Here is a 57671-nt window from a genome sequence, read left to right as displayed (position 1 = left end):
TTTCGATAAGTGGTACAACTATTTCATGAGTCATATTGATACACAAACTAGATTATTTTAATATTAATTAATCAAGTTTTTCATAAAGTCGCAGTTAGTAAATATTTATTATTGATAAAATTTAAATTAATTATTATCTAATAATCTATGGTGGTTATTAATGTATAATAGAGTTGAGATTGCTCGTGAGTTTGCAAATGCAATTAACAGTGATAAAATTATTAAAATCATATTATTTGGTTCTGTTGCTCGTGGTGATGATCATGAGGAATCAGACATTGATATTCTAATAATTTCCAATCATCGTGAAGATATAGATGATATTATTTCAGAGGAAATTGCATGGATTATGTATGATAAACAAGAACTTATTTCAGCTCATGTAATTAATGAAGACTTATTCAATAAAACTAAAAATTTCTCATTTTTAACTAATGTTTTAAAGGATGGTGTACCAATTGGATAATGAAGAGGTACTTGCTTTTATTGTTAAGGCTGAAACAAAATTAAAACATAGTAAAGCTTTATTTGAAATTGAAGGTTATGCAGATTCAGTTAGTTTATCTTATTATTCAATGTTTTTATGCGCTAAAGCGTTATTGATTAAGAAGGAATGCAATGTCCCTAAAACTCATCAAGGTTTGATTCAGTTGTTCAGTTTAAAATATGTTCATGAAGATGAATTCAGATATAATGTGTATAAATATTTGACTAATGCTCAATCAGATAGGGAAGATGCTGATTATTCTGCAATAGACTCTATTGGGGAAGATTTAGCTAAAAAAAGAATTAATCAGGCAGAAGAATTTTTAAAAGAAACTAAAAAATTTTTATAATTTTCTAATATGTTATGAGAATAGTCGTTAAAATTAATCATTGATTTTAAAAAGGACTTCATACTCATTTAATAATTCTTCTTTTTGTTTTTCAGATAGATTTCCGCTGTTTACTTCATTGAGGCCGTATTCCAGCATATTATAGAGAATTTTGTTTAGATTGAATCCTTTTTGCGTTAGTGAATATTCAGTTTTGATATCATTTTCAAAAACTTGTTTTGTAATTAAATCATTGTCTTCCATAAATTTGAGTGTGTCTGTCAATACTCTGTTGCTCAATGTTTTTTCTTCTAAAAATTCGCTGAATTGCTTTTTTCCTAAGAATATATCTCTGATGATAAATATCACCCATTTTTTGGATATCAATTTCAATGTATCATCTATGGGGCAATTGTCATCGTAATCTTTAATTTTTTTCATCTTTTTGACCTATTGTGAGTTTTTCCTTACAAAATCTATTTAAAAAGCATTGTATATAACATTTGTTATCTGGTGATTGTATGAATGATAGACATGTAATTGAAGCATTAGGAAAAGCTGAAGTCGTAATAGAAAACGGAAAAATAACCTACATTGGAGAACCGGTAGTTGATTACTGTTCCATATTTGACAATGGTCAGCATAATGGTGATTTGACAAAAGAATTTATCAAATCCAACATTAACAAAAGAATAGATGAATTTGGGATGTGCACCCCACAAAGGTCAATTGATGTTGAAGACACAATGAGCTTTGGAACCAGCGAAACATTAAAAACCAACATGATCAATGGGAATGTTGATTGTGTAGTCGGAGCATGTGAGGGAGTAGGGACATTGCTGATTGATGATGCGGAACTTGTTCAGGGAGTTGGAGGAAGAGTTTCCGCATTGATAAGCACCACTCCAATTTATGAGGTAATGGATAAAGTTGGAAGAGAAAATGTTTTAAATCCTGAAAATGCAGAGTTAAATCCATTAAAAGGCCTTGAAATGGCAATTGAAAGAGGATATAAAAACATTGCAATAACAATTATTCCAACAGAAATGGTTAAAGATATAAGGCAATATCCAAAACCTGAAGATGTCAACATATATATTTTCGTAGCACATACAACCAATGTTTCCAAAAAAGAGGCGGATATGTTATTTGATTATGCTGATGTGATTTCAGGATGCTCTTCCATAAACATACGGGAAACTGCTGAAGAAAGAAAACCATATTATGCTGGAAAAAAAGTTCCATTGTATGCGGTAACCGAAAATGGAAAAAGATTGCTCAATGAAAGGTTGGAATATATTGGATATGAGTTATGTGAAAAAAAGTATCCTCAGGATTTCACTCAAAGTCCTAAGCCATTAATCTAATTTCATTTATCAATTTGAAGTACTTCATTAGATGTAGTTAATACTGTTACTTCAAATAAATGAAGTATTATTTAAAAATGAAGGATAAACTTTAACTTCAGATTAAATGATAAATTTGCTTGTCAATTGATGGAACTGGGTTGATTCTTTACTTATGAAACAAAATTCATTAAAATAGTAGTAGATAATTCACCTACTTTTCAAGCATTATTCGTTCGTAATGAATGAAATAAAAATCGAAAAAGTAGTAGATAATTTCTATACTGTTATGCCAACAGTAACATGAAGCTGGTTAAAAAGAACCAAAAGTTGCATAATCCAGATTCGCCTTTGCTTATTGGTGAGTTAAAAGAGGGTGATGTTGTAAAAGAAGTCAAGGAACTTAGTTATATTGATGCTCAAGTTAGATTAATTTAATGGCTATTTTTATAAACCCATCAAAATTATATGGATAACTATTTTTTAAGAAAAATAAAAAAATAATATATGAATAGAATAATCATTGAGGAAAATACTATGAAAAATTTCTCATGCAGCAATTGTGGAATTATAAACTGCAAACACCAAGATTCAGAATATCCTAAATTCTGTCCAACAAAAGAATTAACAAGTGATGAAATAAAAGAAATTGAAAAACTTTACAATGAAAATAACAACAAAGAGATATCGCGGATATCTGCAGAAATTGAAGAGGAGTTCTACTGCAAATACACAAGAGTAGAAGAAATCATAGAATTTGCCAAAAGACTAAAAATGAATAAAATAGGAATAGCTGCATGTGTTGGGCTAATGAAAGAAAGCAGAACATTTGCTAAAATCCTTGATAAACACGACTTTGAAGTATATTCCGTAGCATGTAAAGTCGGAGCAATGAAAAAAACAGAAATATCTGGTGTAGATGATAAAAAAACAAATATGACTGGAAATATAATGTGCAATCCAATACTGCAGGCAAAAATACTCAATAATGAAAAAACAGACCTTAACGTAATAATAGGATTATGCGTAGGTCATGATAGTCTTTTCTATAAATATTCTGATGCCCTATGCACAACACTTGTAACAAAAGACAAAGTACTCGCACACAATCCTGTGGGAGCGTTATACCAAACAAACACATATTATAAGAAGCTGATGAAAAGGGATTAGGTCAATTTTTTAATTTGATTCATATGTTCTTTTACCACCATGACCCCCAAAGATTTGCCATTTCCCAGTGTTTAATTTATTAAATAGATTATTTCTTTCTTCTCGACAAAGGTCAGAATCAAAATCAACAGATGTCATTAAAATTGGAGCATATCTATTATATTCCGCCTGTTTAGGAATCATGTCTTTCATATTTATAAAAATGTCTCCTGTAAATGCAATTTTATGTTCAAAATCAATTAGAACAGATTCACCGGGAAGATGGCCGCCTTTTCCTTCATAAAGACTAAAATGAAATTCACCAAAATCAAAAACTCCAGTTTGTTCAAGGGGTTTTGTTATTGTTCGTTCATCTCCTACAACTTGAATTTTTTGAGGGGGAACGGGTTTATATGAAGTTAATATATTGCAAATACGGATATATGGTTTGTGAAGTGGATTTTTTTCACGGAAATTGCTTTCATTGTTATATTCTGATTTCAGTGATTCTGCACTTTTGCTGCTGGCATAGATAATGTCAAAAAGGGGCAACAGTCCGCAATGGTCAACGTCTGCATGGGTTATGAATACTTCTTTTGGAATATTGTCAAAATCAGGGATGATTTCCTTAATGATTGAATGCATTTCCTCTTCATAGCAGGCATATCCTGTATCAATGAATAAGTACTTGCCATAGCTTTTTATGATTGTAATGTTGCTTCCGCAGGGAGGTTCGATAAGTGTTATTTCGCTATTTTTGGTTATTTTATGGTTTGTTATTCTTGGTGTGAAATTCTCTCCTTTTGAAGCTGCAATGATTTCTGTAAACCTGCTTATGCTGTCAAAGGTATGGAACGGCAAAACTCCGCTTTCGTTAAGCATTTGCATCACAAGGTTTGTATTGATGATCAGTTCATTTTTGGATTCATATGAGATATCCATTGTGGATGATATCTGATTTACAAAGTTGTTGTAAAAAAAGCTATTGTCATAAATCTTATTGGCGTAATTTGAATTAATTACTTTAATGGGACATATCTCGCTTGCTTTTTTGATGAATGTGTTGACATTTGCTTGGTTTTCAACAACGAGACCCATCTTAAAGAACTGGAATTCCTTATCTGTCTGTTGGGAACTGATATATGTAATGTTGAAATTAAAATCACTGATTAGCTCTAATATTGGTGTAACGGCGCCAGGGATATCTTTAAGCTTAAATTCAAGTAGCACTACATCGCGATGGTCCAAATTATGGTGGATATAACCTATTGACATTAATTCTTGAGTTGCTTTTTCAAGACTTTCAGGACTGCCTTCAACATCGATAAATAATAAATGAGAATCCACGGATTTATTATAACTCACACGTGTAATATTTATGCCAAAATCGGACAAGCATTTGCTTGCCTTTAAAAATGCACCTATATGATTGGGCATTTTTGTAATAAATGTCTTATTCATGTCACCACTGTAAAATATTTTTACTTTTAATTTAAATGTTTATATAAAAATTAGTTTGTAATAATATATTTTATTTGAACTAATATAATATATTTCTCATTATAATCAATTAGGCAAGTTTGAATTCATGGTTCATTTTTAAAATAGGTTTAGTGGAATTTAATAGTGAATTCCTTTTCGCTTTTGCATGATTTTCTTTATCATTAAATTTGAGTGCGGGTGTCAGTCCGAAGTAATCTTTTGACGGGACGCTAAGTTATTGTTACATTGAGTTCTAATTGGTTTTTTGTGGCTATACTTTCGCAGAAATCTATTATATCTTCTTTGTTGTTATTTTTTTTCTTGTTTTAGGTTGTATAGTCTTTTTATATTGTATGCTAGTGCGTCTAGGTTTAGTCTTTTTTCGGTTTTCACTACTCCGATGACTATTTCTTGTTTTATGTGGAATTGTTCTTTGAATATTCCAAATGGTCCTTCTACATAGGGTTTTTTGCTGAATTCTTCTTTATATTCTTCTTTTTCCATTTTATGGTGCATTACTCTTTGCATTCTTTCGCCGTTTTCTGTGATTGTTCTGTGTGTTTGTTTATCTGTAAAACAGTTGTTTTTGTGAATGCAGCATTTGCAGGCAGAGTAATTGTTGTAGATTCTTGTTATTTTGTCGGTTTTGCTTGGATCTTTGTTTGGTTTGGTGTATTCTCTAAAAAAGTACATAAATTGTCCACCAGGACAATAGAAGGCATCTATTTCTTCTACGTATGTGAAATGGTCTTTATGTAAATGGCTTTGGATTTAATTTTCTTATTTTTTCTTTGCTTTGTTTTCTTGTTGGTATTAATCCGTCGATATTGTTGTTAGTGAAGTATGATAGGCTTATTTTAGTTTAAATATATTGTATCTGCGCTCATGTGTTTTGGTGTTTTTTCCTATGTTTTTTTATTGCTTTGTCTGCGATTTGTGGTGGTTCGTAGTGGTCTGTAGGGCTTTGTGTGACGTTTATTCCGCAGATTAGTTTTGTATCGTAATCAACTGCAGATTGTATATTATATGCAACTAAGAAGTTTCCTTTCTTTCCTTTCATCATGCGTGCTTCTATATCATTCATTGGTATTTTATCTTGTCTGGTTAATGTGAATTATGTTTTTATATCGTATAATAGTTCTAATTTTTCATTGTCACTCATTTGTTCGTTGTCTAGTATTTTTCGTGCTGGTTTGTTGAGTTTTTCAAGTTTTTTTGTGTTTGACAGATAGTCCTTTGTAGTATTTGATTAATAATTTGCATTCTTTTTTTTGTTATCATATTTTGGTTTAGAATTAAATGCTTTTTTAACTGTTCCATCGATTGCTACGTGATTAAATTTTGTGTATTCTTATTTTTTGGCTATTTTCAATGTCATTTTTAGTAATTGTCCAATAATATTCACCATAATCATTGCGATATCGTTGTATTGTCCTTTCTGATGGCATTATACCATCACAAAAGAACTTATATATGTCATGATACTTCGCCATGTCTGCAATAATCCTAGCACTTTCTATATGTTCCAATTTTAGCATAAACAATCAATTTTAACATAGAACATAGGTTATAGGAAGGCTTACAATTCTTTTTTTTCGTTAACTTCAATAACCAATTTTGGATAACATTTTTCGATAAATTCAACAACAAAACGAGAGATATGATTCTTCGGAACATTAAAATCATGGGTCCTAATCTCTAATTTACGCTGATTCTTGTCAATATATTTCATAACCATAAACAAACAACTCAAAATAATTAATATCTAATATAAACTATATATAACATAGTATTATAAATATTTCTATCATTAAATCAATTTATATTAACTATGGAGAATAATATATAACCTATAATAAAAATTAAGTAATAATAAAACTAAAATAAATATATGAAGTAAAATTTCATATGTAAATTAATAAAATAAGAAAAAGATAACAAAGTTATAAAAAAAATTAAATTAAAAATCTACTTTTGTCGGATGCCCATTCATGAAAAGAAAAAGTAACTATTAATTATATATAACTTAAAAATTAAATCATTAATTAATTAAAATTATTTTGGAGAGAGTTATATGAAAACTATAGCATTAATCGGAAGTCCACGTAAAAATGGAAACTGTGACATACTAGTCAACAAAGTAATTGAGAAAATTGATGGTGAAAATGAAGTATTCTTCTTAAATGAATTGGATTTGAGATATTGTGATGCATGCCAATCCTGTCAAAAAGGAGACTGCGTTAAAGACGATGACGTAAGGAACATAATTGCAAAAATCGAAGATGCAGACCTATTAATATTTTCAAGTCCAATCTATTTCGGCCAAATGTCTGCACAAGCAAAAACTATCATAGACAGATTCTACATGATTTCACAAAATCAGGAAAGGTCACTTGCAGGAACAAAAGTCATACAGGTATTTACCCAAGCCAATCCATCAGAAGCTTTTGATTCTTACATTAAATCCATGGAAACAATGCCATTCGCATTCATGGGAATGGAAGTAATAGAAACAATAAGTGCAAAAGGCGCAGCAGGAAAAGGCGAAGGCATCGAAGAAGCACTTAAAAAAATAGAAGAACTGGAGATTTAATTCTCCATTCTTAATCACTTATTTCATAACCTAAATCATTTAACCTATCCCTAATTTTATCAGACAAGTCATACTGTTTTGCTGCCCTGAGTTCAGATCTAACGTCAGTGATTAAATCCAGCAAATCATCAGAGCCTGCTGAAACCTCTTCAAGATAGAAGTCAACACCCAATATCTGAGAGACGTCATCCAAAAATGATTTGACAGCTATTTTATCATTTTCACTTAAATCTATATTCTTACAGTCATTAATTAGAACGAAAATGGATGCAATTGCTTTTGGAGTGTTAAAATCATCATCCATACTGTTAAAGAATTCTTCTTTCGCTATTTTTAAAGCATCCAAATCGCTTTCAACGTCACCTGATTCAACATCCAATGCTGAATAAAATTTTTTAATCTTTTCCAAACTTTTCTGGGACTGGTGAAGTGAATCCTTTGAGAAGTCTATAGGACTTCTGTAATGGGTTGAAAGCACAAAGAACCTGAAAGTGTCCGCATCCCAGTCTTCAAGAAGGTCACGGATTGTAATGAAGTTATGGAGGGATTTTGACATTTTCTCTCCGTTAACGTTTAAAAATCCTGTGTGGAGCCAGTATCTTACCATAGGGGATTTTCCGCTGACGGCTTCCATCTGGGTGATTTCGGCTTCGTGGTGAGGAAATATCAGGTCAAGTCCTCCGCCGTGAACGTCATACTGTTCGCCGAAGTAATACTCGGTAATTGCAGTATCTTCAATATGCCAGCCAGGCCTTCCGTCACCCCATGGGGAAGGGAAAACAGGCTCGTCAACGTTTTCTCGTTTTTTCCATAACGCAAAATCCTGAGGATTTCTTTTGGTGGTTTCGGCCAAGTCCCTGTGGGATTCCAGCTCTTCAGTATTCCTGTTTGACAATTTACCGAATTCTTCAAACTTATCGATTTCGAAGTAAACTCCATCCTCACTTTCATAGGCAAAACCCTTATCGATTAATCTTTGAATTTGGTCAATTATTTCGCCAAGATGATCGGTTGCTCTTGCGAATAAATTAACGCCGGTTACATTTAATTTAGTCATGTCTTCAATGTACCTTTTTTCAAACTTCCTGGCTATATCATGTGCCGGAATTCCGGATTCTTTTGACCTGTTTATGATTTTATCATCAATGTCAGTAATGTTTTGAATGTAAAAGACTGCATATCCGGAGTATTCCAGATACCTTTTAATTGTATCAAAAGAAATGTAAGTTCTTCCATGACCTATATGAGCGTCATCATAAACTGTAGGACCGCAAACGAAAAGGTTTACACGGTCTTTGTTAATAGTTTCAAAATTCTCTTTACTACGAGTTAATGTAGAGTAAATATCCATAAAAAATTCCTCAAAAATAAGTTTATATAGAGGCAAGTAAGGGATTTGAACCCCTGTTTCATGGTCTGCAGCCACGCACCTAAGCCACTCGGTTAACTTGCCAAATAAAAATTAAAGTCTAATAAAATATTATATATTAATACTATATAAAGATTACGAAAAATTTCCAAATTTTACAAATTCAGATTTTTTCATAACTTTTTAGGCCGCAAAAAAGAATGTATCATACATAATCAAAAAAACATTAAAATTGAAAAATCCCATATTCAGCAGTCCGCTTCTGAGCCCATACAGGATTCACAGTCTTCGCCAAGATCGGATTTGCTAATGCCCAATTGTTCCAATACATCAGAAGTTTTAACATTCTTACAGATTTTACATGTCCTTGGAATCAAATCGGCCTTTGTTGCATCACCGTTTGACAGCTCAAAAGCGAATTCCTTAACCATGATGCGGACATCCTCTCCCAATTTGATTCCGCTACCACGCTTATCGGTAATATATTGTGAAACGGCAGGCTGGGTTATATCCATAAGTTCTGAAACATCTTTCTGTTTCATTCCTAGATTTAACAGTTCTTTAGCTAGTTCTGATCTGATAGCAGGTATTACATACCATACAACAATTTCACAGGGCGGTTTCATAGTAAATTTCTCCTATTTCTTTATTTTAATTTTATCCAAATCATCGTTGTCATCAGTTAGACAAATTTCATGCTTTTCAAATAAAATCTTAAATTGTTCATCATGTTCTTTTAAATGTTCCGTGATAGTATTGATTGCATCGGCAACAGGATCCGGCAATTTATTGTGATCCAAGTCAATGAGTTCAGTTCTTTTGGATTTGACAATTCTTCCTGGAACGCCAACACAGGTAGATTCCGGAGGGACATCTTTCAAAACAACTGCACCTGTTCCGATTTTGGAAAACTCACCAATGGTAATATTACCCATTACCTTAGCACCAGCACCAATAATCACTCCTCTTTCAACAGTTGGATGCCTTTTGGTTTTTTGAGTGGAGGTTCCACCAAGAATAACTCCCTGATAGATTAATACATCATCACCCACTTCGGCTGTCTCTCCAACGACAACACCCATACCATGATCAATGAAAACACGCTTGCCGAAAGTGGCACCGGGATGTATTTCGATGCCTGTGAGGAATCTTGCCAGATTGGAGTTCATCCTTGCCAATAACTTAAAGGAATGATTCCAGAGATAATGACTAACCCTGTGCATCAGCAATGCATAAAATCCCGGATAACATAGAAGTATCTCAAGAGTGCTCCTTGCTGCAGGATCTTTATCTTTAATGGCCTTAATTTCACTTTTTAGCGTGTCAAACATCAATAAACCTCAATATTTAAAAAATATAAAAATTATAAATGGTATAAGTCATTTATACCATATGTTATATTTTAATTTATATTTAAAGTTTTTCAAAAACCCAGTCAACAGATAAGTATCTTTCACCGTTGTCAGGCAAAATAGCTATTATTCTTTTTCCTTTATTTTCTTCTTTTTTAGCTAATTCAAGAGCTGCGAAAGCTGCAGCACCGGATGAAATACCTGCAAAGATTCCTTCTTCTTTAGCTAATGCGAGTAGAGTATTTCCTGCGTCTTCATTTGCTACAGGGAAAATCTCATCGATGACATTTTCATCATAAATTGACGGAACGAATCCTGCACCGATACCCTGGATTTTGTGAGGTCCCTTTACGCCTTTACCTAAGGTCTGGGAGTCTTCAGGTTCTACTGCAACGATTTTAACGCCCGGAACTTCTTCTTTTAATACCTTACCGATACCAGTGATAGTTCCTCCGGTTCCAACACCCGCAACTACAATGTCAACATTGCCTTCAGTATCCCTTAAGATTTCCTGTGCGGTTGTTTTTGCGTGGATTTCAACGTTTGCCTGATTGTCGAACTGGCCTAAAATAATGGAGTTAGGGTTTTCTTCTTTAAGTTCATTTGCCTTTGCAATGGCTCCGCCCATTCCTTCAGAGCCCGGTGTCAATACGATTTCGGCACCGAAGATAGCCAATAATTTTCTTCTTTCAATGGACATTGTGTCAGGCATTGTCAATATTAACTTGTAGCCTTTTGCAGCGGCGGCAAAACCTAAACCGATTCCGGTATTTCCGCTTGTCGGTTCAATAATTACAGAATCTTCTTTCAATAAACCCTTCTCTTCAGCATCTTCAATCATTGCAACGGCTACACGGTCCTTTACGCTTCCGGTAGGATTGAAAGCTTCCATTTTTACATCTACTTCTGCATCTAAATCTTTAGTTAAGTTGTTTAATTTAATGATTGGAGTGTTTCCTATAGCATCTACAACGCTATCCAATACTCCCCTTTTTAATTCAGGTACATTAACCATTTTTTATCCTCCTCATTTTTTATATAATCTATAATATAACAATAGTTATTTTAATATAACCATTGTTATATAACATCATTATACTATATAAATATTTCTAAAAGAAGAATCATTCTCCATCATAGTCGCACAAGTAATTGACCGGACAGATTTCGCATTGAGGAGAAATAGGCTTGCAAATGTTCTGGCCAAACTGAACCATCAAATCATTCAGCTTAATCCATAATTCACGGGGAGCGATTGCAGAAAGTTCCACTTCGGTTTCATCAGGATTTTTGGTGTTAACGAGCCCCATCCTGTTTGAAATCCTGTGAACGTGGGTGTCAACGGGAATCGCCGGAAGCTCAAAGGCAAATACCAGAACGCAATTTGCAGTCTTTCGTCCAACCCCAGGAAGCTTGACAAGCTCCTCTAAGGTATCTGGAACCTCGCCGCCATATTCATCAATTAATATCTGGGAAACTTCCTGAATGCGTCCTGCCTTGACACGATAAAAGCCTGCCGGCTTAATCAGTTCCTGAACGTCTTCAGTTGGAGCTTCAACAATCTCGTAAATGTCCTTGTACTTTGAAAATAAGTTTTCAGTTGCCTGATCGGTGTTTTCGTCACGGGTCCTTTGAGAGAGGATAGTTCGAACGAGAACCTTATACGGATCATGGTCCAAAAAGACCCTGATTTCAAAAACATTATTCAACTCTTCAACAATTTTAATAATTCTGTCAGTTTTGCTCATCATACCAACTCCAGTTCAAGGCCGATTTCTGCCATAGCTTCAATAAAATTAGGAAAAGACACGTCAAAGACTTCACCGTTGGTGATTTCAATGTCATGTTTTAAACCTATTAATGAGAATGCCATTGCCAGCCTGTGGTCGCCGCAGGAATCAACCACCCCTGAAGATACTCCGCCGGTAATGCTCATTCCGTCTTCAAACTCCTCCAATTTGCAGTTGAGCTTTTCAAGCTGCCTGCAGGTAGTATCAATCCTGTCTGTTTCTTTAACCCTCGCATGCTTGACGCCTGTGATGTTTGTAGTTCCCTCAGCCATTGCGGCCAAAACGGCTACAGTAATCAATAAGTCAGGTGCATTGGAGAGGTCAACGTCAATTCCCTTAAGTTTTCCGTCTGAGGATATTTCAACGTAATCGTCATGAATTTTAATATCTGCACCCATTTTCTCAAGTATTTCAAGTATCAGCTTATCTCCCTGTTTGGATTTCTTAAACAGGTTTAAAACTTTTCCATGACCGCCATTAATGGCAACTGCCGCAAGCAGATAGGATGCTGAGGAATAATCACCTTCCACAGTGTAGTCACATGCATTATAATCCTGTTTTTTTATTTTGAACTCATCAATTCTGCAGCTTTGATGTGACTTTGAGCAGTCATCATGTTTAACGTAAAATCCCTTTAAAACTTTTACGCCGAATTTTTTCATGATATCCAGTGTCATATCAACATAAGGACGTGATTTAAACTCAGGCAATACAAATAAAGTAACACCTTCCTTTGATAAGGGTGAAGAAATAATGATTGATGAAATGTATTGTGAGCTTACGCTTCCTGAAATGTTGGTTTCACCGCCAGAATAACCCGGCTTGATTAAAATAGGTGCCTTTCCATTATCGTTAACGGATGAAGAATCAATTCCCAATGACTTTACGGATTCCAAAAGCAGATCCATCGGTCGGGTCTGCAATGAATCATCACCTGTCAGTATCACTTCATTATCTGACAGGCTGGCCGCAGTTGTCATTAAACGTAAAGTGGTACCTGAATTTGCTAAATCAATCGGATTTTCACTGGAATTATGCAGTTTACCTCCAGTTCCTATGACTTCAAGATAATCGTCATTTCTGGTAATTTCTGCTCCTAAAGCTTCACATACGCGAATTGAAGCCAATGTATCTTCTGAGTAGAGCATATCATATAATCTGGAAGTGCCTTTGGCCAGTGAAGCTAAAATGACTGCTCTGTGTGAATAACTTTTGGATGGGGGAGCCTTGACAACCCCTCCGATATCGGAAATATTTTTTACTTTAAGATTCATTATATCTAAAAATAAATATGGAAAAGATAAATTAAATAGTTACCTATCAAAGGAAACTATCCTTCAAAGGAAATGGTGAAAAACTCTCCGAATTTTGGTAAAAATGAGCCGGAAACCTTAGCGTTATTTGACATTAGGTTAATTGAATAGTCCAGATTATCGAACGTGAATTTGCAAAAGCCGTTCATTAATTCAAAGGAGTTATCTTCAAAGAGATGATAATTAAAGAAAGGAAAATTTAAATTATCCTCTGTAGCGGCATTAATCAATTCAAAATTATTTCCAATAACATAACTGAATGAATAGGACTCGCCATTAAAGAAAACATCAACAGAATAGGTGAAATCATCAAAAGTCACATTACAGAAGTCATTAATTAAGCTAAATGAATTATCCTTTAAATCGTAGGACATGTCGAAGAAAACAAAGTCCAGATTAACGCTGTCATTAATATCCAATGAGACCGGTGCGTTAATTAACTCCAAATCATTTCCGAGATAAACGAATGAAGAGGACTCGCCATTAACTAAAACGTCAACGGAATATGTGAAATCATCGAAAGTCACGTTGCAATATCCATTAGTTAATTTAAGTGAATTATCGCTTAGGGAAACGTCAAACAATGCCAAATCCAAATCAATGCCTTCGCTGAGGTTTAATGAAACCGGAGCCTTAACTAAATTGTCTCCAATATATCCCAAATCATAATCAAACGAATGATTGGCTGAAACGACTGAAATATTAAAATTATCCAGTCCCAAATCATTGCTGATTACCATTCCGAATGCGTTTAATGAAAGCATAATGTCCGAATTGTTGGACTTGGAAATATTGTAGAGATTGTAATTTCCCGCCTTGACTATGGTTCCAATGCCTCCCGAATCCGATTGCACCGATAATGTCGTCAGGTAACTGAACGCCCCCTTGAAATGCGAAATATCCGTTGGAGGCAGTCCCTTATCAAATTTGAATTTCTGCGATGGGAAAAACGCATCTTTGGCCATGTCCACAATAAAGTCAAAGAAATCGTCAAATGCCATAGGAATGAACTCATCGAAATTGAAAATCGATGCGATTTCCTTTACGATACTGAAAGTGAAAGGCATGAAATAGTTTAACGTGAATGATTGGGAATCAAATAAATCCCCGCTAAATACGCAGGACAATACAAGCGGATTTGAATCCTTTAATATAAGGGTTAAATCCGGAGACTTGTAATAATTGACTAAGAAATTGTCATTAATTACGTTGGCTATGAAATATTCGTTCCTATTTGCAATTGAATATATCGCTTTGCCTGATGCGGCAACATTTGAAGTGAAATTGGAAGCCATCACCGCAAATGAGTCCATATTATTGGTATATACTGCAGCTCCGTTTAATGCAGTGTTGTTCTCAAAGGAAGATGAAATCAGCGTAAGTGAACCTTCTTCCTTATAGATTGCACCGCCCGCATTTTCGGCCGCATTATTGCTAACGCTGGCCGCAATCAGCGTCAATTCAGATCCTTTGTCATAGATTGCAGCACCATACTGAGCCTTTGAACCGGTAAAGTTTGATTCTCGAATACTTATTTTAGAATTATTTGAGAACATACTTCCGCCGGTACCATTTGAAGCATTGTTATTTATAAATACCGAATTGACAATTAATACATCAATTTTATTTTCAATGCAGATAGCTCCACCGCTTTCAGATGCAGTGTTGTTTATAAAAGTCGTATTGTCTACATAAAAAGTACCTGAACTGGAATCGACATAGATAGCACCACCCTTAACTGCAGAATTACAAACAAACATTGAATTATTAATTAATGTACTTACAGCTGTTGATTCGACAGATACGGCACCAGCATATTCATTAACATGATTGTTTTCAAAAATGACATTAGAAGCAGTGAAATTTTTAGCGTTAATGATTCTTAAATTATTCAACGTCAAATAAGAAATATCAAAATTACCAATGACGGATAATGAATTGCCGTTACCGTTAATGATTGTATTGTTGCGGGATTGACCTATAATGGTAATGTTTCCTATATTAAGTGAATCATTCAGGAAATATTCACCGTCAGCCATATAAATTATGGCATTATCTCCAATTTTATCACCGGAAAAATACTTATATGGATTTGATTGTGTCCCATTACCATCATTTTCAACTGATGAGTCAAAATAAACATTTGCAGGAACTATTATTTGATTATCCTCATGAACGACAATATCTGATGAATTATCACTGGCAAAACTTGCAGGAATGATGAGCAACATCAAAACAATGAGAAAAACCATTAGATATTTTTTCAACACTTTCACCCAATCAATATTATAATTAATACTTTAAATTTTCTAGTATAAATAATATTACAAATTAATTGAGAAGCATTAATATGGATAATCCCCTTTTTCTTTGAATTCCTTTTTTAACCATAATCTGAAGATAGAATCATATATTTTATATTCATCTTTATCCAATTCTATTAAAGACTTATTTAGTAATGATTTTAAAGAAGCACCAATTGCTCCACTGGTTACACCCATACTGTTTGCTATTTCAATTCTTCTCAATGGTTTTTCAACAAGTGAGGTAATGATTCTCTGTTCTTGATTATTTAATTTATACCATTCATTAGTCAAATGAACTACCAGATAATGTAAAGATTTTTCAAATTCCAGAACTATTTTTTCCTCATTTAATTCTTCATTAGGAGGAAGTAATCTTGCAAAAGTGTTAACATAAAAAGGAATTCCCTTTGTACAACTATAGAATCTTTCAAAACCATCATCAGTGAAGTTAAGATAATCGGCTTTTTCATTTAGATAATTTTTCGTTGTTTCAAATGAAAAAGTTTTAACTTCATAATTCAATATTCTGCCACCAAAAGCACCTTTTTGACCAGCAATGTCTGCAATTAACTCGTCTTTAACACTCATGCTTCCGGAAAAGACATAACCAATATTCTTTTGTGATTGAATTACGCCCCTAATATACCATAAGAATTCATTGACATTTTCATCCAACTGCTTTAAAATTTGAAATTCATCAATGAAAATTAAAACACCATTAATATATCCCTTATATTCACCATATACTTTTTGAGGCAAATCCATTACAAAAGTAGTGAATTTTGCATAATCTTCTTTTGTTTTAAGAATTGGAATTGGAATTTCATCAACAACATCAAATCTATTAAATTCAAAATTACGAGTTCTAAAAAATTTTAAAATCTTTCTATCAATAGTAATAATATTTGATTCACTACAGGCTTTAATAAAAGACTCATAGAATAATTTCATAAAACAGAAACGAGTTAATTTATTCTTTTTAAATTTGTTCATTCCGGATAAATCCATGTAAACAACCAAATAATCATTTTTGAAATCATTTTTTAATTTTTTCATTAATGCGGTTTTCCCAACACCCCTAATACCCGTAAGCAATATAGTTGGAGTGGATCCTTTTTTAACCAATTCCAAATTATCCGAAAGAAATGAAATTTCTTCTTTTCTATTATAAAATTGTGAGTCCTCTAAATCAGTATCATTTCCTAATGGTAAAGTTCCCATGATTTCACCTTTATTAATATGTAAATAACCCCCAGTATATATATGTAATGCAAATCCCATTATAATACAAACTCCATTATAATGCAAAAAACACACATCACATTACATAATGCAAATCCCATTATAATGCAAAAAACACACATCACATTACATAATGTAAAACGCATTACATTAAAAATAAGTAAGATTGAAAAAATAATTAATTACATGAAGGAAATTGAAAAGCTTAGAGCCGGACTTGAATACTGCTTTGATGATGAGGAAGTAGCTGAATTAAAAAACAATGCGATTAAAAATTGCCAGATATATAACAACATGGACAATAATGACAGACAGGCTAAAAGGGACTTTTTAAAAGAAATGCTTGGAAGTGTCGGTGAAAACGTCGACATTGAAAACGGATTCAACTGCGACAACGGAAAAAACATATTTATCGGAGATACCTTCGTTGGAAACTACAATTTAACTATTTTAGACGTTAAGGAAGTTCATATAGGCAATGACGTTATGATAGGACCGAACACGACCATCACTACCGTCGGACATCCAATCAATCCAAACAAAAGAAGACAGAGATTGGCACAGGCCAGTGAAATTCGAATCGGAAATGATGTCTGGATTGGTGCTAACGTATGCATACTGCCTGGTGTGAGCATCGGAAACAACGTTATCATTGGAGCCGGAGCGGTCGTTAATCGGGACATACCGGATAATTCAATGGCTGTTGGCGTACCTGCAAGGGTAATTAAAGAGATTGAGAAAGTAATATAAATACTTTTTGTTATGAGTGAGGACAATTCTTAGGAGTGACGACAATTCTTAGGAGTGAGCTCAACAAGCTTTATATATGAAAATATCAATAAAAATTAAGTGACATCTCAATTGATGTCGAATCATATACCAAAATTCAACATTTAACTCTGATGAAATTAAATCATTGGAAAAAAGGGTGAGATTCAAAAAATAAATTGGCTCATGTGAATCATTAATTACAATAAGATATTACAGTGAGAGGTTCAAACATTGCTTTTCACTAACACATCACCACATACTTAATTGTATGGTTTATCTCACCCCCTATTTTTAAAACAACAGCTATTTAAGCCCATAATTAGATTTTACCTAAAAAACAATAACTTTTAAACTGCAGGACCACTAGAATTTGGCGGAGCCATGAACGTTGCAATTGAATTTAAAGCCCCAGCATTACAGCCAAAGAAAAAGAAATAGTTCACCAAATAAATGAATATTAATTAATATAATAAAAAAAGAAGAAGTAATTTCATCGGATTACTTCTAAAATCATGTCTAAGTTTTCGGATTGCAAGATATCTACCTTTTTACCGGATGCTCCTACAATCTCCTTTTTAATGTTCAGCATCTCTTCACCAACTACCAAATCACCGATAGCCAGTTCATGATTTTCAGCTAAAACAGCATCGATTTCATCAAGAGGAGTTGATTTCAGATAGCCGATGATTTTTCCGGCGTCCCCCTTGAATTTAGGTCCGATCTGGGACATGTCCGGTTCAACTTCAATGAGCTTTTCATGAACTTCAGGCTTTCCGGATTTGATTGTTAAATCCTTGATTTTGAGAGTGCCTTCAATATCGTCTGCAAACTCTTCAAAGACAGCAATTAACTTTTCATCAGTGGTATAGACATTGACTTCGGCAAGTTCAACGTTTAAAGGTATCTTGGAAGCTGACTTGAACCTTCTGACTTCATCAATCAAATCGATGGTAACGTCACCCTTGTTTTCGGCTTCCTCATCAATCAGCTCAGAAGTTACTTCAGGCCATAATGTGGTGTGAATTGACTCGTCGGAGAAATACTGATAAACCTCATCCGTGAAAAACGGTGCAATCGGAGCCAATAGCTTTAATGAAGTTTCAACAACTGTCTTTAAAGTATATTTGGCTGCGCGTCTTGATTCTTCGCTTACGTCAGTGTATAATCTGTATTTTACCGCTTCGATGTATTCGTCACAGAAATCGTGCCAGAAGAACCTTTCGATTGAAGTTATCGTATCGGCATAGTTATAGTCTGCAAATGCATTATCGACCTTGATATTTAAATTATTCAATTTGGACAATATCCATAAATCCAGTGGGTCCAGATTATCCTTAACGTCATCGTATGAGACCTCTTCGTCGAATATCTGCATGCTGATGAATCTGAATGCGTTCCAGAACTTTCTGAGGAATCTGTATCCGTGCTTGATGTCTTTCCAGTCAAATATTACATCAGATCCCGGTACGCTGTTTGCAGCCCATGTCCTTAACGAGTCTGCACCGTACTTTTCAATTACCTCTTCAGGACCAACTACAAACTCAGGCCTTGATTTACTCATCTTGTTTCCGTCTTCACCAAATACCATACCGTTTATAACAATATCGTCGAATGGCTTTTGTCCGGTTAAAGCCAGACATCTGAGTGTTGTATAGAATGCCCATGTACGGATAATATCGTGTCCCTGAGGGCGTATACTTGAAGGGAAATGATTTATGTAATCTTCATCAGGCCATCCGGCAATGGAAAGCGGTGAAATTGATGAATCCATCCATGTATCAAGAACGTCCTCTTCAGGTATGAACTCTTCACAGCCGCATTCGCAAGGATGTTTTGGCTTGTCCTGGGTCGGATCAATCGGCAAGTCTTCAACGTCCGGAAGGATGACTTTTCCGCAGTCCTTACAGTACCATACAGGAATTGGGGTTGCAAATATCCTTTGCCTTGAAATACACCAGTCCCATTCCATGGAATCCGCCCAGTTTACCATACGGGATTTCATGTGTTCAGGTACCCATTTCATCTCATCGGCTGCGGTCTTGGTCTTCTCGATTAAATCCCTTACTGCAACGAACCACTGCTTTTTGACAAGAATTTCGATAGGGGTTTTGCATCTCCAGCATTGTCCTACGTTCTGGTCGACCTCTTCCTGCTTTAATAAATAACCTTCAGCGTCAAGATCTTTAATTGTCTGCTTTTTACAGCTCTGCAAATCCATTCCTTCATATCTGCCTGCTGCTGCAGTTAATGTACCGGTTTCATCGATAGCATTGATTATTTCCAAATCATACTTTTGAACCCAGCTTACGTCCGTTTTGTCCCCGAAGGTACAAATCATAACCGCACCTGTACCGAATTCAGGATCTACCTCTTCATCTGCAATAATCTTTACTTTCTGATGTGACAGAGGCACTTCAACATATTTTCCTAAAAGGTGAGTGTATCTTTCATCTTCAGGGTGAATTACTACAGCCACACAGGCAGACATCAGTTCAGGACGGGTTGTTGCAATCAGAATGCCTTCGTCCTTTGGGTCGGCCTGTTTTCCTGAAGCCTGTGAAGATGCGATATCATCATAGGAGTCGTCCACTGCAGGAGGGAAGTTAACGTAGTTTAAAAATGTTGTATTATCACTGTATTCGACTTCTGCAAATGCAATTGCCGTTTCACAGCGAGGACACCAGTTGACAGGGTGGATTCCCTGATAGATTAATCCTTCATCATACATTTTTAAAAATGAGTACTGGGTCTTTTTCATGTATTCCGGAGTCATTGTAACGAACTCACGGGTCCAATCCTGTGAATAACCCATCGCCTGCATCTGCGCCTTCATTTTTTGAATGTTGTCTGAGGTTAAATCAATACAGTACTGTCTGAACTGTGCTCTTGAAACATCGTTTTTCTTGATTCCATGGGTCTCTTCCACTTTCACTTCTGTTGGAAGGCCATGGCAGTCCCATCCCTGGGTGAATAACACATCGTGACCTTTTTGTCTTCTGTATCTTGCGTTCATATCAATGTAAACCCAATTCAAAACGTGGCCCAGGTGAATTGAGCCTGTTGGGTATGGTGGGGGAGTGTCAATAACATATCTGGGACGAGAACCATCTCCAATATACTTGTAGATGTTTTCATCTTCCCATTTTTTCTCCCAGACCTTTTCTTTTTTTAAATCATAGTCTTTAGGAATCTCTTCATTTGACATATATTTTCTCCTAAATAATTAAATAAAAATAACATAATTAAATATATTTCTTATTATTAATAAAAATATGTTAATTTTTCAGCTATTTGAAAATTAATGATGTGACCTACAAGTTACAACACCCCCAAAAAACACCAAGGTTGTAACCTGCAAGTTACAACATTAGAAAAAAGTCAAGTTTTGAAAATAAATCTAGGAATCTTCCTGATGGTTTAAAGTATTGTAATAATATCCTTTTTGGCTTAAAAGTTCTTCATGAGTTCCCTGCTCTATGATTTCACCGTTTTCGATTGCGATAATGTTATCGGCGTTTTTGATGGTTGACAATCTGTGGGCAATGATGAAGCTTGTTCTGTTTTCCATTAATTTATCCATTGCTTCCTGAATAAGTTTCTCAGTTCGGGTATCTACTGAAGAAGTAGCCTCATCCAAAATAAGAATTTCCTTATCTGCCAGAATTGTTCTTGCTATTGTCAATAGCTGCTTTTGTCCGTGGGAAATATTGTCCGAATCCTCGTTTAAAACCGTTTCATATCCGTCCGGAAGCTGCATTATGAAATCATCTGCACGAACCTGTCTGGCCACATTAATTATTTCCTCTTCCGTTGCATCCAATTTTCCATAACGGATATTGTTGGCTACCGTATCGCTGAAAAGCCATGAATCCTGAAGCACCATCCCAATCAATGACCTTACGGAGTGTTTGTCATATTCATTGATATTAACGCCGTCGATTCTAATCTCGCCCGCATCGACATCATAGAATCTCATGAGCAGTTTAACAATGGTTGTTTTGCCTGCGCCGGTTTCACCGATAATGGCAATCTTGTCACCCTTTTTAACATTGAATGATAAATCCTTTATTATCATTTCATTTTCATTGTATCCGAAACTTACATTTTCAAAGGTTATTTCCTCTTTCAAGCCAGAAATTTCAACATCCGAAGGGTTTTCCTCTTCATCTATTTCTAAGAATTCGAAAATACGTTCACCAGCAGCCATTGCAGTTTGAACAAGATTCATTACTCTTGTTATCTGCTGAATCGGATGTGTGAAGTTCCTGATGTATTGGAAAAATGCCAGAATATCACCGACAGCTATTGCCCTTTGAATTACTAGAATTGCTCCCAGAACGGCTATTGCAACATAGGCTATATTTGAAATGAAGTTCATCAATGGGCCGTTGAAGCTTGAGAAGAACTGTGATTTCCATTCATGCTTGAACCAGTTTTCACTGTAATACTCGAATTTTTCCATTTCAATGTCTTCCTGATTGAATGTCCTTATAATGTCATGGCCCACAAATGTTTCCTCTATTTGAGCATTTAAAGATCCTTTATAAGACAATTGCTTTAAAAAATAAACCTGAGAGTACTTTGTAATAAGAGTAATCAATATGAACGCTATTGGAATCAATATCAATGCAGCAAGCGTCATCAATACATTAATGTAGAGCATCATGATTACAACGCCCACAATAGTAATTACGGCCGTCATCAGCTGAATGAATGATTGTGTGATTCCTGTTTGCAGGGAATCAATATCGTTGGTTACTCTTGAAAGGATATCTCCCCTTTTGTTTTCACCGACATCTTCCATTGACAGAAGCGTAATCTTCTCCATTATCCTTCTTCTCAAGTTAAAGCTGATATCTGTTGAAATTTTAATCAGGAACCATGACTGGAGGTATGAAAACACTGCACTTACGATATACAATACCACAACCACTTCAAGCAGGAATAAGATCCTATTGAAATCTATTGTTCCTGCGTTTGCATTGATTGCGTTGATACCATCAAATATCGTTGTGGTTGCCATTCCAATCAGCAATGGAGCTATAATTGTAAATACAGTTGATATCAATGCGCAGATAAACGTGATTAACAGCTTCAGCTTATAGTCTTTCAATAGATATAAAATGTTTTTAATTGCCTTTCTATTGTCAACGGCTTTTTCCGGAGGCTGTCTTTTTATTGGTGGCATAATGAACCCTCCATTTGTGATAAAGCGATTTCTGAGTATACGTCACAGCGGTCAATCAGGTCATCGTGAGTTCCCTTATCAATTATCCTGCCGTTGTCAAGAACTATTATCTCATCTGCATCCTTTATCGTTGAAATCCTTTGCGATACGAATAATATTGATGAATCCTTGGCAATTTTATCCAGATTATTTTTGACTATCGCTTCGGTATTCATGTCCAATGCTGAAAAGCAGTCATCGAAAAGGTAAAAGTCATGACGACCTATAATCGCCCTTGCAATTGAGAGACGCTGCTTTTGGCCTCCGGAGAAATTGGATCCTCCCTGGGAAACCTCCTCTTCAATGTCATCCACAAAATCAACCTGTGCCATATTTAAAGCGTTTCTGATTTCTTCATCCGTTGCATCGCTTTTTCCTGTCTGCATGTTTGACTTTACAGTTCCCTGAAAGAGAATGGCCTTCTGAGGAGTGAAACTTATTCTGTCTCTCAAGGTTTTAAGATTAAGATTTTTAATGTTAACGTCATTAATCAGGATTTCACCTTCCGTTACGTCCTGAAGCCTTGGAATCAGGTTTAAAATAGTGGATTTTCCGCTTCCAGTTCCTCCAATAATGGCCGTGGTTTTGCCGGGCATTAACTTAAAGTTGATGTCCTTTAATGTCTCCTTTTCGCTTCCGGGATATGAATAACCAACATTTTTGAATTCTATGGTTGGATTGTTATCAACTGAAGTTATTTCACCATCAGTAATAGAAAGTTCCATATTCAAGACTTCAGCCACACGCCTTGCTGAGACCAGAAATCTCGGAAGTATTATCATGATTCCTCCAAGAAGGATAAATGAGAATACGATTTGCGTGGAATACTGTATAAAAGCAATGATATCTCCCGTAAGGATATTACCTGCAATAGCATCATATGCACCGAAATACAATATCATGACAATCATCAGATTCAAAAACAAAGTCATTGTAGGTATCATGATAAAAATTCTACTGAAGACATATAGATTAATGTCCAGAAAGTCCTTATTGACCTTTCCGAATTTTTTTTGTTCGTAGTCCTGTCTTACAAAAGCCTTGATGACAGGTATTCCAATAAGGATTTCCCTTGCAGTCTTATTCATTTTATCAATTATCTCCTGCGTCAACTTAAAATAAGGCAAGACATCTATGGTGATAATGAGTAACAATATCAGAACTACCAAAAAGGTGACAAGAATAATCCATGAAAGGTTTCCTCCTATTTCAAATGCCTTGATGATACTTCCGATACCCAATATAGGAGCAAAGAACAATACCATCAGCATAAGCCCCAAAACATTCTGCACCTGATTGATATCATTGGTGGAACGTGTAATTAATGATGATCTTGAAATCTGGTTCAGTTCATGGTTGGAAAACCTCAATACTTTAGTATAAACCACTTTCCTTAAATCCTTGGCGTATCCTGATGAGACTCGGCTTGAAAAATATGATATTCCTATTGTGGCAAACACCGAAACACTAACCATTATAATCATTAAAAATCCCATATCCATAATATAGTTTATATCTGCATTTTGAATACCGATATCCACTATATTGGCAGTATATGAAGGAAGCGCCAAATCACAGTAAGCCTGCACAATCAGAAGCAGAAATATGATTATAAGCTGAGGAATCTTACTCTTAAAAATTTTCAATAGACTTTTCATGCTAACAATAATTAATATAATTTTTGGAGTTTTTAAATAGATATGTTTTATAGATAACTATATTACATTAAATAATCATAAATATTCATATTATCAATTTTTAAAGGACTGTAAAATAATGGAATTACTATGGTTTTATGTTGCAATTGTTTTAGCCATAAGCGATATATTGCACACGCAATTAATGTGGAAGGTTTTAAACAACTTTTACATTATTTTGGGCGGTTTGATATATCAGTCAGTGGATTCCCCCGCCAAGACATGGCTGGTGCATGAGCTGATGGAAGCAGCATTTCACTTTGTAGTGTTGACATTGGTATTCCTATCACCTACAATAGGAATATTGGCAGCCTTTATTCATTTTGTAATTGATGTGTGCCATACCGTTCTGATCGGACATATGGGCGAACTGGAACACAGGGCACTGCATTTTATTATTGAATCAGCATTTTTCATTGCAATTTATGGATTGTAAATCAAATATATGGAGTTATTAAATGCCAGTTATTACATTCAAGTATCAGGATTTAAAAGATTTAGGAATAGACATGGAGAAAGACGAATTAATAGACACGTTGCCTATGATGTCCAGCGATATCGAGGACTATGATGACGAGGAAATCAAGGTGGAATTCTTCCCTAACCGTCCGGACAACCTGTCAGTTGAAGGGGTAGCTAGATCTTTTAAAGGATTCATAGGTCAGGAAACCGGTATTCCAAACTATGAGGTAACCCCATCAGGCGAATACGTGATTGTGGAAGATGAAGTTGCCGAAATCAGGCCATATATCGGCTTTGCCAAAATCGATGGCGTTGACTTTACCGGAGACAAGCTCAAATACATTATGGATTTCCAGGAAAATCTCCATTGGGTAATCGGAAGGGACAGAAAAAAAGTGGCTATCGGTATTCACAATGCAGACGTTGTAAAAGCTCCATATAAATACATTGCAACTCCAAAAGATGAAAATTCATTCGTTCCTCTTGAAAAGGACGCTCCAATGACTCCGCAGGAAATCCTAACCGAACATGACAAGGGTAAGGCTTACGCTCATCTGATTGAAAACTTCGACAAATATCCATTGATTCTCGACGCTGATGACAATATCCTCTCAATGCCTCCAATCATTAACGGAGAGCTGACCAAAATCAAGGAAGATACCAAAAACATTATCGTTGACGTGACAGGAACTGACGAAAGGGCTGTCAATCAGGCATTGAACATTATCTGCTCATCATTTGCCGAAGTCGGAGGCAAAATTAAAAGCATGGAAGTCAGATACACTGATAAAACAGTTGTTACACCAGACTTGACCCCTCAGGAAATCAACGTTCACGTTGACACTGCCAATCAGCTGATCGGCGGAATTGATATAGACGCTTCAGACATTAAAGAGCTATTGCAAAAAGCACGCTTTGACGCTGAAATAATAGATGAAAACGAATTGAAAGTCTTCATTCCGGCTTACAGAGTCGATATTTTACATGAAGTCGATGTAGTTGAAAACATTGCCGTTCAATACAGGATCAACTCCATTGAAGCCGAATTGCCTGACATCAACACCGTTGCATATGAAAACGACTGGTTTAAGGCAGAAAGCACCATCCGTGAAGTAATGATTGGTCTGGGCTTCCAGGAAGTGATGAGCCTGATGCTTACCAACGAGGAATCCCACTACGAATTCATGAACCAGCCTGAAGAGGACCACGTTCAGGTCTCAAGGCCGATTACAATTGACAGAACCATGATTCGTACCAGTCTGATAAACAGTTTGATGGAGTTTCTGGAAGACAACAAGCACGAAGACCTGCCTCAAAAGATATTTGAGATAGGTGACGTTTTATACATGGACGAGTCAACCGAAAACAACGTCAGACTTTCCAAAAAGCTGGCTGGATTGATTTGCCATTCAAGTGCAAACTTCACTGAAATCAAGTCAGTCGTGACAAGCATCGTTTCCAATCTGGGCTATTCCATGGAAATCAGCGACAGCGAAAATCCGTCATTCATTTATGGAAGGGCTGCAGATTTGACCGGTGAAGCTCAAAACGGTTCCATTAAAGGATTCTTCGGTGAAATATCACCTGAAGTAATTACCAATTTCACACTGGAATATCCGGTTATAGGATTTGAGATTGAATTCGTCAAAGAATAATCTCACATTCTCTTTTTTATTAACTGCACCAAAGTTAAATATTCATTCAAATACAATATATTAACATGACTTTTCTGAATAATGATGCAAACATCAAACAGTTCGAACTGATAAAATTCATTAACGAAAACTGCAGTGACGACCACATAATATCAAAGATTTCGATTGTACTTCGCCGGGACAAAATAGAAGCTCCTTATTATATGGATACCAACATCAAGCTGTCTACATGCATTGACAATCAGGATAGTGGAATTATCCATGCGATGGACATGTTAAACCATAACAGAAAGTATAACTTGACCGAAGATAAGTATACTGAAATTGAATCATTAATTAATGATGCGTTCGATAACGATTCTGAATCAGACCTGGTGAAAATCTCTAAAACAGATGAAAAAGTGAAGATAGTTTTGATTTCCAGAAATGATGATGAAAACAGAAATCTTTTTGAAAAGTATAATGAGCTTTTTGAAAAGATAGATAATCTGATTGACTAGCGTATAGAAACACCATTCAGAGCCTGGGCGAGAATTATCTTTAAAATCAATATCATGCAAAAAGTTAATATCTTTGATTGAATAATTATTAATTGAAGGTGTTAATTATGAATTTAAAAAATATCCTACTGGTAGTGGCAATAATCATAATCGTTATTGGTACTTTCACATTTCTATTCTCACATCAGGCACATCCAAAAGCAGATTCAAAAATCGTTATAACAAGTGATGCCAATTTGACTGAAGGAGATACCTTTTCAGTTAAATTAACCGATGTGAATTCCACACCGATTTCAAACCAGACGCTTAACGTTACCATTATTGACAGCACAGGAAAGGCAAACCAGCAAACTTTAACTACAAACGAAACCGGTGAAGCCAGCTTTGAAGTAGACAATTCAACGCTTGGAAACTGTGTAGTTAAAGTCAAATACGGTGGAAACGAAAAATTTAACGGATGCAATTTCACGGACAATATTATAATCAATCAAAAGGTCATTATTAAAATAACAAATACAACTTCCGTTGTTTTCGGTGAGAATAATACTGATCAATGGAGTACTAACAGTTATCAGCCTTATTCAGGCAATGGAAGCATAATTACCGTTGAACAGTAATTACTAATTACTTTTCTACGGTAATCTTACCATTTATGTGTTCAATAGCTAATTCATAGACTTCAGTTTGATTGATTATCCTTTTGATTTCATTTTCAGTGCCTTCAGTCAGATTCCAATATGAAAGTTCAATCTTAAAACCCACCAATTACTCAATTAGAAGATTAATGAAAGAAAATCCCAATGCAACAAGAAAAAACCCCGACCAGTGTACGAGTCATGGCATTATCTCAGTTTACCTGCTTTTCTAGCCCCAATTAGTTAGATATAAATATATTCATTTATAGATTTTTAAACATGATTTGAATGTTTTATGCGAAAATAATGGATTTGAATATTGTTCGTTCAATATAAAACATTTTTTTCATAATATTTTTCATGGGGTGCGGAAATATGGGATACAAAAAAAGCATAATTCTGATAATACTGGTTATTTTTCTCTTTAGCATTGCCGGCGTTTGCGCAAGTGATGTGAATGATATGCCAATAGCCAGTGAAGATGCGAATCAAATGGAATTGTCCTCAAACAATGAAATAACTGAGGATAATCTGCAAACAAGTGAAGAGAATACTACATTGGCACAAGCAAATGATAATGAATGCGTAATTGCTGAAAAAACAATTTCAAACATGAAATACCCAATGACATTTACACAATTGGAAAAGGATATTAATGAATCACAGAACACGTTTGAAATACTGTATGACTATACTTTCAACAATGAAAGTGACGACGGTCAGGTTGTTATTAAGAAAAGCAATTTCGCGATAAACGGGAACAATCATATTGTGGATGGAAACGGACAATCCGGAATATTCAACATAACCGGAAACAATGTAACAATAAACAATCTTATATTCATCAACGGTAATTCCACCAAAGGAGGAGCAATATTCTCTACAAGACAGATAACATTAAATAATGTAACCTTTATCAACAATAATGCCAGTTATGGCGGAGCAATATGTTCTAATGGAGAATTGACATTAAATAATGCCACTTTCATTAACAATAATGCCACTTTCGGTGGAGCAATTGCATGTTTTGGTAAGATATTAAATATCTGCAACTCATTTGTCACTTCAAACATGACAAGTACATATGGCCAAATTTATTCATTTGGTTCTACAGTCAATATAGATAATTCAGAATTCATAAACATATCCTCTGTTTATGCATCTGCAATATATCTTGAAATTTCTGAAAGTTCAATTATCAATTCCAGATTTGTTAATCTAACTGCAGAAAAAACTGCAGGAGCAATTGCCGTAAGATGGTCAGGTACCTCTTATATCAAAGGCTGTGAATTTATAAACACCAAATCATTTAAAAATGCAGGCGCCATACTGGTGGATTATGGAGATGAAATGTGTAATGTTACAATAATTGATTGTGTTTTTAAAAATTCATCATCTATGATTGGTGGAGCTTATGTCCAGTTGGGAGGTAATTTATTATTTGATAACACTCATTTCATAGACAATAAAGCTTCATGTGATGGCGGTGCGGTTTACATTTCATATGCCGATAGTAAATTTGACAATTGTAATTTTACTTCAAATATTGCAGGCTATCAAAGCGATTATCATGCTTATGGCGGTGCAATCTATTCAGATATTAGTGATTTAATAATTTGTGATTCTAATTTTATTGATAACTCAGCATATTCCGGTAATGCGATATATGCATGTGATTCATATTACGAAATATCCCATTCAACATTCCTAAATAACACTGTTGCAATTTTTACAGACTTTGATTGTGAAACATGCATTCTTGAAAATAATATTTATAATAATGATACAGTAATTACCAATGAATCATATTCTTATGCGACATATGTTTATTCTCCGGCTTTGGATTTGAAATTAATTAACAATACCATTAATGTCAATACTCCCCCTTCAAGATTTGACTTGCGCGAATGGGGTTTGGTCACTCCAATTAAAGACCAAGGCCGCATGGGTGCATGCTGGACATTCGGAATAATAAATGCCGTGGAATCTGCATTATTAAAGGCATATGGATTGGAATTTGATTTGTCAGAAGGCAATATGCACCATAATATGTTAAGATATTTCCCATACGGTAATGCGCGGATGGAGGAAGCGGGATCATATTCCGCTTCAGCTTCTTATCTGATTGGATGGTATGGTCCCGCTCTTGAAGAAGAAGACACTTATGATGAGATTGGAAAACTTTCACCATTCTTAACTGAAGGATATGATATTATTCATATACAGGATATAATTATTGTCCCTAATGATGAGGTGCCTGCAGGTTCTAAGATAAAATCCGCAATTCTCAACTATGGTGCATTAGCTGTGGATTATTATGCTGAAACTGATGATGCGAATGGATATTATAATCCTGAAACTTCTGCACATTACATTAATGAAAGTATTGGTTTTAATCATGGGGTTTCAGTTATCGGATGGGATGATAACTTTTCAAAAGATAATTTCTTAATCACTCCTCCGGGAGATGGTGCATGGATTGTCAAAAACAGCTGGGGAACCGAATGGGGAGATGAGGGAATTGTTTACATTTCATATTATGATAAAACATTTTTAACAGGATATTATATTAATGATGAAGCTTTTGGGATTGTAATTGAAAATACAGTGCCCTATAATAAAAATTACCAACATGACTTCATATGGTCCGGTTTTTTTGCTGGTTTAAATGGCGATGAAATAACCCTGGATATAGATGAATCAATTAATGAAAGCATTGTTTATGCCAATCAGTTTGAAGCTGCATCTGATGATTTGATTGCTGCTGTGGGAACCTACTTCAACAGCAGTGATGTGAATTACACTGTAGAAATCTATGTAAATGATAAATTGATGTTAACGCAAGATGGTTTGTCTCCATTCCTAGGATACCATACAATCAAGTTAAATGAATACATACCAATCAAAAAAGGCGACATATTCAAAGCGGTTATTACTTCAAATCTGATGCCATTCTGTTATTGTCCATGGTCTAGAGTGCATTTCGTTGAAAACACATCATTTTTCTATAATGGTCATGAATGGAAAGATTTATATCTCACTGAAGATTTTATTGCTTGTTTGAAAGTCTATACCGTTGAGGATGTTGACAATATAATAAATTATACGTTTAAAGATTTAAATAATCATATAAATTGGTCTGGAGATGTATTGGAAATAATTCATGACTATACTTTCAACAATGAAAGTGACAGCGGTCCGGTTGTTATTGAGAAAAGCAACTTCACGATAAACGGGAACAACCATATTGTGGATGGAAAAGGACAATCCGGAATATTCAACATAACCGGAAACAATGTAACAATAAACAATCTTATATTCATCAACGGTAATTCCACCAAAGGAGGAGCAATATTTGCTGCAGGACAGGTAACATTAAACAATGTGACTTTTATCAACAATAATGCCGGCCGTGGCGGAGCAATATATTCTAATAAAGAATTGACCTTAAATAACATTACTTTCATTAACAATAGTGCCACTGCCGGTGGAGCAATTGCATTTTATAATAATATATTGAATTGCAGCAATTCTCGCTTTATTGACAATTCTGCTGAAAGGGGATCATCCATATATTCAGATAATATCACATTAAATGTCTGCAACTCATTTATCACTTCAAATAAATCAAGTAAATATGGTCAAATTTATGCTTCAGGCTCTACAGTCAATATAGACAATTCAGAATTCATAAACATATCCTCTGTTTATGCATCTGCACTATATCTTGAAAATTCTAAAAGTTCAATTATCAATTCCAGATTTGTTAATCTTACTGCGGATAAATCTGCAGGAGCGATTGCCATAAGATGGTCAGGTAACTCTTATATCAAAGGCTGTGAATTTATCAACACCAAATCATTTAAAAATGCAGGCGCCATACTTGTGGATTATGGAATGGAATTCTATAATGCCACAATAATCGATTGTGTGTTTTACAATGCCTCATCCATGATTGGCGGAGCATATATTCAATTGGGAGGCAATCTAATCCTGAACAGTTCCAACTTCACAAACAGTAAAGCTCATGTTGGAGGAGCAGTTTATATCTCATTTGCCAACAGCACGATTGATAATTGTATTTTTGATTCAAATGAACTAACCGATAACAGTTCCACTAGTTATGGTGGTGCAATATATTGTGATATGAGTAATATGACATTGACCGATTCCAGATTCATCAACAACTCAGCACATAAGGCAAATGCTGTGTATGCCTGCGATTCATGGTATAATATCACCAACTGTCTATTTGCAAACAATGCAAATGCAATTTTTACTGATTTTGATAAGAATGGGTGCAATCTCAACAATAATGAGTATAATAATGACAGCATAATCACTAATCAGTCATTTTATGCTCCGCTATCTTTTGAATATCCTGCATTGAATTTGACATTAATCAACAATACAATCAATGTTTCAAGCATTCCATCAAGATTTGATTTGCGTGATTGGGGATGGATTACTCCTGTTAAAAATCAAGGCAGGATGGGCTCATGCTGGACATTTGCTTTTGCAGAAGCACTGGAAACCGCTCTTTTAAAAGCAACAGGCATCAGATATGATATCTCCGAAAATTATATGCAAAATCTCCAAATAAGATACTCAGATTTTGGAAATTTACTATCTGATGAAGGAGGTTTTAATTATGGGGCTTTAGCCAATGCAGCTAGTTGGTTGAGTGTTGGTGAAGAAGAAGATGAATATGATGAGGTTGGAAAATTATCTGTTTTTATTGATAGCGTAAACAAGATACGTCTTCATGATGTTTACTTCATTATGCCTGATGCAACCGATTATGTTGGAGACGTTAAAAAAGCAATTTTAAATTATGGTGCAGTTTCAATTACTTATGCTAGCAGTAACGGTGCACCATATTACAATGTAAAGACTTCTGCACAATATATCAATGAATCACTTCCACCAAACCATGGCGTTGCCATCATCGGATGGGATGACAATTATTCAGCAGATAACTTTTTAATTACACCACCTGGAAACGGCGCATGGATTGTCAAAAACAGCTGGGGAAGCGAATGGGGAGATGAAGGATATTTCTACTTATCCTACTATGAAAAATCAATTTTTAGTCCTGACTCAGATACAGGCATAATTTATCCTTTCACAGTCTGCATTTTCAGCAATGTTATAGATTACCATGTCAATTACCAGACGGATTTAGCTGGTTTATATGATTTTGACGGCAATTATACTCAATATTCCAATGAATTTACTGCAGAATATGATGATATGATTGCAGGTGTTGGAACATACTTCAACCAGTCAGGCATCAATTATTCATTTGACATTTACGTGAACAATAAGTTGGCACACTCTCAAAGCGGTGCAAGCGAGTTTGCGGGATACAGGACAATCGTTTTAAGCAAATATATTCCAGTTAAAGTCAATGACACTTTCAAGGTCGTGTTTAAAAGTAATGCCCTTCCTTATGAGGCAAAATCAAGAAATCACTATATTCATGGAATGTCATTTGTAAGTGCGGACGGCATAGTTTGGAAAGATATCACCTTAGAAAATAAAACTGTCTGCTTAAAAGTTTATACAACTGAATTAACCATATATACTCAAGATTTGGTTAAAATCTATAAAAACGATTCCAAATTTGAAGCAAATATCGGCGTTGCCAATGAAAGCGTGACCTTTGAGCTCAATGGCGTTAATTACATCCGCATAAGCGATGAAAACGGAACTGCCAGAATAGCTATCAACTTAAATCCGGGCAATTATACAATAAAAACAAGCTATAATGGATCTTCAGTTGAAAATACCATTACTGTACTGCCTACATTAATTGCTCAAAACTTGGTTAAATACTTCAGGAACGCTTCACAGTTTTATATTTCATTAATTGACTGTGAAGGCAATCCTGTAGCGGGCAAAAACATTACTATGAACATCAATGGAGTGTTCTATAATCGTGTAACTAATGAAAACGGAACTGCAAGGTTAAACATCAACCTAAACCCTGGCAAGTATATACTGACTGCCATAGATCCGCTGACCGATCTTCAGATGTCCTATAATATCACAGTGCTTCCTGTTTTAACGGCCGAAGATGTTAACATGACCTATAAAGATGGAACACAGTTTAAAGCAAAGCTTGTGGATGGTGAAGGCAATCCACTGGCCAATGTCAATGTAAGCTTCAATATCAACGGAGTATTCTATCAGAGAACGACTGATGAAAACGGAACTGCACGCTTAAACATTAACTTGATGCCCGGCGAGTACATTATCACTTCAGAGTATGATAATGCAAGGATTTCAAATAAAATAACCATTATTGCAAAAGAGGACTGATTTCCTCTTACTTTTTCTATTTTTCAACGGTGATTTTACCGCTCATATGTTCAATAGCCAATTCATAGACTTCAGTTTTGTTGATTAGCCGGTTGATTTCATTTTCAGTGTCTTCAGGTGAGGGGAAGAATTTATTTCCCAAATGAGTTAATTTTTCTCTTTTTTCACCATCATTTTCTATTGTTCTGATTTTTCCAAAAGCTATTACACTTTTGAAGGTATACCACCATTCCCCTTCATTTCTAACGCCATTATCGATGACACAATATGATGCCTTACCATAATTCGTTACCGCATCCCGTTTGTGACCCGTTTTCGCCCCGTGAAAGTAAATCTTTCCATCAACGTATACGTGACTCATCGGAACGGCATAAGGATACTTTTCATCGCCTAAAAGAGCCAACACTCCACGAGGTTCATTAATTAATATATCAATGCATTCATCATGAGATAATTCCTGCTTTTTGCGCCTCATTTCCCTAAACATAAGAATATGTTTGTCTCCAATCCTTTTAAAATTTAAGGCAAAAGTGTTTTTTAAATTAATATAAAAACAATCAATACCACAATTTTCTCATCTGTACATCCATCTGTTCATAGCTAACATTAGTGTTGTGAGTAACATCAAACGGCAGATTGCTTAGAAGTATCGCTATTGCAATGATTATAATCACAAGTATCAAAATCATTAAGGCTTTCTTCATTTTAATCACTAATAAATTTTAAGTTAATTGTCCGATTATTTCTGGGCCCGTCAAGCTCGATGAAAAACACTGACTGCCAGGTTCCCAAATCAAGCTTTCCATTTGAAATCGGAAGGGTTTCACTTGATGAGAGCAAAAATGATTTTAAATGGGATTTCGCATTATTGTCAATCCGGTCATGCTGCCATGAGTATTTATCCGAAACCAAATCGGACAGCATTAATTCCAAATCATTCAAAAGGCCTTTTTCGTTTTCATTAACGACAATGGCTGATGTGGAGTGTTTTGAAAATATGTTAACGATTCCGCTTTCAATATCTATTTCATCATTGATTTTTGATGTGATATCAATGATTTCAAAGTTTCTGCTCGTGTTTAAAGTAATTTTTTTAGATGACATTGATAATTAATATGTAAAAACTAGTATAAAAAAATAAGAAAAAAGAGTTAAATTTTATTCGAACTCATTTTTGCGTCTGTAACCGTAGATAAACAGGGCAACCAATAGGATAATGGCTGCAACAATGACAATGGAATTGTCCTGTAAAGGATTTGACTTCTTGCTTACGGAAGATATGTCATATGCCTTGCCTGAAGTTTCTGAATCACCTGGGGAAGATGACTCGCCTGAATCAACGCTTCCAGCCTCGGCAGCATTTTCCTGGCCTTGGGACTGTTCCATCTCACCGGTTTGGGAAGTGGACTCGGATATTACATCTGAGCTGTTGGTTCCGTAATTGGCAATTACATTACCACGATTATTGGATACCGTGCTGGTTGAATTGCTGTTGACATTGGAGTTGGCATTTCCACTATTGGAAGATTTTCCTCCTTTTCCATCATTTGATGAAGTTGTGGAATCTGATGAACCGCTTCCTGAGCCTGAACCGGAGGATTCTCCTTCACCGCTGCCGGATCCTTCGTTATCGCTTGAAGATCCGCCAGAAGAAGAACCCTCATTATCCTTGGAGGATGGAGTGTATTTCTCTACTGTCTCTTTACGGTAATCAGGCATCTTTTCACCATGTTGAATTTCAACAGTGTGATCTTGAGAGGAGTCAAGTTCAACGACTCCCTGACCGTTTTGGATTTTCACGCTGTACTCTTTGCCGTCCACTGAAATTTTTTGGTCAAAGAACGCGAAATCATCGACCGGCTGGCCATCTTCATATATTTTAATACCAATTCCATTTGAAACGGACGTGAAATCCATTTTCAATATCTTTGCAAGAAGCATAGGACAGATGAAAGTATGCTCACCGTCATTTGAATCGAAATAGTTAGGTCCCAACTTGAACTGATCTTTGGAAGGATTGTTCTTTGCCTGAAAATTCTCGTTATGTATTAATGCATTATAGGAAATGTCAGGCTTGCTTTTTGCAACGGTTTCATAGTCTTCACCGAATAAAACACCATTACCGGTTTCAAAACCGCCCAACTCACAGTTTGGATCCATACGATTGAATTCCAGGGTATTGTAGTAGAACCTGTCGCCGCTTGACTGTGAATCGATAAAGATACCATTGGTATTCTCGTAAACGTGATTATAGGTTACATTGTTGTTTGCGGACCGGTTGTACATTGAGATTCCGTTGAATCCGTTGAAGAACACTTCATTCCAGGATATTTCAGAATCGTAAATGTTTGAAGTTTCGATTCCTGACCTTCCATTGTATCCGATGGTATTGTTTAATATCCGGATATTATGGACATCCCGTACCTGAAGGCTGTTTTTGGTGGCGTTATACATGCAGTTGTTAGTGATTAAAACATTACTTGCATTTCTTACCAGAACATTGTTAAGAGCCTTTGAAAAGGTATTGTTCTCAATAATCGTATTGGATGAAGCGTCCAGGATTACAGCATAATCCGCATTGTCTGCTATTATATTGAATCCAGACAATATGCTGCCTGAACTTTTCTGAGTAAAATAGAATCCGAAAGTATTTTCTAAACCAAAAGCTTTAGATTTATCGGTTAAGGTATCTAAAACATTGACTGTGCTATTATCATATGACACTATTTTAAGCGGCTTGTCGATGATAAGGGAAATGTTATCATAGCTTTTGGATGAAAACTCAAATGTATCCCCTTTACTAGCGCCGTCAATCATCATTTGAATATCTGCATTTGACAAATCAGATATGATAGTATAAGCTGTTCCGTTTGAAAAATCTGTTAAAACCACATCATCACTTGCATTTACTGATGAAATCATAACTAAAGCAAACATACAGATAATGAGAATATTTAATACCTTGTTAACATTTTTTACATTCATGAAAATTCTACTCTCGATATGTATATTAAATCATAACAAAAAAGCTGATTTACAATTAATTTTTTTATTCGTTATGCAATATAAAGTTTTGTAAATATAATAGTGTAAAAAAAGATTTGTAATGCTTATTTTAAAAAAACAGTAAAATATAACACAGTTATGAAAATCTATTTAAATAGATACCAATAAACAATATAACATTAAATGTATATCGAAAATTAAAAGTCTACATTTAATAATATTTATAACGAGGATATAATATGGATAATAAAAAATTATTTTTAGGAATTTTTTTAGTTTTTATTGTCCTTATGGGTTCAAGTACAGTATTTGCTGAAGATATATCACAAAATATTGATTCACAAGATACTGTAATTGCCATAAGCGAAAATAACGATATTATTAGTGCTTCAGAACAGACAATAAGTGCTGGTTCCAACAGTACGACCATTCAAAATGTAATCAATGGCATGTCTGACGGAGACACGTTAAACTTTGAAACCGGAACATATACAGACATCTGTATATATATTGACAAAAGCATTACAATCAACGGAAACGGCGCAACATTAACTGGATATTCTTCCGCCGGTGTTAACAACACCAACATCCCTGCAAAAGTCAGGGCAACTACAGCTGAAGGAGGATATGCGGTTACTAACTTTGCAACGTTATATTTATTAAATTCAAGTGACATTACAATGAGCGGACTGACAATTGTCGGTCTGGACAAAGCAGTATACTCCAATGCAGCATTATACATCGGTCAGGTTAAAAACGTCTTGATTGACAACAACACGATTGAAGGCTCTTCATGGGGTATCTACATGACCAGTTCCCCTGACGGAACTATCGCAAACAACCTGATTCAAAACCAGGCAACTACCGGATTTTTAAACTTCGGATCTCCAAGAACCCTGGTTGAAAACAACACCGTAATCAATGCCGTTAATCACGGTATTGACGTAAGGCACGGAACCGGACCAAACGTACAGGTTATCAATAACACAGTCATAGGTTCAAAAGAAGGTATTTACCTTATGCACTCCAAAGGCCATACCGCAACATTAAACACTCTCATTAACTGTACAATCAGTTCCATTTCATGTTACGGTTCATCAGATGTTAGCATATATGGCAACACCATGAAAAAATCAAGAATCGGCGTATTATTAGGTGGAGGATACTCCAACATTGAAATTGGAGAAAATACTTTCCAACTGGATAATTTACCTTTCCCTCCAACTTTCGTATATTACGTTGCAACTGCACAATCAGATTATCAAAGTGCAACTAACGACATCGGTGTTTACACTGACCCTGGCGAATACTCAAACGAAACAAACATTCCAACCCCTAAAGACATTTCAGTCGATTATGACACCATCTTAGCCCCAACAGGCACTACCTATGAAGTTCCTGAAGGCGCAAGCTCAACCGAAATCCAAACTATACTCGATTCAATGGCTGATGGAGACACCTTAAAATTCGCTGAAAATGCAGTTTACGAAGACATCTGTATTTACACTGACAAAAACATTAAAATTTTAGGTAACGGCGCAACCTTAATCGGATATGATTCCCTTAACGCTACCAACGTTCCTGAAAAAGTAAGAAACCAAAGCGCTGACGGCGGATATGCTGTCGTTTACTATGCAGTATTATACTCATTAAACAATACAAACGCAGTAATCTCTGACTTGCACATTCTCAGCAGATTCCCCGGATACAATCCAACTAAAGTAAACGCCAACACTGAAGAATACAAAACCGCAGGAATCTTTACCGACCAAAGCAAGAACTTAACTATTACAGGATGTGACATTGAAGGCGCTTCATTCGGTTTATTCCTCCAATACTCAGGTAATTCAGTCATTACAAACAACAACATCCACGACCAGTACACAAACGGTATGATTAACTTCGGATGTCCAAATAACATCATTGCAAACAACACAATTACCAATGTAGTAAATCACGGTATTGACGTAAGGCACGGAACCGGCCCTAACGTAATCGTGTTCAACAACACAATAAACGGAGCAAAAGAAGGAATTTATCTTATGCACTCCAAAGGACACATGGTTTACAACAACACTATCCAAAACGCTAAAATCGCATCAATTACCGCATACGGATCAGGAAACGAATACATATTCAACAACACCATGACCGGAAGCAGAATCGCATTATTATTAGGTGGAGGATACTACAACGTAACTATCGGTGAAAACAGCTACCGCTTAGACACCTTACCTTTCCCACCAACATTCGCAACATTCATTGCATTTGCTGACGCACAATATCAGGATGCTGAAAAGGTACAGGGCGTATACAGTGACGGAGGATACTTAGCTCCTGCAACCATTATTGCAAGCGATTTAATCACCAATACCACCGAATTTGAATACAGCGCAATCCTAAAAGACAACGGCGGTAAAGAACAGGCAAATGAAACCATGACTTTCACAGTTAACGGCGATGTCTACACTGCAGTTACCGATGCAAACGGAACAGCAACCGTAACCATGATTTTACCAAACGGTGAATTCCTCGTTCTTGTGGACTTTGCAGGAAACGATAAATTAAGCAAAAAAACCGAACAGGCATTCATTACAGTAAACAGTACCAAAGCTGTTGAATTAGAAGCTCCTGAAATTGAAATGTATTACAAAAACGGTACCAAATTCGCTGTCACATTAACCGTTAACGGAACCGGATTAGCTAACCAAAACGTTATCATAACCCTTAACGGAGTAAACAATACCCGTACAACAGATGAAAACGGTACCATCAAAATGAGCATTAACTTAAACAGTGGAGAATATGACGTAGTAGTTTATTATGACGGCAATGAAACCTACGATCCTGCCAAAATCAACTCAAAAATTACCGTATTGTCAACTGTCAGCGGTACCGACGTTGTAAAGGTATTCAGAAACGGAACCCAATACTACGCTACATTCGTTGACGGCCAAGGTAATCCATTGGCTAATGGAACTGCTGTAAAATTCAACATCAACGGTGTAATGTACACAAGATACATTAACGGCAACGAAGGTAAAGCAAGATTAAACATCAACTTGCCTCAAGGCGAATACATCATTACCGCAATCAACCCGGTCAATGATGAAATGGCTACCAACAACATTACCGTTCTTCCAAACATCGTTGAAAATAATGATTTGGTAAAATACTACAAAAACGATTCCCAATACTACGTAACCCTTATCGGTGACGACGGTAACCCTGTAGGCGCTAACGAAACCGTTACTTTCAACATCAACGGTGTAATGTATGAAAGAAAAACCAATGAAAACGGTACTGCAAGATTAAACATCAACCTGCAGCCTGGCGAATACATAATCACCGCAATGTATAAGGAATGTAACGTGGCAAACAACATTACCGTATTGCCAGTATTATCCGCTGAAAACGTTACTATGACCTACAAAGACGGAACACAGTTTAAAGCCAATTTGGTTGATGGACAGGGCAATCTTTATGCAAACGAGACCGTTGAATTCAACATCAACGGCGTATTCTACCAAAGGACAACCGATGTAAACGGTACTGCCCGTTTGAACATTAATTTAATGCCTGGAGAATACATTATAACCTCCAGCTATAATGGAACAAACATCGCAAATACCATCAAAATTAATGAACAGTAAATGATTAATTCATTTACTTCTTTTTTTATTTTTTTATATACCTAAAAAACCTAATTTAACCGATTATTATTAGGAACAGCTAAATTTAAAGCCTATTTTTAGTCAAAACTAAACAATAAACCGAATAATTTAAATACAATTTAGCACGAATATTTAATCAATTGAAATTAAGTGATATTATGGCAACCATCAATTATCTTAAACGGGAAAACAATACGCAAAAGGTATACCTGACCGAAAGCACAATAGAAATAACACCACTTTTACAGGATAATTATTCTTATATTCTTGATTCAATGAAAAAGGAGAATTTCATCCTTAAAAACGAAAAGTGCAACCTGTTCAAGGAAATGGTCTTTGACTGCAAGGTTGTGGGCTTCTGCTCCTATGACTTTTCAAGGGAATTCATGACCGCAGCCTTAAACAACATCTACATACTTCCGGAATTCCGGGGAAACGGACTCTTTCTGGAAGAACTCAGAAAAACAATGAGCGAACACAACAAGCCAAGCATCATGGAGCCGACACGATTCGTTGTGGAGCTTTTAATCAAATACGGCTATGCGGAAATGATTAATGAAAATATTGTGGCAAGCGCCATTGAATTCGTAGTTCCCGGAGAGCATGTAATCGCAAACAGGGAAATTGAAACAGAAGAGGAGCTTTCAACCCATTTCTATGACTTGAACATCTGCGCAAGCATACATTTACTGAACGTCGATAAATGCCTGATAGCATACAGTTTAGCTCTAAACGATGACATCATACGATACGACTGCATGGAAAAGAGATCAGAAATTAATGATAATTATTTCAAAAGAATAAAGGAGTTATTCATCAATAATGACAGTGAAATCCTTGATACGCTGGTTAATTTGGAGGAAAAGCTTCCATTGAAAACATTAACATTAGAGGAAGTCATCGGAAGCGACGACGAACTGTCACACTATATAGAAACGCTGATTGACGACGCTCACGTCACCTATTCCGATGCATTAAAGATTAGGGATCAGATAAAAGAGGAATATGAAGCCGGAATGATAGTTAACGAATCATTATTAATCAGATTGGCCTATCTATTCAATATTCCTGAAGAAGCCAGATTAATCACCCATGACGAGAAATGTCCATACTGCGACATGCCGATTGACAGCCATGACAAATACTGCCATTACTGCGGGATAAACCTGAACTATAATCCCGATGAGGTTGAAAATAATCTAATCAGCTCCATTAATCAGTTCAGCGATGAAATCTATCCCAATGAGGATATCAGGTACATTGCATACAAGTTTTTAAAGATGATTTATGAAAAGATAGAGTTCGAATATGCCATGTTCATGTGCGAAAGCAATTATAACATCACTCAAAAAAGGCTAAAAAAATATTTAAATGACAATAACTACATTAACAGCGAAAACATTACCCAGGAAGGCATTGACTTTTTAAACAATCATCCATTGCACTATTACGAAAAGTATCATATGGATATTGTTGACTACAGTAAATTCGAGGATTTCTTCTGGAAAAACAGTGATTTAAACAAAGAAGAAATCTGCCTAAAATTTTTAGATAAATACGATGACGAAGAAATAGAAGAAATAAAAGAGGAAATTAAAAGAAATATTAGCTTATAATTCCTTTGTACCATCGGAAGTTCCGACAATAACCTTATCCACCATCTGTGAAAATATTCCGTTTTCCACAACGCCAGGAATTGAATTCAAGTCAATTTCCAAGTGCTGAGGACTTGCTATTTCAGCAAATTTCGCATCGATTACAAAATTGCCGTTGTCTGTTATTACAGGGCCGTCCTTTCTTTGAGCCATTCTGATTTCACATTCAGCTCCCATATCCTCAAGGGTCTGGATTACAATGCGTGATGCGTCGGGAATGACTTCAACAGGAACTGGAAAAGTACCCAATTTTTCAACTACCTTGGATTCGTCAACGATTACTATGAACTTTTCTGCAGCATAATCCACAATCTTTTCTTTAGTATGTGCCGCTCCGCCGCCTTTAATCAGATTAAAGTCACCGTCAACCTCATCGGCTCCGTCAACAGATAGGTCAACGTCATTTTCCTCTAGAGTGGTTATTGGAATGTTCCATTTTTTGGCAAGCAATAATGACTGGAATGAAGTTGGAATTCCTTGTACCTTAATTCCTTCTTCAGCCATCTTCATGCCAACCTTTTCAATGAAGTAATGTGTAGTGGAACCGGTTCCCAATCCTAAAACCATTCCATCTTCAACATATTCGGCAGCCTTATATCCGGCATTTTTCTTAGCAGAATCATTTTTACTAGCAGTTTTCATAATCAACACCTAAATAACAAACCCTAAAGTAAGCTTATTGAGTCTGAGACCCTTCTTGCATTCACCCTTATGCTTGCCGTGATTTGTAAGAACGATGCATTTGTCATTTTCAATCAAACCGTCCGGGAAACATAAATCATGGAATTCACAATTTTCATCACATCCGGGAGCATTATATGTAAATGTTGAGCCTTCAAAAATGTTTTTAGAAGTTGTCAATATGTCGATTTCGGCTCTTTCAACTTCAACTGGAATTACAGCATTTTCGGAGTGTATCGGACATTTCTGCTCATTGTCTTTAACGTCAGTAATTACATATTTTCTATTTTCCTCCAGACTGCCGACACATGATGACTTGAATCTGCAGTCGTCGCATTCGTCAGCCGGACCGAAATAGACAAATTCCATACCTTTTTTAGCCAAATCCTTACCAATTAAAGTAATCATCTAAATCACCTCTGTATTATGAGCCAATTCATAAGCTGCATCTTTAGAAATTCCATTATCTCCTAAAATCGTGTATCTATCAGGCCTTATTTCATTTGCCATTACCAGCGCTTCAATCACGTCATCATCGCTGATGCCCAACTGCTTGGCATTAATTGGTGCACCAACAGCCTTCAGACAATCCCTTATGAATTTCCAGTCCGCTCCGTAAAGGGCCATCATCAGTATTGATCCAACACCACACTGCTCGCCGTGAAGCTTAGGCTTATCAAGAATCTTGTCAAGAGCGTGTGAGAACATATGCTCTGATCCGCTGGCCGGCCTGCTTGAGCCCGCAATGCTGATTGCCGTTCCGCTGCTGAAAAGTGACTTCATGACAATTCGGGCGCTTTCCTCAAGACCAGGCTTGATGTTTTCGATGTTGTTGGTAATCAGCTTGGCAGACATTATTGAAAGTGAAGCCGCTGATTCGCTGTACTCAACGAATTTCAATCTATGAGCAAGCTGCCAGTCCTTAACGGCAGTGAAATTGGATATCAAATCGGCGCATCCTGCAGACAAAAGCCTGAACGGTGAATCGGCAATGATGTTGCTGTCACCGATAAGCGCTATAGGAGCATTTGCCTTAACGGAAGTTGACCTGTTGGGATTTTTAATTGAAGCTAAAGGAGATACAATACCGTCGTGTGAAGCCGCAGTCGGCATAGAAACAAAATAAACGTCCTTGTTGAATGAGGCGTACTTTGCAACGTCAATTACCTTTCCTCCACCTACTCCGACGACGAGGGTATCACAGTCAATGTGCTCTTCAACTTCATCAACGTTTTCGTATGTGGCATCATCGATTATTTTCAAATCGACTTCATAGTCGTTTTCTTCAAGGTTTTCAATTACGTATTTTGCCCCGGCATCGTATGTGTGATGACCGGTGATTATCAAAGCCTTTTTTGACAAATGAAGGCTTTCAAAAATTTCCGCTGTCTCATGAATGACATCCGGACCGATATAAACTTCACGAGGCATCTGTATTTTCCTATGATTCATGAAAATTCTCCCGAAAAAATAATATACATTTTTATATATGGAAAGTGTATATTAAAAATCTTTCTTTTTAATTTTATATAACATTAAAATCAAATATTAACTTATATTGAAAATTTAAATTAGGTGATATGGTGGAAAATTTTAGTGAATGGTTTCATGACATTTTAGAACAAGCGAATATAACTGATTCAAGATATCCAATCAAGGGAATGGCAATCTGGATGCCATACGGATTTAAAATAAGAAAATATATGCTTGAGCGAATCAAGGAGCTTCTGGATAAGGACCATGAGGAAGTCCTCTTCCCTTTGCTTGTGCCTGAAAGCGAACTTGCAAAGGAAGGAGAACACGTTAAAGGATTTGAAGAAGAAGTGTACTGGGTTACAAAAGGCGGTAAAAACGATTTGAATGAAAAACTGGCCTTAAGGCCTACCAGTGAAACCGCAATATATCCGATGTACGCTTTATGGATAAGATCACACATTGACCTGCCGATTAAGTATTATCAGGTAGTAAACACTTTCAGATACGAAACAAAGCACACCAGACCATTAATCCGTGTGCGTGAAATAACAACGTTCAAGGAAGCGCATACCGCCCACGCAACAAAGGGAGAGTCCGACGAACAGATTCAGGACTTCATTGAAATCTATAAGGAATTCTTAGACAGCTTTGGAATTCCATACATGATTTCCAAAAGGCCTTCATGGGACACTTTCCCCGGCGCTGACTATACAATGGCCTTTGATACGATAATGCCTGACGGAAAAACCCTTCAAATCGGTACTATACACAATCTGGGCCAGACTTTTGCAAAGACATTTGACATTACCTTTGAAGATAAGGACGGAGAGCACAAATACATTTATCAGACCTGCGCAGGATTGTCCGACCGCGTAGTAGCTTCAATAATTGGAATTCATGGTGATGAAAAAGGATTAAGGCTTCCACCGCTAGTTTCACCGAACCAAGTCACGATAATTCCAATCCTGTTTAAAAAAGGAAAAGAGGAAGTAATGGCAAAGTGTCTGGAAATCAAAGAGGATTTGGAAAATGCAGGATTGCGCGTCAACATCGATGACAGGGACATAAGACCGGGTAAAAAGTTCTTTGACTGGGAATTAAAAGGAACACCGTTGAAACTGGAAATCGGACCGAGAGACTTGGAAAACAACATCACAATAGCCATGAGGCGTGACGAAGGAGAAAAAATCGAATTAACTTTAGATGATAATCTGGTTGATAACGTCAAGGACTTGCTTGATAAAAGCTATGAAAACCTTAAAAAGAGTGCCTGGGACTTCCAGAAAGAACATGTCAAGTTTACAGAAGACATTAACGAAATAGCTGAATTGATTGAAGCCGGAAACGTCGTTGCGTTCAACTGGTGCGGTGACGACGAATGCGGAAAAGAAATCGAGGAAAAGACCGGCTATGACATACTGGGAATTCATGAGGACGCTGAAGAAGGCGCCAAATGCATACTCAGCGGAGATGATGCCAAATACCTTGCATTAATTGCCAAAACATACTAAGTGATTTAAATGGATGACATTTACGCAATAATACCTGTCAGCAAATTTAAAAATGCAAAAACCCGATTATCTCCATTTTTAACGGAAGAGGAACGGGAAAAGCTTCTAAAAGCAATGCTTCATGACGTTACTGACACCCTAAAAAAGCATGTTGACAGGATATTCATCATAAGCAGGGACGAAGAGGTATTAAGCTACGCTGAAAAGCTGAACCTGGATACCATTTTGGAAGAGGAAAACTCCAATCTGAACAAGGCATTAACACAGGCAATGAAATACTGCAGGGGAAAGGCAAGAAAAATCATTATTGTCCCTTCAGACGTGCCGTTAATAGGAAAGACAAACGTTCAGATGCTCATTGACGCTTCCAAAAGCCTTGACTTTATCATAGTTCCGTCAAAGGGCGGTGGAACAAACATGATTATAATGAAGCCATTGGCAATACGCACAAGATTCGAAGGCTTCAGCTACAAGGAACACGTTACCGCTGCCGAAAGGAAAAAGTTGAATCCTCAGGTTCACGATTCCTTCTTTATGGCACTGGACGTCAATACCGCTGAAGATTTAGGGGAAATTATGATTCACGGAGAGAAAACCCACACCAGAAAGTATCTAAAGGAACTGAAGGTTACCGTTGAGCCTTCTCGTGGAAGCGAACGGCTGGAAGTTACAAGAGGCTAAATCATGGTTGTAATGTCAATTGCGGGCGTTGACCCTTCAGCCGGAGCAGGAGTCTTTGCAGACATCAAAACCTTTCAGGCCCTTGGCGTTTACGGATGCGGCATAATAACCGCATTAACGGCACAAAATCCTAACAAAGTGTTTTCAATAAGTCCCGTTAATGAAGAGCATGTCTGCGAGCAGATTGATGCCGTATTGGATGCCTATGACGTTACATATGTCAAGACGGGAATGCTCTACTCCAAGCAAATCATCAAATTAATCTCTGAAAAGATAGATGAATACGATTTAAAGGCCGTTGTCGATCCAGTAATGGTTGCAACATCAGGAGGAGACTTGACAAAAGATAATTTAGCCAATGCATTGAATAAATACTTGCTTCCAAAATCCATTCTGACCACACCTAACGTTGAAGAAGCCGAAAAGCTGACAGGCTTGAAAATCAGCTCAAAGGAAGATGCAGTTATGGCAACCGAGAAAATACCGTGCAATTCACTGATAACCGGAGGACACCTGGACGGCATTAATACTATGAGAATTGACGGTGAAATCACAATAGAAAAGCAGGAACTTCTAGAAAGTGATAATCTCCACGGCACGGGATGCAATCTGTCATCTGCCATCGTGGCTTATCTGGAGAAAGGAAACGACATTAAGACGTCATGCATTAAATCCTTTGACTATGTCTATGAAGGCATTAAAAACGGCGATTACGGAACGTTAATCGCCAAATTATAGCTAATGTTTATACCGAATGAAAGATTAATCTATTAGGAGGAGAAATAATGAATCATATAGAAAAATCACTGAAATTATTTGAATCAAAATTCAACTGTGCTCAATCAGTTTTTGCTAGTTTTTCTCAGGAATTGGGACTTGATGAAAAACAAGCTCTTAAAATTGGAGGGTGCTTTGGTAGTGGAATGCGAAAAGGTGAAGTTTGTGGAGCTTGTACAGGTGCATTAATGGTTTTAGGTTTGAAATACGGACAGTGTGAAATTAATGATAGGAAAAGCAAACTCAAATCAGACGAACTTTGCGTGGAATTCCTGGAAAAATTCGAATCAATAAATGGTTCCTATATCTGCAATGAAATATTGGGTTGTGATTTGAAAACTGAAGAGGGAATAAAATATGCTGCAGAGAATAATCTTTTTACGGAAGTATGTCCTAAAATGGTTGAATCCGCAACATCAATTGTTGAAGAAATGATTAAAGAATAAATATAATGATTATCATGAAAAAATATGCTCTAGCCCCCTGCAATGGCATGAGTCCCAACGGACTGGTATGCCGTGTTGCAGTCGGCGATTTTAAAAAAGAAAATGAAAATGCAATATCCCTTTGCATGGGCTCTACATCTGCAGATATTGAAAACAAAAACACACCGATGCTTAAAAAATACCCCATAATTGCCATTAACGGATGTGGAAATAAATGTGTAAATACTATTTTAGAAAATAAAGGCATTAATGTAGCTAAAACCATTAATGCTAGTGATGTTTTGAAAAGCCACAACATTTGCGCTACTGACCCCTTTAGACTAGATGATGAAGCTGAAGAATGTGTAAAAATAATTAAAAGAGAGTTAGAAAACATTCAAGAAATTAAAATATAAACGGTATAATCCTATACCTTACCTTTTTCTTATATTCACTGTAGCCATCCAGTTCCCTTTCCAATAGCTTTTCCTCATTTTTTATCCTGAAAATGATTATTATCGGATAAATAAGCATGATTATAAATGAAAAGAATGAATCCAATACCAGAGGCATTGACAAAAAGAGAAATATCGTGGAAGTGTACATCGGATGACGGACAACACCATATAATCCGCTGTCAACCACATTCTGATTTTCGCTTACTTCAACTGTGCGTGAAAGGTACATATTTTCCCTTAACACTTCAGCATACATTGCATAACTTACTAAAAAGATTACTGAAGCAATTACAACAACAATTGATGATAACTTAAACCATCCAAATCTGAAATTCAGCCCAGCGATGATGAAAGCCAATGCAAACATTACTGCACTTGCCAAAAGTACAGTTTTCTGTTCATTTTCCTCTTCCTTGGCGTTCAGCCTTCTTTCCAATAATTCCGGGGATTTTATATACATTACAATTCCCGCAACAAACATGGGAATAAACAATAACGCTAAAAATAGCCACGCATTAGGATAATTTAAAGTCCCTGCAGGAATAAAGAGCAGCAAAGCAATTATTATCAATCCGAAAAGAAATTTCGTTAATGCCTGAGAAAAGAGCTTTGCATCCATAATATCATCTAATTTCTTTAAAATTCAAAAAAAAGTTAAAGGAAATAGCTTTAAAGCTATTCTTCCATATCAAGTTTACCGACTATAGATTCCTGAATATCAAGGAATTCCTGAGAATCCCTTTTTCTTGGCCTTTCCAAATCCACTTCAATCACTTCATCGATTTTTCCAGGATTCTTATCCAGAAGAACAATTTTATCAGCAAGATATACCGCTTCATCAACGTCGTGGGTTACAAAAACAATCGTATTTTCAAATCTTTTCCAAACACCTATGAGCTGTTCCTGAAGCTTGTGCCTATTTTGCATATCCACTGCAGAAAACGGCTCATCCATAAGCAAGATAGGTGAATGATTAAGCAGGGATCTGATAATTGCAACCCTCTGTTTCATACCCCCTGAAAGTTCATGAGGATAGCTATCCTTAAAGTCGATTAAACCGACACTTGTAAGGTATCTTTCGGCTGCCTTGATATTTTCCTCCTTGGAACCTCCTGAAATTTCAAGACCGAAAGTTACATTTTGAAGAACCGTAAGCCAAGGGAACAATGAATATTGCTGGAAAATAACTGCACGATCGCCTGACGGCTTTTCAACGACTTCACCATTGGCTATGACTTCACCGGAAGTAGGTTTTTCAAGACCTGCAATCAGACGCAGGAGAGTTGTCTTGCCGCAGCCGGAAGGTCCGAGAAGACATACGAGCTCGCCGTCATTTATCGTTAAATTGATATTCTCCAATACGGATAAGTTCTTTCCTCTTCCCTCAAAGGATTTGTTAATATTTTTAATTTCAATTGACATTCAAAACACCTACCAGAAAATCCTTTTTTGTACACGTCCAAATATGTAATCAAGCACTAAACCGATTAAACCAATAACCAACATTCCTACAACGGTCGTACCTGTATCAAATAGATTTGTAGCCGTTAAAATCATATATCCTAAACCACTGCTTGAACCAATCATCTCTGCTGAAATCGTACACATCAGGGCGATACCGACACCGACTTTCAGACCTGAAACGATATACGGAATGGCAGAGGGCCATATTACCCTTCTTAAAATGTGCCAGTCGTTGGCTCCCAATGTCTGAGCAGATTCTATTAAAACTTTATCTGTTCTTTTTACACCATCCATTGTATAGACCAAAATCGGGAATACGCAACCCATGAAGATAATGAATACTGCCGGAACGGTTCCTATTCCAAACCACAGGATGGAAAATGGAATCCATGCGACAGGAGGGATTGGCCTTAAAATACTGATGATAAATGATGTTAAGTCTTCCAAGGTCTGATACCATCCGAAAAGTATTCCTAAAGGAATCGCCACAACAGATGCTATGATTAAACCACAGAATACCTTGAATAATGTGTCAACAGTATTTTTCAATAGTTTTCCAGATTGTATAATCTTAATTGCAGAGTTTAATACGTCAACAGGACCTGGCAATACGTACGGCTCTACCAAATGAAGGCCATTAGTTATGACGTACCAAAAAATAATAATCGCAATCGGTAAAATAAACGGTAATATTTTTCTCTTATTCATTAAATCACATTACTAAAATTTTATACATAAATTAATATGAATCTTATAATATTAAAAGTTTAAGAAAAATAAGAGTTATTTGAAAAAAAATAAAAAATGTAGAAAAGGAATTTTAAGTCGCATCGGCAACTTCAATAGCTTCTACATTGATTTCGTTTGAATAATCGTCCCCAAGAACTGATTTGGTGCTTAATGCACCGAATATCATCGTGGACAGGTTATGTATCATTGAAGATGTAGCAGGTGAAATCGCACCCAAGACGCCCAATACAAGCAGAGTGCCGTTGACAGCCACAATCCTTTTATAATTTGTGTTGATTTTGTCGAACATTCCCGTGCTTAATTTTCTCAATGTTACAAGGTCATACAAATCATCTGATAAAAGTGAAATGTCTGCCACTTCACGTGCGATATCGGATGAGTTTTTCATTGACACTGACACGTCCGCTGCTGCAAGGGCAGGCGAATCGTTTATTCCGTCACCGACCATGATGACCGTTTTGCCTTCGGCCTTAAGCTCTTCAACGATTCTTGATTTGTCTTCAGGAAGTACCTGTGAGCGGTATTCGGTGATTCCCAAGGCTTCAGCCGAAGATTTCGCTCCGCTTTCACTGTCTCCCGTAAGCATTATGATGTTTTCTATGCCCAATGCCCTGAGCTCCTCGAGAACGTATTTCGCCTCTTCACGCACAGGATCATCTATGCATATGAGACCTTCAAGCTTGCCGTCAATGGCCATGTAAACAACGGAATGGTCCTTGACTTCCCTTTTGATTTTCTTTTCCTGGGTTTTATTGATTTTAATACCCTCATCATCAAAGAGGAAGTGTCTGCTGCCTATTACAACACGCTTTCCGTCGTATTCAGTTGCAATTCCATGGGCTACGATGTATTCGACTTCACTGTGGTCCTCTTCATGCTTGATTCCTTCTTCTTCGGCCTGTTTTACAATGGCTGTTGCAATGCTGTGCGCAAAGTGCTCTTCGATGCAGGCAGCCATCCTTAAGATTTCTTCCCGTTTATATCTTTTAGTCATAGGGAATACATGGACAACCTTAGGGGAAGCGTTCGTTAACGTTCCTGTCTTATCAAAGACTATCGTGTCCGCTATAGCGTAATTTTCAAGGAATTTTCCTCCCTTGATCATCATCCTGTTGTCTGAGGCTTCACGCATGGCGGATATTACCGATAACGGCGTCGTTAATTTGATTGCACATGAGAAATCAACCATCAGTACTGACAATGCCTTTGTGGCGTTTCCCGTAAAGAGATAAGTCAGTGCCGTTGCAAGGAAACTGTATGGAACGATTGAATCCGCAAGCTTTTCGGCTCTGCTTTGAGCGTCTGCCTTTAAATCCTCTGAGTTTTCAATCAAATCAATGATTTTATTCAGTCGGGTTTCCTTGTTGATTGAATATACTTCAACGATAATGTTTCCTTCCTCTATTACGGTACCTGCATGGACAGTCTTTCCAGGTCTTTTATGGACAGCCAATGGCTCGCCGGTCATTGAGGCTTCATTAACCATTGCCTCTCCGTCCACTACTTTACCGTCCACAGGAATAACGTCTCCCATATGGATTTTGATTTTATCTCCCTTTTGGATTTCCAAGGCCGGATAAGGCCTTTCGGTTCCATCTCCTTCTACAAGCCATACTGTATCTATATTTAAAGCCAAACTGTCTTTTAAAGTGCTTTTGGCTTTTTGTACGGTGTAGTCTTCCAATGCATCGGAGATTGACAACAAGAACATCATTGAGCTTGCAGGCTTGAAGTCCCTCATGTAAAGGGCTCCGGCAACCGCTACGCCGTCAAGCAAGGCAACGTCGATGCGGAAATCAGTCAGACTGTCCAATCCTTTCCAGATATACTTTGAAGCTCGCAGAATTGTCAGAATATGTTTAATCCTTACAGGCAGGAAGAGTCTGCCTAAAAATCTTCTGCCAATCATTCTCGCCAGTTTCAAAATAAAATCATCCGTGATTTCCTTTGAAATCTGGAGCTGCGTTGCTTCTCCTTCAACCAAATCATCCAGAGTGATTGAAGTTAGGATATCGAAAATTTTTCCCTTGTTTTTCACGTCATCATAGTAAATCAAGATACTGCCGTTTCTATGGGACGTGTAGACTTCGTTGATAAAATCATTCTGTAAAAGTAATGAAGCAAGACCATAGCCTTCCTCTTTGGTGAAAGCCCATTGGCCTGATCGAACCCTTAGGCGGGTTCCCTTATCATACATTACTTGAAATTTCATTGCTCTACCCGAAAAATAAACTTATTCGTCGTCGTCTTCAATGTAAATTTCTTTTTTGGTTTCTGCGTTGGCATCGACAACAATGTCTTCTGCGTTTTCCCTCATATCCTGGAAACATTCTTCAGCGTCTTTTCTGGCTGACATTATTGCTGCCATTCCTTGGGTACATGAATCTTTAACAATATCGGATTGCAATACTTTTTTTCCGATGAGTGCAGTGGCGATTCCGCCAGCAAAAATAAGTGCATGCTTATGTTCGAGTACTTTATCTAGATATTCGTATTTTGACATTTTAAATTTCTCCCGTATTTTATCAATTTATTGAACCTTTTGAAAAAATCCAATAACATATGTATCTTTGTTGACAATTATATTTAAATTTTAGGCAAACCTAAAGATTCTGTTTTTTAGGAAACGAAAATTTTACTTTGCTAAAAATTGTTTATTGTCCAATATAATATTAATTAAAAAGTAATATATAAATTATTCGTTTAAAATTAATTTTTAGGCTCAACAAATGATAATACTTAGGTTAAACTAAATTTAAATTTACGTGCATCAAAATAATTTTTAGCCATACCCCAAAGCTATTAAAGAATGCATGCAGATAACAAAATTTATATTATTTCAATTTGAAATTAACATTACCGGTGAGGATTTTGAACGAAGATAAAAGATTTTTCTCAAGGATAGGAATCAGCTACCTGGTAATGGCAATATTAGCCATAATATTTCAAACGATACTGGCTCACATTGTATCCGGCTATAATCCTAGTTATCTGAAGGACTACAATGTTTTAACCATTATATCTTCATTTTCCAATTACATACTGGTACTGCCGATTTTCGTTTATATGATGGGAAAGCTGGAATCGGACAGGCTTGAAAAGAAATCTCTTGGAGTTAAAAAGTATTTCGAATACGTGTGCATTACCATAACATTAATGTGGATTGGAAACCTTGCAGGCACCATAATAACAACATTAATCGGATTTAAGCTTGGAAACGGAATAGTGAACCCCGTAGAGCAGGTAATTGAAAATTCAAGCATCTACATTAATGTGATTATAATAAGCATAATAGCACCTATCTTTGAAGAATACATGTTTAGAAAGATGCTGATTGACCGGACAATAAAATACGGAGCAAAACTGTCAATACTTTTATCAGCATTACTGTTTGCATTATATCATGGAAATCTAAGCCAATTTTTCTATGCATTTATGCTTGGAGGATTTTTCGCATACGTTTACATTAAAACCGGAAAGATTATCTACCCTATAACACTGCACCTGATAATAAACCTCTTCGGATCAGTCATAGCCACAGCCTTTTCAAATGCGATGGAAAATGTCATGGCTGCGGCGACCATGGCCAATATGGCAGACATAGCGATTGTAGCGGCATACCTGCTTGTATTTATTGTGGCAATAATAATCGGAGTTTATACGTTAATCGACAACTATAAAATCGAACTGAATGATGACAAACAGGAAATATATCTGGAAAAGCCTTTTCGGACAGTAATCTTAAACTTCGGAATGATATGCTTCATACTCTTCCACATATGGAAAATACTGATGTCCTTTTTCTAAAAAAATAGATTCAAAGCTAATCCATTGCTTTTAAAACACTGCTTGAGATTTCGAGTGCCCAAATTCAATAAACTAACCTTAAAGATTGAAAATTAAAAAGTAATGCGGAGTCGTTTCAACATCCGCCAATAAACCATATTTAAGCCTTATCTTCCCTTTCTTCTTCAATAGCTTCAGTAACGCTGTTTAATATCTGAAGGGATTTTGAAAACGCAGGCATTCCTGAAGTCAACAATACGACTCTTAAGACATCCACAATCTCTTCTTTAGTGATGCCCAATACTTCAATGGCACTTCTGATTTGCTTTTTGGTAGCTCTTGGGTCTGCACGGGATGCAGTAATGCCGATTGCAATTAATTTTTGAGTCTTATAATCCAAAACCTTACCGTCCCATACCGTATCGTTAATGCTAGACACCAATTCATACAAATCAGGATATTCGTCTTTTAACTCTCTGATACCTTTTCCGTAATATACATCTCCTTTCATATAATACCTCATTATGTTAATTAATAATATTTTACTTTTTTAAATTATATATAATTAATAGCTACTTTTTCTTTTCATGAATATTAATTCAAAATATTTGTATAAAGTTGATTGAAAAATATGCATAAGTGGTAGAACTTTTTCGTGAGTTTCAATGAAACAATGTTCTCTAACCTTTTTTACAACATCATTATCTTTAACATCACCAATCAACAAAGGAGAATCAAGATTATGCAACTTTTGGTTCCTTTTGACCATCTTCATGTTGCTGTTGGCATAATAATATAGAAATTATCTATCTCAAATTCGAGTCTGGTTTCATATAATACGAACAAACTATAACTAAAAGTAATAGAATTATCCATTACTTTGTGAATTTGTCCCCATATATATCAAAATATTTCATTTGACTATTCAGGTTTCATCATATCTCTTATAATCATTTTTGCAACATTTTTTCACATTGTAACCATCAATTCCATACGGAAACTATTTTAAAGTAGTATTTAAATTGGAATGTAAGTTTGCGTTAATAATATTTGATAATATTGATGTATAAGTTTCTTTGAAATCTTCAATCAGATTATTGGAATATTTATTTGAATTTGTGATTATTAACCTGTAATTTTCGCCGTTTTGGTAAATTTGAACAAAGAATTCCGTTATCTGATCACCATGGGAATTTAGGATATGATTCATGATTTCTTCAGAGCCAATATCATCAATGCCCTCCACATTATTAAAGTCATCTGCTATCCAATTTGGTACAAATTGGAATAGGATGTTAACCTCAAAATCATATTTTTGATAGAGTAACACAATTGGATAATAACTGTGCCTTGAAATTCCATAGACTGCATCGGCCATATCTTTCATAAACGAATTTATGCTTCTGTCTTTACAGTCTGCAACTAACGGCATTACATTGGATGTCATGCCTATGAAATTTTCGTTGAATCTGTCACGTCCATTTTCAATCATTGTGAATAATACTTTATCCCCATCTACAAATTGAGCGAGGGCATATGCAAATACACTTGTGAACAATACATTTTCACTAATTCCAGCATTATTTAAAAATGATTTGAATACCATTTTATCGAATTTTAAATCCCAGGTTGACGTGCTATATCCTTCAGATGAATCATCTTCCAATAATGTGCCCACATCATCAAGGGATGTTAATATTGGATAATAATATTCACTTGCCTCATCGAATTTTTCAGTACTTTTTATCTGATGTGTATAAGCTGATGATTTTAAGAAGGCATCATCGAAATCAACACTACCTCCGTCAAGAAGAATTTCGAAATCATGTTTGAATACTCCTGCAGAAGTTGCATCAAAAATGATGTGGTGAATTAGATAAAACAGGTAATATGATTCTTCAGTTTCAACGATCATGAACTTGGAGAGATTATTAAATATATCCATACTTTCAGCAAGGAACTCTATGATAGTGTCATTATCATCTTTGGATTTTACTGAAATCGGAGGCTTGTCTCCTTTTACCAGATATGGGTATTCTCCTTTAAGCAATCGTATGACAGTTTTAATCATATTATAAATGCCGCTCACGTCTTTTAATCCGTATTTATTAATCAAATTCATGATTTTTTTGATTCCAAGTTTTTTAGCTATCTTTATTAAATCAATAATCGCATCCAAATTGCCAGTATCGTCTGCATCGTTTACTTCGTATATGTCGCTTAGGTGCATGCTCAAAATAGGATGAGCGTTTAACAGTTCATTTAAAGCATTAAGTATGTCTTCAAGGCAATATTTTTTAGAAATGGCAATATATCCAGGTATATGATAAGCATCCTTTTTATTATAAAGGATTACATCGCCAAATACATTAAGCTGAGCTGCATTCAATGGACAACCACTTTCCAAACTATAAATATCTAAATCAAATGAGAAATCAGTCATGTTTTTTGCAATTGCCTCCGGAGTGCGGAAAGTGAAGATATCTGCCATGGTAATATCATTGGATTCAATATATGACAGCAGCCTAATTGCAGTCAATGAATCTCCACCCAAACGAATGAAATCGTCATATATTCCGACTTTTTTCAAATTCAATGCCTTTTTGAAGGCTTCGACAATCTCTTTTTCATTTTCGTTTCTTGGGGCAACATATTCTACCTGCAGGCTTGTTTTGTCAATTTCAGGTAAAGCGCGTTTATCTACTTTTCCATTAACATTTAATGGAATTGCATCTAATTTAACGACGTATGATGGAACCATATATTCAGGTTTATGTGCATTGACATAATCGCAAATGGAATCCTTCAATTCATCCCCATCCAAATCATTGTTTATTACAACATAGGCAACTAATTCATTATTTCCGTTATTTATAGTTGTTTGTACTGTGACATCTTCAACATTTTCCATGCTTCTTATTGATGATTCAACTTCTGTGAGTTCCACACGGTTTCCTCTTACTTTAACTTGGCCGTCACGACGGCCAACAATTCCCAAAGTGCCATCCGGCAAGAATCTTACCATATCTCCAGTTTTATAAATGCGCTCATAGCCTTTCTTATCATCAAATGGATTGTCAAAGAATGCATTATCATTTTCTTTGGCACGATTTAAATAGCCCGGAGTTAATTGACTGCCTGCTAGATATAATTCCCCTACTGCACCTAAAGGTACACGGCGAAGCTCCTTATCCAGCACATATCCTTTTACATTGCTGATGAATCTGCCTATGCTTGAGTGATGCATACGTTTGTTTGCGAATATGCTTGTTGATATTGCCAGGTTTTCTGAAGGACCA

Annotated in this window: 50 protein-coding genes and 1 tRNA gene; 20 read left to right on the top strand and 31 right to left on the bottom strand. The window is 36.1% G+C overall.

Translation table 11 applies throughout. The annotated features are described in order from the left end of the window. Positions 1–160: 160 nt before the first annotated feature. Together F3G70_RS09670 and F3G70_RS09665 are read left to right on the top strand one after the other, a co-directional pair. A complete protein-coding gene (locus tag F3G70_RS09670; RefSeq protein ID WP_149732498.1) occupies positions 161–466 on the top strand; it encodes a nucleotidyltransferase domain-containing protein in 306 nt (101 codons plus the stop codon). Continuing rightward, entirely contained in the window at positions 459–836 is a 378-nt protein-coding gene (locus F3G70_RS09665; RefSeq protein WP_188118149.1) for a HEPN domain-containing protein, read from the top strand. The genes F3G70_RS09670 and F3G70_RS09665 overlap by 8 nt, the downstream gene beginning before the upstream one ends. A 33-nt stretch (positions 837–869) precedes the next feature. Here the strand turns inward: F3G70_RS09665 and F3G70_RS09660 are convergent, their stop codons facing one another. Next, the gene (locus F3G70_RS09660) at positions 870–1256 is read right to left on the bottom strand and encodes a winged helix-turn-helix transcriptional regulator (protein WP_149732496.1); all 387 of its coding nucleotides are present in this window, start codon (positions 1254–1256) and stop codon (positions 870–872) included. An 80-nt stretch (positions 1257–1336) separates the two neighbouring features. Between F3G70_RS09660 and F3G70_RS09655 the strand changes: the two genes are divergently transcribed. From F3G70_RS09655 to F3G70_RS09650, 3 genes are all read left to right on the top strand, one after another. After that, a complete protein-coding gene (locus F3G70_RS09655; protein WP_149732495.1) occupies positions 1337–2182 on the top strand; it encodes a methanogenesis marker 8 protein in 846 nt (281 codons plus the stop codon). Positions 2183–2464: 282 nt separating this feature from the next. Continuing rightward, positions 2465–2599, top strand: a complete 135-nt coding sequence (locus tag F3G70_RS12455) for a hypothetical protein (RefSeq protein WP_262492227.1) — start codon at positions 2465–2467, stop codon at positions 2597–2599. A gap of 69 nt (positions 2600–2668) precedes the next feature. Next, entirely contained in the window at positions 2669–3331 is a 663-nt protein-coding gene (locus F3G70_RS09650; protein ID WP_223166067.1) for a DUF1847 domain-containing protein, read from the top strand. Positions 3332–3340: 9 nt separating this feature from the next. On the opposite strand, the gene F3G70_RS09645 is transcribed toward F3G70_RS09650, so the two are convergent. The 3 genes from F3G70_RS09645 to F3G70_RS12330 all read right to left on the bottom strand — a co-directional run bounded on the left by F3G70_RS09645 (position 3341) and on the right by F3G70_RS12330 (position 5855). Next, complete coding sequence (locus F3G70_RS09645; protein WP_149732494.1) at positions 3341–4771, bottom strand: MBL fold metallo-hydrolase; 1431 nt, start codon at positions 4769–4771, stop codon at positions 3341–3343. Positions 4772–5101: 330 nt separating this feature from the next. After that, positions 5102–5485, bottom strand: a complete 384-nt coding sequence (locus F3G70_RS12335) for a transposase (protein WP_262492226.1) — start codon at positions 5483–5485, stop codon at positions 5102–5104. Positions 5486–5675: 190 nt separating this feature from the next. Then, positions 5676–5855, bottom strand: coding sequence for a hypothetical protein (locus F3G70_RS12330; RefSeq protein WP_223166066.1), 180 nt, complete (start codon positions 5853–5855; stop codon positions 5676–5678). Between the two features lie 1011 nt (positions 5856–6866). On the opposite strand from F3G70_RS12330, the gene F3G70_RS09635 reads away from it, so the two are divergent. Next, positions 6867–7385 (top strand): flavodoxin family protein, encoded by a 519-nt coding sequence (locus F3G70_RS09635; protein ID WP_149732493.1) that lies wholly within the window; start codon positions 6867–6869, stop codon positions 7383–7385. 10 nt (positions 7386–7395) lie between these two features. Here the strand turns inward: F3G70_RS09635 and cysS are convergent, their stop codons facing one another. The 9 genes from cysS to F3G70_RS09590 form a co-directional block, all read right to left on the bottom strand. Next, entirely contained in the window at positions 7396–8736 is a 1341-nt protein-coding gene (gene cysS, locus F3G70_RS09630) for a cysteine--tRNA ligase (protein WP_149732492.1), read from the bottom strand. Between the two features lie 30 nt (positions 8737–8766). Further along, a tRNA-Cys gene (locus F3G70_RS09625) sits at positions 8767–8838 on the bottom strand. A gap of 164 nt (positions 8839–9002) precedes the next feature. Then, positions 9003–9380 (bottom strand): transcriptional regulator, encoded by a 378-nt coding sequence (locus F3G70_RS09620; RefSeq protein WP_149732491.1) that lies wholly within the window; start codon positions 9378–9380, stop codon positions 9003–9005. 12 nt (positions 9381–9392) lie between these two features. Next, positions 9393–10085 carry a serine O-acetyltransferase gene (gene cysE, locus F3G70_RS09615; RefSeq protein WP_149732490.1) on the bottom strand — a complete coding sequence of 231 codons (693 nt, stop codon included), beginning with the start codon at positions 10083–10085 and terminating at the stop codon, positions 9393–9395. An 82-nt stretch (positions 10086–10167) separates the two neighbouring features. Further along, positions 10168–11121, bottom strand: coding sequence for a cysteine synthase A (cysK, locus tag F3G70_RS09610; RefSeq protein ID WP_149732489.1), 954 nt, complete (start codon positions 11119–11121; stop codon positions 10168–10170). Between the two features lie 109 nt (positions 11122–11230). Further along, positions 11231–11854, bottom strand: a complete 624-nt coding sequence (gene nth, locus F3G70_RS09605; protein ID WP_149732504.1) for an endonuclease III — start codon at positions 11852–11854, stop codon at positions 11231–11233. Continuing rightward, the gene (aroA, locus tag F3G70_RS09600) at positions 11854–13170 is read right to left on the bottom strand and encodes a 3-phosphoshikimate 1-carboxyvinyltransferase (RefSeq protein WP_149732488.1); all 1317 of its coding nucleotides are present in this window, start codon (positions 13168–13170) and stop codon (positions 11854–11856) included. The genes nth and aroA overlap by 1 nt, the downstream gene beginning before the upstream one ends. Before the next feature lie 56 nt (positions 13171–13226). Then, positions 13227–15476: a hypothetical protein gene (locus F3G70_RS09595; RefSeq protein ID WP_149732487.1), complete on the bottom strand. Its 2250-nt coding sequence runs from the start codon at positions 15474–15476 to the stop codon at positions 13227–13229. A gap of 78 nt (positions 15477–15554) precedes the next feature. Then, on the bottom strand, positions 15555–16736 hold the full coding sequence (locus tag F3G70_RS09590) for an AAA family ATPase (protein ID WP_149732486.1): 1182 nt from the start codon (positions 16734–16736) through the stop codon (positions 15555–15557). Positions 16737–16943: 207 nt separating this feature from the next. Between F3G70_RS09590 and F3G70_RS12450 the strand changes: the two genes are divergently transcribed. Continuing rightward, entirely contained in the window at positions 16944–17507 is a 564-nt protein-coding gene (locus F3G70_RS12450; protein ID WP_149732485.1) for a sugar O-acetyltransferase, read from the top strand. Between the two features lie 511 nt (positions 17508–18018). Here the strand turns inward: F3G70_RS12450 and F3G70_RS09580 are convergent. From F3G70_RS09580 to F3G70_RS09570, 3 genes are all read right to left on the bottom strand, one after another. Then, positions 18019–20733 carry a valine--tRNA ligase gene (locus tag F3G70_RS09580; RefSeq protein WP_149732484.1) on the bottom strand — a complete coding sequence of 905 codons (2715 nt, stop codon included), beginning with the start codon at positions 20731–20733 and terminating at the stop codon, positions 18019–18021. A gap of 192 nt (positions 20734–20925) precedes the next feature. Further along, the gene (locus tag F3G70_RS09575; RefSeq protein WP_149732483.1) at positions 20926–22716 is read right to left on the bottom strand and encodes an ABC transporter ATP-binding protein; all 1791 of its coding nucleotides are present in this window, start codon (positions 22714–22716) and stop codon (positions 20926–20928) included. After that, positions 22704–24401: an ABC transporter ATP-binding protein gene (locus F3G70_RS09570; protein ID WP_188118148.1), complete on the bottom strand. Its 1698-nt coding sequence runs from the start codon at positions 24399–24401 to the stop codon at positions 22704–22706. The genes F3G70_RS09575 and F3G70_RS09570 overlap by 13 nt, the downstream gene beginning before the upstream one ends. 130 nt (positions 24402–24531) lie before the next feature. Here F3G70_RS09570 and F3G70_RS09565 point away from each other — a divergent pair, with 130 nt between their 5' ends. The 4 genes from F3G70_RS09565 to F3G70_RS09550 all read left to right on the top strand — a co-directional run bounded on the left by F3G70_RS09565 (position 24532) and on the right by F3G70_RS09550 (position 27686). Continuing rightward, positions 24532–24888, top strand: a complete 357-nt coding sequence (locus F3G70_RS09565; RefSeq protein ID WP_149732481.1) for a hypothetical protein — start codon at positions 24532–24534, stop codon at positions 24886–24888. Between the two features lie 22 nt (positions 24889–24910). Further along, complete coding sequence (pheT, locus tag F3G70_RS09560; protein WP_149732480.1) at positions 24911–26569, top strand: phenylalanine--tRNA ligase subunit beta; 1659 nt, start codon at positions 24911–24913, stop codon at positions 26567–26569. A 65-nt stretch (positions 26570–26634) separates the two neighbouring features. Continuing rightward, positions 26635–27069 carry a hypothetical protein gene (locus tag F3G70_RS09555; protein ID WP_149732479.1) on the top strand — a complete coding sequence of 145 codons (435 nt, stop codon included), beginning with the start codon at positions 26635–26637 and terminating at the stop codon, positions 27067–27069. A gap of 107 nt (positions 27070–27176) precedes the next feature. Continuing rightward, positions 27177–27686 (top strand): hypothetical protein, encoded by a 510-nt coding sequence (locus F3G70_RS09550; protein WP_149732478.1) that lies wholly within the window; start codon positions 27177–27179, stop codon positions 27684–27686. 7 nt (positions 27687–27693) lie between these two features. Here the strand turns inward: F3G70_RS09550 and F3G70_RS12135 are convergent, their stop codons facing one another. Then, the gene (locus tag F3G70_RS12135; protein WP_188118147.1) at positions 27694–27831 is read right to left on the bottom strand and encodes a hypothetical protein; all 138 of its coding nucleotides are present in this window, start codon (positions 27829–27831) and stop codon (positions 27694–27696) included. Positions 27832–28079: 248 nt separating this feature from the next. On the opposite strand from F3G70_RS12135, the gene F3G70_RS09545 reads away from it, so the two are divergent. Continuing rightward, complete coding sequence (locus F3G70_RS09545; RefSeq protein WP_188118146.1) at positions 28080–34028, top strand: C1 family peptidase; 5949 nt, start codon at positions 28080–28082, stop codon at positions 34026–34028. Positions 34029–34044: 16 nt separating this feature from the next. Here the strand turns inward: F3G70_RS09545 and F3G70_RS09540 are convergent, their stop codons facing one another. From F3G70_RS09540 to F3G70_RS09530, 4 genes are all read right to left on the bottom strand, one after another. Then, on the bottom strand, positions 34045–34515 hold the full coding sequence (locus F3G70_RS09540; RefSeq protein WP_149732476.1) for a pyridoxamine 5'-phosphate oxidase family protein: 471 nt from the start codon (positions 34513–34515) through the stop codon (positions 34045–34047). 70 nt (positions 34516–34585) lie between these two features. Further along, complete coding sequence (locus F3G70_RS12130; protein WP_188118145.1) at positions 34586–34732, bottom strand: hypothetical protein; 147 nt, start codon at positions 34730–34732, stop codon at positions 34586–34588. A gap of 1 nt (position 34733) precedes the next feature. After that, the gene (locus F3G70_RS09535; protein WP_149732475.1) at positions 34734–35132 is read right to left on the bottom strand and encodes a secondary thiamine-phosphate synthase enzyme YjbQ; all 399 of its coding nucleotides are present in this window, start codon (positions 35130–35132) and stop codon (positions 34734–34736) included. 54 nt (positions 35133–35186) lie between these two features. Beyond that, positions 35187–37013: a right-handed parallel beta-helix repeat-containing protein gene (locus tag F3G70_RS09530; RefSeq protein WP_149732474.1), complete on the bottom strand. Its 1827-nt coding sequence runs from the start codon at positions 37011–37013 to the stop codon at positions 35187–35189. 311 nt (positions 37014–37324) lie between these two features. On the opposite strand from F3G70_RS09530, the gene F3G70_RS09525 reads away from it, so the two are divergent. After that, entirely contained in the window at positions 37325–40687 is a 3363-nt protein-coding gene (locus F3G70_RS09525) for a right-handed parallel beta-helix repeat-containing protein (protein WP_223166065.1), read from the top strand. Between the two features lie 179 nt (positions 40688–40866). Further along, complete coding sequence (locus F3G70_RS09520; protein ID WP_149732472.1) at positions 40867–42324, top strand: hypothetical protein; 1458 nt, start codon at positions 40867–40869, stop codon at positions 42322–42324. Here the strand turns inward: F3G70_RS09520 and rpiA are convergent. The 3 genes from rpiA to F3G70_RS09505 are packed head-to-tail and all read right to left on the bottom strand — an operon-like array spanning position 42319 to position 44496. Further along, positions 42319–43005 carry a ribose-5-phosphate isomerase RpiA gene (gene rpiA, locus F3G70_RS09515; protein ID WP_149732471.1) on the bottom strand — a complete coding sequence of 229 codons (687 nt, stop codon included), beginning with the start codon at positions 43003–43005 and terminating at the stop codon, positions 42319–42321. The genes F3G70_RS09520 and rpiA overlap by 6 nt on opposite strands. Positions 43006–43014: 9 nt before the next feature. After that, entirely contained in the window at positions 43015–43452 is a 438-nt protein-coding gene (locus tag F3G70_RS09510) for a UPF0179 family protein (RefSeq protein WP_149732470.1), read from the bottom strand. Next, positions 43453–44496 (bottom strand): NAD(P)-dependent glycerol-1-phosphate dehydrogenase, encoded by a 1044-nt coding sequence (locus F3G70_RS09505; RefSeq protein ID WP_149732469.1) that lies wholly within the window; start codon positions 44494–44496, stop codon positions 43453–43455. It lies immediately after the preceding gene. A gap of 128 nt (positions 44497–44624) precedes the next feature. Here F3G70_RS09505 and proS point away from each other — a divergent pair, with 128 nt between their 5' ends. Genes proS through F3G70_RS09480 form a run of 5 tightly spaced genes read left to right on the top strand, consistent with a single transcriptional unit; the run spans position 44625 to position 48330 of the window. Continuing rightward, a complete protein-coding gene (gene proS, locus F3G70_RS09500; protein ID WP_149732468.1) occupies positions 44625–46031 on the top strand; it encodes a proline--tRNA ligase in 1407 nt (468 codons plus the stop codon). A 9-nt stretch (positions 46032–46040) separates the two neighbouring features. Next, positions 46041–46712, top strand: coding sequence for a 2-phospho-L-lactate guanylyltransferase (cofC, locus tag F3G70_RS09495; protein WP_149732467.1), 672 nt, complete (start codon positions 46041–46043; stop codon positions 46710–46712). 3 nt (positions 46713–46715) lie between these two features. Beyond that, a complete protein-coding gene (gene thiD / locus F3G70_RS09490; protein ID WP_149732466.1) occupies positions 46716–47450 on the top strand; it encodes a bifunctional hydroxymethylpyrimidine kinase/phosphomethylpyrimidine kinase in 735 nt (244 codons plus the stop codon). A 47-nt stretch (positions 47451–47497) separates the two neighbouring features. Beyond that, a complete protein-coding gene (locus tag F3G70_RS09485) occupies positions 47498–47935 on the top strand; it encodes a C-GCAxxG-C-C family protein (protein WP_149732465.1) in 438 nt (145 codons plus the stop codon). 14 nt (positions 47936–47949) lie between these two features. Further along, on the top strand, positions 47950–48330 hold the full coding sequence (locus tag F3G70_RS09480) for a putative zinc-binding protein (RefSeq protein ID WP_223166064.1): 381 nt from the start codon (positions 47950–47952) through the stop codon (positions 48328–48330). Here F3G70_RS09480 and F3G70_RS09475 read toward each other — a convergent pair. The 5 genes from F3G70_RS09475 to F3G70_RS09455 form a co-directional block, all read right to left on the bottom strand. Beyond that, the gene (locus F3G70_RS09475; RefSeq protein WP_149732464.1) at positions 48320–48991 is read right to left on the bottom strand and encodes a methyltransferase family protein; all 672 of its coding nucleotides are present in this window, start codon (positions 48989–48991) and stop codon (positions 48320–48322) included. The genes F3G70_RS09480 and F3G70_RS09475 overlap by 11 nt on opposite strands. 56 nt (positions 48992–49047) lie before the next feature. Beyond that, positions 49048–49794 carry an ABC transporter ATP-binding protein gene (locus F3G70_RS09470; RefSeq protein ID WP_149732463.1) on the bottom strand — a complete coding sequence of 249 codons (747 nt, stop codon included), beginning with the start codon at positions 49792–49794 and terminating at the stop codon, positions 49048–49050. 9 nt (positions 49795–49803) lie between these two features. Then, the gene (locus tag F3G70_RS09465; protein ID WP_149732462.1) at positions 49804–50544 is read right to left on the bottom strand and encodes an ABC transporter permease; all 741 of its coding nucleotides are present in this window, start codon (positions 50542–50544) and stop codon (positions 49804–49806) included. Between the two features lie 112 nt (positions 50545–50656). Then, the gene (locus F3G70_RS09460; RefSeq protein WP_149732461.1) at positions 50657–52798 is read right to left on the bottom strand and encodes a heavy metal translocating P-type ATPase; all 2142 of its coding nucleotides are present in this window, start codon (positions 52796–52798) and stop codon (positions 50657–50659) included. A 21-nt stretch (positions 52799–52819) separates the two neighbouring features. Continuing rightward, entirely contained in the window at positions 52820–53089 is a 270-nt protein-coding gene (locus F3G70_RS09455) for a DUF6110 family protein (RefSeq protein ID WP_149732460.1), read from the bottom strand. 368 nt (positions 53090–53457) lie between these two features. Here F3G70_RS09455 and F3G70_RS09450 point away from each other — a divergent pair, with 368 nt between their 5' ends. Beyond that, positions 53458–54393, top strand: a complete 936-nt coding sequence (locus tag F3G70_RS09450; protein ID WP_149732459.1) for a CPBP family intramembrane glutamic endopeptidase — start codon at positions 53458–53460, stop codon at positions 54391–54393. 139 nt (positions 54394–54532) lie between these two features. On the opposite strand, the gene F3G70_RS09445 is transcribed toward F3G70_RS09450, so the two are convergent. Together F3G70_RS09445 and F3G70_RS09435 are read right to left on the bottom strand one after the other, a co-directional pair. After that, positions 54533–54883 (bottom strand): carboxymuconolactone decarboxylase family protein, encoded by a 351-nt coding sequence (locus F3G70_RS09445; protein ID WP_149732458.1) that lies wholly within the window; start codon positions 54881–54883, stop codon positions 54533–54535. A gap of 489 nt (positions 54884–55372) precedes the next feature. Next, the coding region (locus F3G70_RS09435) for a non-ribosomal peptide synthetase (protein WP_149732456.1) at positions 55373–57671 on the bottom strand (2299 nt) is incomplete at its 5' end.

Source organism: Methanobrevibacter millerae, assembly GCF_900103415.1.
In the GTDB taxonomy this organism is placed as follows: domain Archaea; phylum Methanobacteriota; class Methanobacteria; order Methanobacteriales; family Methanobacteriaceae; genus Methanocatella; species Methanocatella millerae.
Note: the sequence above shows the minus strand (reverse complement) of the source record. Positions and strands in the feature narration are given on the sequence as shown.

Coding starts and splice junctions, on each gene's coding strand:
- F3G70_RS09510 (WP_149732470.1), bottom strand. CDS start 43,452: ATGATTACTTTAATTGGTAAGGATTTGGCTAAAAAAGGTATGGAATTT.
- F3G70_RS09485 (WP_149732465.1), top strand. CDS start 47,498: ATGAATCATATAGAAAAATCACTGAAATTATTTGAATCAAAATTCAAC.
- F3G70_RS09620 (WP_149732491.1), bottom strand. CDS start 9,380: ATGAAACCGCCCTGTGAAATTGTTGTATGGTATGTAATACCTGCTATC.
- F3G70_RS09445 (WP_149732458.1), bottom strand. CDS start 54,883: ATGAAAGGAGATGTATATTACGGAAAAGGTATCAGAGAGTTAAAAGAC.
- F3G70_RS12130 (WP_188118145.1), bottom strand. CDS start 34,732: ATGAAGAAAGCCTTAATGATTTTGATACTTGTGATTATAATCATTGCA.
- F3G70_RS09580 (WP_149732484.1), bottom strand. CDS start 20,733: ATGTCAAATGAAGAGATTCCTAAAGACTATGATTTAAAAAAAGAAAAG.
- F3G70_RS09575 (WP_149732483.1), bottom strand. CDS start 22,716: ATGCCACCAATAAAAAGACAGCCTCCGGAAAAAGCCGTTGACAATAGA.
- F3G70_RS09470 (WP_149732463.1), bottom strand. CDS start 49,794: ATGTCAATTGAAATTAAAAATATTAACAAATCCTTTGAGGGAAGAGGA.
- F3G70_RS09520 (WP_149732472.1), top strand. CDS start 40,867: ATGGCAACCATCAATTATCTTAAACGGGAAAACAATACGCAAAAGGTA.
- cysK (WP_149732489.1), bottom strand. CDS start 11,121: ATGGTTAATGTACCTGAATTAAAAAGGGGAGTATTGGATAGCGTTGTA.
- F3G70_RS09480 (WP_223166064.1), top strand. CDS start 47,950: ATGAAAAAATATGCTCTAGCCCCCTGCAATGGCATGAGTCCCAACGGA.
- F3G70_RS09465 (WP_149732462.1), bottom strand. CDS start 50,544: ATGAATAAGAGAAAAATATTACCGTTTATTTTACCGATTGCGATTATT.
- F3G70_RS09635 (WP_149732493.1), top strand. CDS start 6,867: ATGAAAACTATAGCATTAATCGGAAGTCCACGTAAAAATGGAAACTGT.
- proS (WP_149732468.1), top strand. CDS start 44,625: ATGGTGGAAAATTTTAGTGAATGGTTTCATGACATTTTAGAACAAGCG.
- rpiA (WP_149732471.1), bottom strand. CDS start 43,005: ATGAAAACTGCTAGTAAAAATGATTCTGCTAAGAAAAATGCCGGATAT.
- cofC (WP_149732467.1), top strand. CDS start 46,041: ATGGATGACATTTACGCAATAATACCTGTCAGCAAATTTAAAAATGCA.
- F3G70_RS09650 (WP_223166067.1), top strand. CDS start 2,669: ATGAATAGAATAATCATTGAGGAAAATACTATGAAAAATTTCTCATGC.
- F3G70_RS09525 (WP_223166065.1), top strand. CDS start 37,325: ATGGGTTCAAGTACAGTATTTGCTGAAGATATATCACAAAATATTGAT.
- F3G70_RS09660 (WP_149732496.1), bottom strand. CDS start 1,256: ATGAAAAAAATTAAAGATTACGATGACAATTGCCCCATAGATGATACA.
- F3G70_RS09590 (WP_149732486.1), bottom strand. CDS start 16,736: ATGGGAACTTTACCATTAGGAAATGATACTGATTTAGAGGACTCACAA.
- F3G70_RS12450 (WP_149732485.1), top strand. CDS start 16,944: ATGAAGGAAATTGAAAAGCTTAGAGCCGGACTTGAATACTGCTTTGAT.
- F3G70_RS09475 (WP_149732464.1), bottom strand. CDS start 48,991: ATGGATGCAAAGCTCTTTTCTCAGGCATTAACGAAATTTCTTTTCGGA.
- F3G70_RS09550 (WP_149732478.1), top strand. CDS start 27,177: ATGAATTTAAAAAATATCCTACTGGTAGTGGCAATAATCATAATCGTT.
- F3G70_RS09540 (WP_149732476.1), bottom strand. CDS start 34,515: ATGTTTAGGGAAATGAGGCGCAAAAAGCAGGAATTATCTCATGATGAA.
- cysS (WP_149732492.1), bottom strand. CDS start 8,736: ATGGATATTTACTCTACATTAACTCGTAGTAAAGAGAATTTTGAAACT.
- F3G70_RS09670 (WP_149732498.1), top strand. CDS start 161: ATGTATAATAGAGTTGAGATTGCTCGTGAGTTTGCAAATGCAATTAAC.
- nth (WP_149732504.1), bottom strand. CDS start 11,854: ATGAGCAAAACTGACAGAATTATTAAAATTGTTGAAGAGTTGAATAAT.
- F3G70_RS09545 (WP_188118146.1), top strand. CDS start 28,080: ATGGGATACAAAAAAAGCATAATTCTGATAATACTGGTTATTTTTCTC.
- pheT (WP_149732480.1), top strand. CDS start 24,911: ATGCCAGTTATTACATTCAAGTATCAGGATTTAAAAGATTTAGGAATA.
- F3G70_RS09530 (WP_149732474.1), bottom strand. CDS start 37,013: ATGAATGTAAAAAATGTTAACAAGGTATTAAATATTCTCATTATCTGT.
- F3G70_RS12330 (WP_223166066.1), bottom strand. CDS start 5,855: ATGATGAAAGGAAAGAAAGGAAACTTCTTAGTTGCATATAATATACAA.
- F3G70_RS09505 (WP_149732469.1), bottom strand. CDS start 44,496: ATGAATCATAGGAAAATACAGATGCCTCGTGAAGTTTATATCGGTCCG.
- F3G70_RS12335 (WP_262492226.1), bottom strand. CDS start 5,485: ATGTACTTTTTTAGAGAATACACCAAACCAAACAAAGATCCAAGCAAA.
- F3G70_RS09655 (WP_149732495.1), top strand. CDS start 1,337: ATGAATGATAGACATGTAATTGAAGCATTAGGAAAAGCTGAAGTCGTA.
- F3G70_RS09460 (WP_149732461.1), bottom strand. CDS start 52,798: ATGAAATTTCAAGTAATGTATGATAAGGGAACCCGCCTAAGGGTTCGA.
- F3G70_RS09565 (WP_149732481.1), top strand. CDS start 24,532: ATGGAATTACTATGGTTTTATGTTGCAATTGTTTTAGCCATAAGCGAT.
- F3G70_RS09555 (WP_149732479.1), top strand. CDS start 26,635: ATGACTTTTCTGAATAATGATGCAAACATCAAACAGTTCGAACTGATA.
- F3G70_RS09535 (WP_149732475.1), bottom strand. CDS start 35,132: ATGTCATCTAAAAAAATTACTTTAAACACGAGCAGAAACTTTGAAATC.
- F3G70_RS12455 (WP_262492227.1), top strand. CDS start 2,465: ATGAAGCTGGTTAAAAAGAACCAAAAGTTGCATAATCCAGATTCGCCT.
- F3G70_RS09645 (WP_149732494.1), bottom strand. CDS start 4,771: ATGAATAAGACATTTATTACAAAAATGCCCAATCATATAGGTGCATTT.
- thiD (WP_149732466.1), top strand. CDS start 46,716: ATGGTTGTAATGTCAATTGCGGGCGTTGACCCTTCAGCCGGAGCAGGA.
- cysE (WP_149732490.1), bottom strand. CDS start 10,085: ATGTTTGACACGCTAAAAAGTGAAATTAAGGCCATTAAAGATAAAGAT.
- aroA (WP_149732488.1), bottom strand. CDS start 13,170: ATGAATCTTAAAGTAAAAAATATTTCCGATATCGGAGGGGTTGTCAAG.
- F3G70_RS09455 (WP_149732460.1), bottom strand. CDS start 53,089: ATGTCAAAATACGAATATCTAGATAAAGTACTCGAACATAAGCATGCA.